Origin of the sequence: Exiguobacterium sp. s34 (assembly GCF_018617435.1) — a bacterium.
GTDB lineage: Bacteria > Bacillota > Bacilli > Exiguobacteriales > Exiguobacteriaceae > Exiguobacterium > Exiguobacterium aestuarii.
Genome location: NZ_JACSKE010000004.1, coordinates 286,662 through 330,213 on the forward strand (window position 1 = coordinate 286,662; position 43,552 = coordinate 330,213).

At 48.8% G+C, this 43,552-nt stretch carries 47 protein-coding genes, 10 tRNA genes and 1 pseudogene (1 of these 58 running past the window's edge); 46 read left to right on the plus strand and 12 right to left on the minus strand.

Features of this window, described 5'->3' with window-relative positions:
• Positions 1 to 656, plus strand: the 3' end of a protein-coding gene (gene argS, locus KNO87_RS10855; RefSeq protein ID WP_214796122.1) for an arginine--tRNA ligase. It extends 1,027 nt beyond the left edge of the window; the window shows 656 of its 1,683 coding nt (coding positions 1,028-1,683); its start codon lies off the left edge, out of view; its stop codon occupies positions 654 to 656.
• Between the two features lie 53 nt (positions 657 to 709).
• On the opposite strand, the gene KNO87_RS10860 is transcribed toward argS, so the two are convergent.
• Positions 710 to 1,288 carry a metallophosphoesterase family protein gene (locus KNO87_RS10860; RefSeq protein WP_214796124.1) on the minus strand — a complete coding sequence of 193 codons (579 nt, stop codon included), beginning with the start codon at positions 1,286 to 1,288 and terminating at the stop codon, positions 710 to 712.
• The gene (locus KNO87_RS10865; protein ID WP_214790379.1) at positions 1,285 to 1,776 is read right to left on the minus strand and encodes a YajQ family cyclic di-GMP-binding protein; all 492 of its coding nucleotides are present in this window, start codon (positions 1,774 to 1,776) and stop codon (positions 1,285 to 1,287) included. Before KNO87_RS10865 ends, KNO87_RS10860 begins: the two co-directional genes overlap by 4 nt.
• Positions 1,777 to 1,844: 68 nt before the next feature.
• On the opposite strand from KNO87_RS10865, the gene pulA reads away from it, so the two are divergent.
• A complete protein-coding gene (gene pulA, locus KNO87_RS10870) occupies positions 1,845 to 3,842 on the plus strand; it encodes a type I pullulanase (protein WP_214796126.1) in 1,998 nt (665 codons plus the stop codon).
• A 16-nt stretch (positions 3,843 to 3,858) separates the two neighbouring features.
• On the opposite strand, the gene KNO87_RS10875 is transcribed toward pulA, so the two are convergent.
• Positions 3,859 to 4,023, minus strand: a complete 165-nt coding sequence (locus tag KNO87_RS10875) for a YycC family protein (RefSeq protein ID WP_214796128.1) — start codon at positions 4,021 to 4,023, stop codon at positions 3,859 to 3,861.
• A gap of 130 nt (positions 4,024 to 4,153) precedes the next feature.
• Here KNO87_RS10875 and KNO87_RS10880 point away from each other — a divergent pair, with 130 nt between their 5' ends.
• From KNO87_RS10880 to KNO87_RS10890, 3 genes are all read left to right on the plus strand, one after another.
• A complete protein-coding gene (locus KNO87_RS10880) occupies positions 4,154 to 4,954 on the plus strand; it encodes a hypothetical protein (protein WP_214790383.1) in 801 nt (266 codons plus the stop codon).
• A gap of 91 nt (positions 4,955 to 5,045) precedes the next feature.
• Positions 5,046 to 7,169 (plus strand): MMPL family transporter, encoded by a 2,124-nt coding sequence (locus tag KNO87_RS10885; RefSeq protein ID WP_214796130.1) that lies wholly within the window; start codon positions 5,046 to 5,048, stop codon positions 7,167 to 7,169.
• Positions 7,170 to 7,417: 248 nt separating this feature from the next.
• Positions 7,418 to 8,050, plus strand: coding sequence for a YitT family protein (locus tag KNO87_RS10890; protein WP_214790386.1), 633 nt, complete (start codon positions 7,418 to 7,420; stop codon positions 8,048 to 8,050).
• Between the two features lie 11 nt (positions 8,051 to 8,061).
• Here the strand turns inward: KNO87_RS10890 and KNO87_RS10895 are convergent, their stop codons facing one another.
• Positions 8,062 to 8,418 (minus strand): hypothetical protein, encoded by a 357-nt coding sequence (locus KNO87_RS10895; protein WP_214796132.1) that lies wholly within the window; start codon positions 8,416 to 8,418, stop codon positions 8,062 to 8,064.
• 245 nt (positions 8,419 to 8,663) lie between these two features.
• Between KNO87_RS10895 and tnpB the strand changes: the two are divergent.
• From tnpB to KNO87_RS10910, 3 genes and pseudogenes are all read left to right on the plus strand, one after another.
• Positions 8,664 to 9,836: pseudogene (tnpB, locus tag KNO87_RS10900) on the plus strand (IS200/IS605 family element RNA-guided endonuclease TnpB).
• A gap of 185 nt (positions 9,837 to 10,021) precedes the next feature.
• Positions 10,022 to 10,207 (plus strand): hypothetical protein, encoded by a 186-nt coding sequence (locus KNO87_RS10905; protein WP_214790390.1) that lies wholly within the window; start codon positions 10,022 to 10,024, stop codon positions 10,205 to 10,207.
• 109 nt (positions 10,208 to 10,316) lie between these two features.
• Positions 10,317 to 11,039 carry a YwiC-like family protein gene (locus KNO87_RS10910; RefSeq protein WP_214796134.1) on the plus strand — a complete coding sequence of 241 codons (723 nt, stop codon included), beginning with the start codon at positions 10,317 to 10,319 and terminating at the stop codon, positions 11,037 to 11,039.
• Here the strand turns inward: KNO87_RS10910 and KNO87_RS10915 are convergent.
• The 3 genes from KNO87_RS10915 to KNO87_RS10925 all read right to left on the minus strand — a co-directional run bounded on the left by KNO87_RS10915 (position 11,036) and on the right by KNO87_RS10925 (position 12,839).
• Entirely contained in the window at positions 11,036 to 11,983 is a 948-nt protein-coding gene (locus KNO87_RS10915; protein ID WP_214796136.1) for a DUF4003 family protein, read from the minus strand. The two genes, KNO87_RS10910 and KNO87_RS10915, sit on opposite strands and share 4 nt — an antisense overlap.
• Before the next feature lie 90 nt (positions 11,984 to 12,073).
• Positions 12,074 to 12,505 carry a type III secretion system chaperone family protein gene (locus tag KNO87_RS10920; protein WP_015880528.1) on the minus strand — a complete coding sequence of 144 codons (432 nt, stop codon included), beginning with the start codon at positions 12,503 to 12,505 and terminating at the stop codon, positions 12,074 to 12,076.
• 67 nt (positions 12,506 to 12,572) lie between these two features.
• Positions 12,573 to 12,839, minus strand: a complete 267-nt coding sequence (locus tag KNO87_RS10925) for a metal-sensitive transcriptional regulator (RefSeq protein WP_015880529.1) — start codon at positions 12,837 to 12,839, stop codon at positions 12,573 to 12,575.
• A 298-nt stretch (positions 12,840 to 13,137) separates the two neighbouring features.
• Here KNO87_RS10925 and KNO87_RS10930 point away from each other — a divergent pair, with 298 nt between their 5' ends.
• The 6 genes from KNO87_RS10930 (at position 13,138) to KNO87_RS10955 (ending at position 18,599) form a co-directional block, all read left to right on the plus strand.
• Positions 13,138 to 13,446: a rhodanese-like domain-containing protein gene (locus KNO87_RS10930; protein WP_251126176.1), complete on the plus strand. Its 309-nt coding sequence runs from the start codon at positions 13,138 to 13,140 to the stop codon at positions 13,444 to 13,446.
• Positions 13,443 to 15,908, plus strand: coding sequence for a CoA-disulfide reductase (locus KNO87_RS10935; protein WP_214796138.1), 2,466 nt, complete (start codon positions 13,443 to 13,445; stop codon positions 15,906 to 15,908). The genes KNO87_RS10930 and KNO87_RS10935 overlap by 4 nt, the downstream gene beginning before the upstream one ends.
• Before the next feature lie 202 nt (positions 15,909 to 16,110).
• Positions 16,111 to 17,556, plus strand: coding sequence for an alanine/glycine:cation symporter family protein (locus tag KNO87_RS10940; RefSeq protein WP_214796140.1), 1,446 nt, complete (start codon positions 16,111 to 16,113; stop codon positions 17,554 to 17,556).
• 85 nt (positions 17,557 to 17,641) lie between these two features.
• Positions 17,642 to 18,097 carry a hypothetical protein gene (locus KNO87_RS10945; protein ID WP_214790401.1) on the plus strand — a complete coding sequence of 152 codons (456 nt, stop codon included), beginning with the start codon at positions 17,642 to 17,644 and terminating at the stop codon, positions 18,095 to 18,097.
• A gap of 51 nt (positions 18,098 to 18,148) precedes the next feature.
• The gene (locus KNO87_RS10950) at positions 18,149 to 18,319 is read left to right on the plus strand and encodes a hypothetical protein (protein ID WP_214796142.1); all 171 of its coding nucleotides are present in this window, start codon (positions 18,149 to 18,151) and stop codon (positions 18,317 to 18,319) included.
• Entirely contained in the window at positions 18,288 to 18,599 is a 312-nt protein-coding gene (locus KNO87_RS10955; protein ID WP_214796144.1) for a hypothetical protein, read from the plus strand. Before KNO87_RS10950 ends, KNO87_RS10955 begins: the two co-directional genes overlap by 32 nt.
• 39 nt (positions 18,600 to 18,638) lie before the next feature.
• Here KNO87_RS10955 and KNO87_RS10960 read toward each other — a convergent pair whose 3' ends face one another.
• Complete coding sequence (locus KNO87_RS10960) at positions 18,639 to 19,643, minus strand: metal ABC transporter solute-binding protein, Zn/Mn family (RefSeq protein WP_214796152.1); 1,005 nt, start codon at positions 19,641 to 19,643, stop codon at positions 18,639 to 18,641.
• A gap of 173 nt (positions 19,644 to 19,816) precedes the next feature.
• Here KNO87_RS10960 and KNO87_RS10965 point away from each other — a divergent pair, with 173 nt between their 5' ends.
• The 3 genes from KNO87_RS10965 (at position 19,817) to KNO87_RS10975 (ending at position 21,902) form a co-directional block, all read left to right on the plus strand.
• Entirely contained in the window at positions 19,817 to 20,752 is a 936-nt protein-coding gene (locus KNO87_RS10965; RefSeq protein ID WP_214796154.1) for an alpha/beta hydrolase, read from the plus strand.
• A gap of 63 nt (positions 20,753 to 20,815) precedes the next feature.
• Positions 20,816 to 21,415: a histidine phosphatase family protein gene (locus KNO87_RS10970; protein ID WP_214790409.1), complete on the plus strand. Its 600-nt coding sequence runs from the start codon at positions 20,816 to 20,818 to the stop codon at positions 21,413 to 21,415.
• A 10-nt stretch (positions 21,416 to 21,425) separates the two neighbouring features.
• A complete protein-coding gene (locus KNO87_RS10975) occupies positions 21,426 to 21,902 on the plus strand; it encodes a DUF456 domain-containing protein (RefSeq protein ID WP_214790411.1) in 477 nt (158 codons plus the stop codon).
• A 75-nt stretch (positions 21,903 to 21,977) separates the two neighbouring features.
• Here KNO87_RS10975 and KNO87_RS10980 read toward each other — a convergent pair whose 3' ends face one another.
• Complete coding sequence (locus tag KNO87_RS10980; protein ID WP_214790413.1) at positions 21,978 to 22,451, minus strand: YwpF-like family protein; 474 nt, start codon at positions 22,449 to 22,451, stop codon at positions 21,978 to 21,980.
• A gap of 114 nt (positions 22,452 to 22,565) precedes the next feature.
• Between KNO87_RS10980 and KNO87_RS10985 the strand changes: the two genes are divergently transcribed.
• Positions 22,566 to 22,868 (plus strand): 7TM diverse intracellular signaling domain-containing protein, encoded by a 303-nt coding sequence (locus KNO87_RS10985; protein WP_031424443.1) that lies wholly within the window; start codon positions 22,566 to 22,568, stop codon positions 22,866 to 22,868.
• 36 nt (positions 22,869 to 22,904) lie between these two features.
• Here the strand turns inward: KNO87_RS10985 and KNO87_RS10990 are convergent, their stop codons facing one another.
• Both KNO87_RS10990 and KNO87_RS10995 read right to left on the minus strand, forming a co-directional pair.
• Positions 22,905 to 24,350, minus strand: a complete 1,446-nt coding sequence (locus KNO87_RS10990; protein WP_214796156.1) for a nicotinate phosphoribosyltransferase — start codon at positions 24,348 to 24,350, stop codon at positions 22,905 to 22,907.
• Positions 24,351 to 24,372: 22 nt separating this feature from the next.
• On the minus strand, positions 24,373 to 24,906 hold the full coding sequence (locus KNO87_RS10995) for a cysteine hydrolase family protein (RefSeq protein ID WP_214796158.1): 534 nt from the start codon (positions 24,904 to 24,906) through the stop codon (positions 24,373 to 24,375).
• A gap of 140 nt (positions 24,907 to 25,046) precedes the next feature.
• Here KNO87_RS10995 and KNO87_RS11000 point away from each other — a divergent pair, with 140 nt between their 5' ends.
• The 10 genes from KNO87_RS11000 (at position 25,047) to argF (ending at position 35,426) form a co-directional block, all read left to right on the plus strand.
• Positions 25,047 to 25,322 carry a 4a-hydroxytetrahydrobiopterin dehydratase gene (locus tag KNO87_RS11000; RefSeq protein WP_015880543.1) on the plus strand — a complete coding sequence of 92 codons (276 nt, stop codon included), beginning with the start codon at positions 25,047 to 25,049 and terminating at the stop codon, positions 25,320 to 25,322.
• Positions 25,315 to 25,797 carry a type III secretion system chaperone gene (locus KNO87_RS11005; RefSeq protein WP_251126177.1) on the plus strand — a complete coding sequence of 161 codons (483 nt, stop codon included), beginning with the start codon at positions 25,315 to 25,317 and terminating at the stop codon, positions 25,795 to 25,797. The genes KNO87_RS11000 and KNO87_RS11005 overlap by 8 nt, the downstream gene beginning before the upstream one ends.
• Positions 25,798 to 25,830: 33 nt before the next feature.
• Positions 25,831 to 26,148 carry a hypothetical protein gene (locus KNO87_RS11010; RefSeq protein WP_214790419.1) on the plus strand — a complete coding sequence of 106 codons (318 nt, stop codon included), beginning with the start codon at positions 25,831 to 25,833 and terminating at the stop codon, positions 26,146 to 26,148.
• Between the two features lie 160 nt (positions 26,149 to 26,308).
• On the plus strand, positions 26,309 to 27,334 hold the full coding sequence (gene argC, locus KNO87_RS11015) for an N-acetyl-gamma-glutamyl-phosphate reductase (protein WP_214796160.1): 1,026 nt from the start codon (positions 26,309 to 26,311) through the stop codon (positions 27,332 to 27,334).
• A gap of 11 nt (positions 27,335 to 27,345) precedes the next feature.
• Positions 27,346 to 28,563, plus strand: coding sequence for a bifunctional glutamate N-acetyltransferase/amino-acid acetyltransferase ArgJ (gene argJ, locus KNO87_RS11020; RefSeq protein ID WP_214814653.1), 1,218 nt, complete (start codon positions 27,346 to 27,348; stop codon positions 28,561 to 28,563).
• A complete protein-coding gene (gene argB, locus KNO87_RS11025; RefSeq protein ID WP_214796164.1) occupies positions 28,560 to 29,339 on the plus strand; it encodes an acetylglutamate kinase in 780 nt (259 codons plus the stop codon). The genes argJ and argB overlap by 4 nt, the downstream gene beginning before the upstream one ends.
• Positions 29,299 to 30,444, plus strand: a complete 1,146-nt coding sequence (locus tag KNO87_RS11030; protein WP_214796166.1) for an acetylornithine transaminase — start codon at positions 29,299 to 29,301, stop codon at positions 30,442 to 30,444. The genes argB and KNO87_RS11030 overlap by 41 nt, the downstream gene beginning before the upstream one ends.
• A complete protein-coding gene (locus tag KNO87_RS11035; RefSeq protein WP_214796168.1) occupies positions 30,441 to 31,490 on the plus strand; it encodes a carbamoyl phosphate synthase small subunit in 1,050 nt (349 codons plus the stop codon). The genes KNO87_RS11030 and KNO87_RS11035 overlap by 4 nt, the downstream gene beginning before the upstream one ends.
• Positions 31,483 to 34,503 (plus strand): carbamoyl-phosphate synthase (glutamine-hydrolyzing) large subunit, encoded by a 3,021-nt coding sequence (gene carB, locus KNO87_RS11040; RefSeq protein ID WP_214796170.1) that lies wholly within the window; start codon positions 31,483 to 31,485, stop codon positions 34,501 to 34,503. The genes KNO87_RS11035 and carB overlap by 8 nt, the downstream gene beginning before the upstream one ends.
• Positions 34,500 to 35,426 (plus strand): ornithine carbamoyltransferase, encoded by a 927-nt coding sequence (argF, locus tag KNO87_RS11045; protein WP_214796171.1) that lies wholly within the window; start codon positions 34,500 to 34,502, stop codon positions 35,424 to 35,426. The genes carB and argF overlap by 4 nt, the downstream gene beginning before the upstream one ends.
• Positions 35,427 to 35,461: 35 nt before the next feature.
• On the opposite strand, the gene KNO87_RS11050 is transcribed toward argF, so the two are convergent.
• On the minus strand, positions 35,462 to 36,187 hold the full coding sequence (locus KNO87_RS11050; RefSeq protein ID WP_214790441.1) for a rhomboid family intramembrane serine protease: 726 nt from the start codon (positions 36,185 to 36,187) through the stop codon (positions 35,462 to 35,464).
• A 63-nt stretch (positions 36,188 to 36,250) separates the two neighbouring features.
• Between KNO87_RS11050 and acpS the strand changes: the two genes are divergently transcribed.
• From acpS to KNO87_RS11140, 18 genes are all read left to right on the plus strand, one after another.
• On the plus strand, positions 36,251 to 36,634 hold the full coding sequence (acpS, locus tag KNO87_RS11055) for a holo-ACP synthase (protein ID WP_214790443.1): 384 nt from the start codon (positions 36,251 to 36,253) through the stop codon (positions 36,632 to 36,634).
• Entirely contained in the window at positions 36,606 to 37,682 is a 1,077-nt protein-coding gene (gene alr, locus KNO87_RS11060; protein ID WP_214796173.1) for an alanine racemase, read from the plus strand. Before acpS ends, alr begins: the two co-directional genes overlap by 29 nt.
• A gap of 129 nt (positions 37,683 to 37,811) precedes the next feature.
• Positions 37,812 to 38,090 (plus strand): hypothetical protein, encoded by a 279-nt coding sequence (locus tag KNO87_RS11065; RefSeq protein WP_026824473.1) that lies wholly within the window; start codon positions 37,812 to 37,814, stop codon positions 38,088 to 38,090.
• Positions 38,091 to 38,095: 5 nt separating this feature from the next.
• The gene (locus tag KNO87_RS11070) at positions 38,096 to 38,446 is read left to right on the plus strand and encodes a type II toxin-antitoxin system PemK/MazF family toxin (RefSeq protein ID WP_026824472.1); all 351 of its coding nucleotides are present in this window, start codon (positions 38,096 to 38,098) and stop codon (positions 38,444 to 38,446) included.
• 142 nt (positions 38,447 to 38,588) lie between these two features.
• A complete protein-coding gene (locus tag KNO87_RS11075) occupies positions 38,589 to 38,915 on the plus strand; it encodes an STAS domain-containing protein (RefSeq protein ID WP_214696023.1) in 327 nt (108 codons plus the stop codon).
• The gene (gene rsbW, locus KNO87_RS11080) at positions 38,912 to 39,391 is read left to right on the plus strand and encodes an anti-sigma B factor RsbW (RefSeq protein ID WP_015880559.1); all 480 of its coding nucleotides are present in this window, start codon (positions 38,912 to 38,914) and stop codon (positions 39,389 to 39,391) included. The genes KNO87_RS11075 and rsbW overlap by 4 nt, the downstream gene beginning before the upstream one ends.
• Complete coding sequence (gene sigB, locus KNO87_RS11085; RefSeq protein WP_015880560.1) at positions 39,357 to 40,157, plus strand: RNA polymerase sigma factor SigB; 801 nt, start codon at positions 39,357 to 39,359, stop codon at positions 40,155 to 40,157. Before rsbW ends, sigB begins: the two co-directional genes overlap by 35 nt.
• A 69-nt stretch (positions 40,158 to 40,226) precedes the next feature.
• Positions 40,227 to 42,353: a Tex family protein gene (locus tag KNO87_RS11090; RefSeq protein ID WP_214796175.1), complete on the plus strand. Its 2,127-nt coding sequence runs from the start codon at positions 40,227 to 40,229 to the stop codon at positions 42,351 to 42,353.
• A gap of 207 nt (positions 42,354 to 42,560) precedes the next feature.
• Positions 42,561 to 42,635: transfer RNA gene (locus KNO87_RS11095), tRNA-Asn, on the plus strand.
• A 9-nt stretch (positions 42,636 to 42,644) separates the two neighbouring features.
• A tRNA-Ser gene (locus KNO87_RS11100) sits at positions 42,645 to 42,736 on the plus strand.
• Positions 42,737 to 42,765: 29 nt separating this feature from the next.
• Positions 42,766 to 42,840 (plus strand) — tRNA-Glu (locus tag KNO87_RS11105).
• Between the two features lie 5 nt (positions 42,841 to 42,845).
• A tRNA-Val gene (locus tag KNO87_RS11110) sits at positions 42,846 to 42,921 on the plus strand.
• A 21-nt stretch (positions 42,922 to 42,942) separates the two neighbouring features.
• Positions 42,943 to 43,018 (plus strand) — tRNA-Asp (locus KNO87_RS11115).
• A 7-nt stretch (positions 43,019 to 43,025) separates the two neighbouring features.
• A tRNA-Gln gene (locus KNO87_RS11120) sits at positions 43,026 to 43,097 on the plus strand.
• A gap of 9 nt (positions 43,098 to 43,106) precedes the next feature.
• A tRNA-Lys gene (locus KNO87_RS11125) sits at positions 43,107 to 43,182 on the plus strand.
• A gap of 17 nt (positions 43,183 to 43,199) precedes the next feature.
• A tRNA-Leu gene (locus KNO87_RS11130) sits at positions 43,200 to 43,287 on the plus strand.
• Positions 43,288 to 43,290: 3 nt separating this feature from the next.
• Positions 43,291 to 43,367: transfer RNA gene (locus tag KNO87_RS11135), tRNA-Arg, on the plus strand.
• Positions 43,368 to 43,378: 11 nt separating this feature from the next.
• Positions 43,379 to 43,455, plus strand: a tRNA-Ile gene (locus tag KNO87_RS11140).
• The last annotated feature ends 97 nt before the right edge of the window (positions 43,456 to 43,552 follow it).

Consider the following 43,552-nt stretch of genomic DNA (forward strand, 5'->3'; position numbering starts at 1 on the left):
CGGTTCTTCGTAAGCTCGGCTACGACTTCGTCGATGGCATGCATCACGTACCGTTCGGCTTGATCTTGCAAGAAGGGAAGAAGATGTCGACACGTAAGGGGCGCATCGTTCTTCTTGAAGAAGTGTTGAAAGAAGCCATCGAAAAAGCACAAGCGAACATCGAACAGAAGAACCCAGACCTTGCGAACGCACAAGACGTTGCCCGTATGGTCGGTGTCGGAGCGGTCGTCTTCCACGACTTGAAGAATGAACGGATCAACAACATCGAATTCGATCTCGACAGCATGCTCAAGTTCGAAGGAGAGACAGGACCTTACGTTCAATATACGAATGCCCGTGCGAACTCACTCCTTCGCAAAGGAAACTATGACGGCTCACCGTTCACTGGTGCAGATGATGATTACTCATGGGGTGTCGTCACGATGCTCAACGCGTTCCCACACGTCATCACACGTGCGCATGAACGCCGCGAACCATCAATCATCAGCCGTTACGTACTTGATCTCGCACAAGCGTTCAACAAGTATTACGGTCACGTCCGCGTCTTAGAAGAAGATGCCGGCAAACAATCGCGTCTCGCGCTCGTGAAGGCAGTGACGCTCGTATTGACGGAAGGACTCCGTTTACTCGGTGTCGAAGCTCCGGAAGAAATGTAAGTTATAAGACAGACGAAAGGACCTCAAAAATCATTGAGGTCCTTTTCCTATGCTTACACTTTCATCCGCGTCACCGTTCGGGCTTCCGTATCATAGAGACACCATTCCCTGTCGAAGATGACGGCTCCGACATTGATGACATATCGCTTTTTCTTCAAATGGAATGGGGTCCCGATTTCCCAGGGCAGGGATCTCCCTTTCCGGTAAATCCCGGGGATATGACTATGTCCGATGAAGACGAGTGGATACTTTCCTTTCTCGACAATCGGTTCCCAGTCCTCGTTCCATTTGACTTGATGCCCGTGTAAAAAGCGCGCCTCACCAAGGGTCGTCTGTTCTGGCAACAAGGAAATCCGTGTTTTCACAGGGTGGTCGATGACGAGCACCTCGTCGATGCGCTCTTCCTGATTACCTCGTAGACTCGGGAATGTCAGCAGTGCTTCGTAGTTTGGATCATACGTCATGACCTCTTCCACATGATGAAAGCGCTCGTGGCGTCGCTTTTTGCCGATGTGGCATTCGTATAGGTCGCCGAGACAGAGAATATGTTCGGTTTCCCGCCGGGCGTCATCGAGAACCGCCTTTAAATCATCAAACGAACCGTGTGGGTCACTGATGATGGCGAGTTTCATCGGAAGTTCGTGAATTGGGCGTCGACGGACAATTCGAGATCACGTACAAGTTGCATGACGGCTTGAAGATCGTCACGCGATTTACCCGTGACACGGATTTGATCGTCTTGAATTTGCGATTTGACTTTAAGTTTTGATTCTTTGATGGCGTTGTTGATTTTTTTCGCGTCATCTTTGTCGATCCCGCTCTTCAATTTCACGCGTTGACGAACCGTGCCACCGAGAGCACCCTCTACTTTTTGATAATCGAGGTTTTTGGTCGGAACACCGCGTTTAATCAACTTCGTGATTAAGACATCTTTTAATTGCTCAAGTTTATAGTCATCATCCGAGATGAGGACGAGGTCGCCATTGTCGAGCGACATCTCACTTTTTGATCCTTTAAAGTCGTAGCGGTTTAAAATTTCCTTCTCCGCGATTTGAATCGCGTTCTTCACTTCTTCAAGATTCATTTCCGACACGATATCGAAAGAATTGTCTTTTGCCATGTTTCATCCATCCTTTGTGTGGTTTTGTTATAATGATAGCAGATTTGAAGCAGTGAAGGAGTGAAGAGATGGAACGTACAATGGATCAACATACACATGCAGACTTAGATCACGTTGCCTATCACGGGAAAGACCTTGGGGTGACGTTCAAAGGGGAACAGATTCGACTACGTGTCTGGTCTCCGGTAGCGGAACAAATGTCGGTCAAGTTATATCGCACAGCCCGTGCACGTAAGTTTGAACGACTCGAGCTCGAACCGGCTGAGAAGGGGACTTGGGTCATTGAACTCGACCGCGCCCTGTTCGAAGGTCAATTTTATGTATTTGAAGCAATGATTGATGGGAAGAAAGTGGAATCACTCGACCCTTATGCAAAAGTCGTCGGAGTGAACGGGAAACGTGGGTGCCTGCTTGCCCCAGCATCCTTGAACCCGGACCATTGGATCAAAGAACGTCCGCTATTCAATTCTTCACAAGAGGCGGTCATTTATGAGGCGCACGTCCGTGATTTGACGAGTCATCCAGAAAGTGGCGCCACGCATCGTGGGAAGTTCTTAGGCATGACCGAGACGGGGACGACGACAACGAGCGGATACCCGACTGGACTTGACTACATCACCTCGCTCGGTATCACGCATCTTCAGTTGATGCCATTCTTTGACTATGGATCGGTGAATGAATCACGCGAGAGCGAAGATAACTATAACTGGGGATATGACCCGGTACATTATTTTGCGGTCGAGGGATCGTACGCCTCGTCAGCAGATGATCCGGCGACACGCATCATCGAATTGAAAGCGATGATTCAAGCCCTCCACGATCGAGGCATCCGTGTCATCATGGACGTCGTCTTTAACCATACGCACGATGCGTTGACGACACCGCTCGGTCAATTCGTCCCTGACTACTATTATCGACTAAATGAGGACGGGACACTCGCGGACGGTTCGGCCTGTGGGAACGACACGGCATCTGAGCGTGCGATGATGCGTAAGCTCATGGTCGAATGTGTCACGTATTGGGCGAAAGAATTCATGATCGATGGGTTCCGTTTCGACTTGATGGGATTACACGATGTGAAGACGATGAATCAAATTCGGAAGGCGCTTGATCGCGTCGACCCATCCATCCTTGTCATCGGAGAAGGTTGGGATTTGGACACGCCACTCCCTGTCCGTAAAAAAGCGAATCAACACAACGCCCATAAAATGCCACGAATCGCGCAATTCAATGACGGGATTCGAGACGGCGTCCGTGGAGACGTGTTCGTCGAGGACTTGCCAGGTTGGGTGAGTGGGAATACAGACATGACGGCTGACGTGAAACGTGGGATTGCTGGCGGAATCACGAGCCAAAGTTTTGCTGATGAACCGAATCAGGTCGTCAACTACGTTGAATGTCATGATAACTTGACGCTTTGGGACAAGTTGTCCGTGACGAATCCAGAAGATGATGAGACGACACGTCGTCGCCGTCATCGTTTGGCGACGTCCATCGTACTCCTGGGGCAAGGGATTCCGTTCCTTCATAGTGGACAAGAGTTTTTCCGCACAAAAGATGGGGACGAGAATAGCTTTAACTCAGGTGAGGTCGTCAACCGTGTCGACTGGACACGAGCTGAACAAGAAGCGCCAAGTGTGGAATATGTGAAAGGTCTGTTGCGTCTGCGGAAGCAGTATCCGCTCTTCCGACTCGAGAACACGGAACAGATTCGGAAACATTTGCGTTTCTTCGACGAAGAAGAAGGTGTGATTGCATTCGAGTTGAGCCGTCACGTCGAAGGGTATGTCGAACGACATGTCGTGTACCATAACGCGCTAGAGGAAGCGGTCGAGGTCAAACTTCCGTCTGGTAAGTTTGAAGTGAACGTGGAAGACCATACGGTCAATTTGACGGCGCCGCGTCAAATCGAAGACCGTCATATGATGGTCGCGCCACTGTCGACACTCGTGGTGACGGAACGTCGTCCGGACTACAGCAAATACGCTGTTGCCGGTGGTGCCGCACTCGCCGTGCTCGGTGGTCTCTGGTATGTGTCGAAGAAACGGAAGCGTAAAGAGCAGTAACCAAAAAGGAGGCGGGTTAATCCGTCTCCTTTGGTGTGTCTTCCTCTGATTTCGATGCTTCGAGTTGCATCATTTTTTGGACAAGAATGTGTTTCGGCATATGCATCAACTCTTCGAGCGGAACGTTTAACTTTTTCGCAAGCTCGACGGCTGTCTCTGGTGATAACTGTAATGGGCGCATGGGTAGACTCCTTTCTAAATCATTCATCTATACCGACAGTATACAGGAAAATCGAAAATGTGTTGAACGAACACATTCAAAATCGAATTTCGTTTCGGTCGTTGCTAAGCTGAAAATAGGAAGTGATCAAATGTACAAACAAACAGCAGACTTTCAATTTCATCAAACGATCGAATGGCTAGAACGTGTCGGTGAAGGTTGGATGTTGTACTTGGCGCAAACCGGATTTTTGTTCTTTGACGAGTCGTCCCAAATTCGCTGGGAAATTGACTGGGCTTGGACACCGTGCGCCCTATATGTGGAACCGAATGCCACGCGTGCCGTGGCATGGTTCCGAGAAAAAGGACTTTACGGAGTGATTGATTTACAAAAAGGACAGATGGAGACGCATGCGATTCCACAACGTTTTAATGGTGACTGGTTTAGTAATTTGCACTATTGGCAAGGAGATGACATCTTCTTATATTCAGCCGAATCGGATGTCGTGGCGTTGAATCTCCATGATCATACGTTTCGATATAGTCGTTATGAAGAAGTCCCGGTTTTTGGGGACATCATCGAGCTGGCGTATCAGGGGACGTATGATTTTGAACGATTCACACCTGACACATGTGTGACGGTATATGATGAAAACACGCATCACTTTTTAGTCGAAAATGTGAAAACGAATGAAAATTGGCGTATCCCATATCAAGGAGACCGCGAAACGGTCATTCTCGATCAAGTCGGGGAAACAACGGCGATCACCTCGACTGAATCATTCCAATTGTTTCATCGAGAGCAAGAACTGTTTTGTTCATCGGTGTGCGCGGACAACCAATTACTGAAGGTCATGCTGTTAGATGACCGAGGGGATCGACTCGTCGTCTTATCCGCACCACCGCGATTTTGTCATAGTTGGCTGCAAGTTTTTGAACGACAAGAATCCTGAACCAGAAACAGGTTCAGGAATTTTTTGTGAAGTGATGATGAATGGAGAAAGAAACGGGAAGTAGATGGTTAGACAGGGAGGAGTGACGAGGATGGAATGGTTAGGTAGGCAGTTGGTTCGCTTTCGATATGTAGTACTACTCGTTTGGACGATTTTACTCGCGGGATCGGTCTATTTTGGGCTTCAGCTCCCGGGTGAGTTGAGAGGAAACGGCTTCGCCATTCAAGACGGACGGTTTCAACAAGTAGAAGATACGTTGAATGAACGGTTTGATCGTGCTGGCGCCTCGATGATCGTACTATTCGAAGGCGGAGATTTGGATACGGTCATGGACGAACAGCAAGAACAATTGGAGACGATTCGGTCGGTTGATGGCGTGATTACTCCATCCGAGAATCCAGATGCCCGTTCAGGAGACGTCGCCTATTTCGTGCTTGAGTTTGAAGACTATGAAGCGGCCGAATCTTCGATTGCTGCGGTCCGTGATGCGCTTATCACAGACACGGATACAGAAGTGCGCTTGACTGGGGAACCGGTATTTGCGGACGACCTGAATGAGGCATCGAAAAATGACTTGATTCGGGCGGAGTTGATTGGGATTCCAGTCGCACTGGTCGTATTATTACTCGTTTTCGGAACGCCGCTCGCGGCACTCATGCCGTTGCTCGTCGGACTGATCACGTTCATCGTAGCGGCGGGGTCTCTATTCTTTTTTGCGCAAAACATGGAATTATCCATATTCGTCTTGAACGCCGTGGCGATGATTGCCATTGCGCTCGGGATTGATTTCTCATTGCTACTCGTCAACCGCTATCGTGAAGAGTTGACGCGAGGACAATCGAGAGAAGAGGCGATCGTTCGAACTGTTGCAACGGCCGGACGTTCGATTCTCTTTTCAGGACTATGTGTATTCGTCGGATTGGCCGGTCTACTCTTTATCCAGGTCGATGTGTTCCAGGCGGTCGCACTCGGTGCGCTTATTGCCGTCGCAGGGGCGGTTTTGTCGGCACTGACCCTCCTGCCGTCATCTCTATACTTAGTTGGGGATGCATTGAATAAAGGACGAATCATCAAGTCTGATGAGACAAAATCAGAAAGACGTTGGCAAAAACTCGCGCGTTTCGTGATGAGACGTCCTGTGACGATGACGCTCATTGCGTTATTGTTACTTCTGCCAAGTCTCTGGTTCGTTCGCGACTTGGAGTTAAATATTCCAGATGCCGACGCGCTCCCGACTTCCTATGAATCACGGGCGGCACTTGAACGCTTTGACGAAGTGTTTGGAGAAAATTCAACCGATGCCGTCATTCTGTTTGAAGCGAATGATCTGACGGATCCGATGATCTTAGAAGAACTGACAATGCTCACGGACGACTTGAACGAAGTGGACATTGTCGATAACGTCTCAACCTTTTTGACGACGTCCGGTTTGACACCGGAAGCTTTCACACAGCTCGTCGAGGCGGCACCAGAACAACTCGCTCCGCTTGAACGACTTGTGACCCTTGACGGGAACACAGATTTGGCGCTCGTCAATGTGAGCTTCGATGTACCGCCGAGTGACAAGGAAGCGCAAGCGTTCGTACGTGATTGGCGAGACCAAGGATTTGAGGTCGGTGGACCTGCTGCCTTTAACGAAGAAATTTATGATGAAATTTATGACAGCATTCCATATGCGGTGATTACGGTCATTTTGGCCACATTCTTCATCCTCATGTGGGCGTTCCGCTCCATCTTGATTCCGATTAAAGCCATTCTCATGAACGTGCTCGGCCTCGGAGCGACGTTCGGCTTACTCGTCATCATCTTCGAATCCGGTTATGTATATGACGCGGAAACAATCAGTATATTGACACCGGTCTTTATCTTCTCGCTCGTCTTCGGATTGTCGATGGACTATGAGGTATTCCTCGTTTCACGAATCGAGGAATATTACCGCGAGACAGGTGACAACGACTATGCGACAGAGATGGGACTAGCCAAAACGAGTAAAATCATCACCTCGGCCGCAATCATTATGATTGTCGTGACGGGTGCGTTCGCCTTCACAGGTGTCAGCCCGATCAAACAGCTCGGTGTCGGGATTGCCCTCGCGATTTTCATCGATGCGACGATTATCCGGATCTTGCTCGTTCCGTCACTCATGAAGCTGTTCGGGGATTGGAACTGGTGGTGGTTCGGCAAAAAGAATTTACCGAAACGTAACATGCACTAAAGGTAAAATTCATGAACTGAATCAAAATGTGTGGTAAACTACGTACAAGATTACGCGCAATTTGAGAAAGGAAGGTCTTTATGGATACCGAGAGGACGTGGCCTCTGTTCCAACTTCCGGACTTCTAGCGTTGAATGATCACCATGACGTGTATCAATCAACAAACGGAAGATCGGAGATGGAACAGATGGAACCGCAGCTACGACTGAGGATCCTCCTCTCCGTCAAGAACGGGGAGGACAATCGGAATGAAACGAGTTGCTACCATAGTGCTCGGAACGCTGATCATGGCGTTCGGTTATTATTATTTGAATGAACAGTTTGGTTTGGCGGAAGGTGGATTCGTCGGGTTATCGCTACTCGGTCGCTATTTATTTGATATCGACCCGGCGATCTCGATGATCGTGCTCGACATCCCATTTTTTATCATCGCATTGTGGTGGAAAGGATGGCGTTTTGTCGGACAAGCAGTATTAGCCGCTTCGTCCCTTTCGCTCAGTTATGCGATGTGGGACCGTCTCGATTTGCTCACATTTGAGATTCAAGTATGGCCAGCGACGTTATTCGCTGCCATCGCGAGTGGGATTGTGACCGGGTATGGTCTCGGTCTCGTCTTGAAGTCAGGCGGAGCGACCGGAGGCGACGATTTATTCGCTCTCGGATTGTCGAAGTGGACAGGTGTGTCGGTCGGTACGATTTTAATTATTTTTGATGTGATCGTCCTTGGGATTTCACTCATTTATTTACCATTATCGAACGCGTTGTATACGCTGATCGCGGTATCAATCGCCGGACGAGTCGTCACTAAGATGCTCGTCGTCGACGAACCGAAAGCGACACCTGTCGTACCAAATTGGACACCAAAAAACGATCTCGCGTGAGGTCGTTTTTTTTAGTTCATCGAAGCGGCGACGTCAAACAAGTCCTGCATCGAGAGTTCATGTCCTTTGTAGTCGATTGCATATTCAACACCATCTCGTTGCCAGCTGAGAATGGTGAGTGCCTCGATTTGATTAAAATATACAGGAGAATCTTGAATGGTTTGAGAGTATGTTTCCCACTGTTCTGTATGGTGCCATCCGAGCTCCGTAGTTGCCCATATGGTCATAGATTCCTCTTCGTTTTCATAGACGAGTTCGACTTTCCCTAGGCTGACAAGATGTGCGTATTCAGTCTCTGCAACAAAAGGAAGGTGTGTGGGGCCGTGAACCTCGAATGGAACGAACGCTGTCGTTGCTGGAATTGGCAAAGGAATTTCGCTTCGGCCGATGAAAAACAGAACGAAACTCATACCGAGGATACACTTGAAGATAAACCGACTTTTTCGATTTTTTGGTAGGAAAGACATGATCAAATCTCACCTCACTGAACAATTTATCAAAATTAGGCGAGAATACTCCCGCTTCTAAACGTTAAGGACAGGGCTTACGTGAAAGTGGGAGATGAATCGCCAGCCTGTCTTTCGGGTATGATTCCATCAAGGAGGTGAACCTCATGGTGAAGCATAAGGGTTACAAGTTTCGGATCTATCCGACGAAGGAACAGGAAATTCTGATCGCCAAGACGATCGGCTGTTCCCGGTTCGTGTTCAACCACTTCCTGGCGAAATGGGATGAAAGCTACAGACTGACAGGGAAAGGATTGTCCTAGGGTTCTTGTTCGAAAGAAATCCCTCTCTTGAAACAAGAGTTCGAGTGGCTGAAGGAGGTCGATAGCACGTCTGTCCAAGCGAGCGTCAGACACCTGGCCGATGCGTTTGACCGTTTCTTCAAGAAGCAGAACGAGCGACCTCGTTTCAAGTCGAAACGACACCCCCTCCAATCCTACAAGACGAACATCCAAGGCAAGTCCCAGCTCCCCGAGGTCTCGATCGTCGGGAACAAGCTCAAACTCCCCAAGCTGAAATGGGTCCGGTTCGCCAACTCGAGACACGTCGAGGGCCGCATCCTGAGCGCCACGATCCGACGCACGGCTTCGGGCAAATATTTCGTGTCCCTTCTCGTAGAGCGGGAGATCGGTGAACTGCCGAAGAGCGGTTCATCGGTCGGCGTCGACGTCGGACTGAAGAATTTTGCCACCCTCTCGGACGGCACGGTGTACCAAAACGACCGTTATTTCCGTACGCTCGAGAAGAAGCTGGCCCGCGAACAACGCAAGTTGTCCCGTCGTCAGCGCATCGCCCTGAACAAGAAGGTGAGACTCTCCGAGGCGAAGAACTACCAGAAGCAGAAGCGGAAAGTCGCCCGCATCCACGAGAAGATCGCCAACAGACGCACCGACTTCCTGCACAAGGTGTCGACCGAGATCGTCAAAAACCACGACGTCATCGGCATCGAGACCCTGCAGGTGAAGGACATGCAGCAGAACCGCAAGTTGAGCAAGTCGATCTCCGAAGTGAGCTGGTCGGAGTTCCATCGCATGCTCAAGTATAAGGCCGGTTGGTACGGGAAGACCGTCGTGAAGGTCGGGAAGACCTTCGCCTCAAGCCAACTGTGTTCGGGTTGCGGCCATCGACACACAGACGTGAAGCATCTCGCATTGCGTGAATGGACATGCCCGAGTTGCGGGGTCCACCACGACCGTGATGTGAACGCAGGAATGAACCTCAGACAAGAAGCCGAGCGCATGTTGGCTTCTCCAACCGTCGGGACGACGGGGCTAGCCTGATCAGGTTTCTCTCGTTGGAGAGGATAACTCAGGAATCCTCCACCTCTAAGCGAAACGTAGGTGGAGGTAGTTCAAACACTTTCATTTAGTATAGATGAGATATTTGGTTAAAACATACAATAAATAACTTTTCATTTGCTGAAGGTGGTATCATGAAGGATGACTAGAAATGAGAGGTGCATCTTATGAAGAATCGAAAGATCGTAAATTTTAGTATCCTCGTGTTGCTCATGGCAGTGATGGTAATCAATAATCTCGAAGGAATGCACACGTTCAAGACAGTAGTGAACAGTCTGGCGATTTTGACGTTGTCTGTTATCGGTATTGTATACGCGATACAATACACGCAAAACAAAAAGAGAGTCATGTGAGGAGATAGGTGGCTGAGGCTACCTATTTTTCTTTTTCGTTATTTGTGCTAAACCTCACAGCGCATGCTATCACCATCCATTACACTAGTGGATGAAGGAGTGATGGGTGATGAAATGGATGATTCCAACACAACATGGGGCATGGTCGATGCTCATTTTGCCGTTCGTTCTTGGAGGAACGGTCGGAGGATGGACGTGGACACATGTGCCTTTTGCCATCGCATGGCTATTTGTTTATATGGGGACGTTCTTCTTGTTCCAATACATCAAACAACGTAAGAAATCGCGTGAGCTATTACGCACAGTGGTGATTTATTTGATGATTGCGATCTTAGCCATCATCCCAGTCTTATGGGTACAATGGCATCTCATCGGGTTCGCGTTCGCGATGATTCCATTCGGTCTCGTGAACGCCTGTTTTGCCAACATCAAAGATGAGCGGAACGTGTGGAACGATGTGAGTGCCGTCACGTCATTCTGTATCGGAGGAATGGCGAGTTATTACCACGGGGCACACATCTTTGATGAAACGATTATATGGGTATTCGTTTTGCCATATCTTTATTTCCTCGGAAGCATCTTTTTCGTCAAGACGATGATTCGGGAAAAGAAGAGCATCGTGTATCGGAACCTTTCGTGGGGATATCATATGTTACTAATCAGCGTATTCATTGTACTCGGATATCCCCTTCTCGCATTGGCTTATGCACCGAGCCTGATACGCGCTGTTTGGTTTTATGGTAAAAAGATCCCGATCATGAAGATTGGGATCTTGGAAATCGCGAACTCTGTATTTGTACTGACATGTCTTACAACATATCTTCTGATTTAGTTCGTAGACGACGAGGTACTGGCGATAACGGCGGCAGTTGTAGCGGCAGTCATTGCTTGTTGCATCGCCAGCAAATGGGCAAACGTCCCGTGCAACAATAAGTCATTCGCCTCTCCAGTGATGTGATCGGCAGCTACGAGTTGAAGCGCGACAAGTACGCTATGAGTATTAAACCAGCGTTGTTTCTCTTTTTCGGCATTCACAATTTCTTGAATGGCATGTATGACATCCGCATTCGGTTCTGCGACAATGCTCAGCAAGGCGAGCGCAGGCAAGTGTTCACGACGAATGGATATTTGTATTTCATCTAAATGTGATTTCCAAGCGAGTAGTCGGGACACCGCTTCTTCTGCGGAAGAGTCGCTGAACGTCAGAAGATGTGAGACGAGCTGTAGTTCGTTTGACTTCGGTAGTCGGTCTTTCAATAACGTATAATGCTGCTCGATACGCTCGTTCAAATCGATGACATCATCAAACGCTTGAACGAGAACGAGCGACGATAACAAGTCCTCCTCGCTCGTCAACCAGGGATGATGTTGTTTGAACGTTTGATATAAATCAGTCGCCTCATCGAGTCGGCGCTCAGGATCCTCTACATTAATCAGTTGATTTGCTAAAAAGGGCCGCAACGAACTGAAACGGAAGTGTTTGCGGTCGAGTAACGTATCGAGACGGAGCGCCTCGTCGATGGCAGTTCCGATGTCCTCATACTTGGCATCAAGAAACGAGAGCCAGACGAGGTTTTGACTGCCTCGAAACTTTGAGAACATCTTCGTTTTTTGTTTCAATGTATCGCGTGCGTTTGAAAAGCGAGATGCCTCGAACGGGGTGTCGTGAATCGCATAATGAATGGCCATCAAACGTCGGAAGTCATCTGTCAGTTCCCATTTCGTCGCCTCTTTAATGGCGTCTAACGCCTCTACATATCGATCATAACGTGTCATATCGAATCGCCTCCTTGGTCAACCATACGAGCTACAATAAGAAGATGTTTCAAAAAAAGCCGCCCGGAACAATTTCCGGACGGCTTTTGATTATTGTACTTGTGTGTAGAGCTTTTGCATGTACTCGTTCACTTCGTCGGCCGCTTGGAACATCATGAATGAATGTTGCAAGATGATCTCTGGCGAGAAACCGAGGTCTAGGTCGAGTGTAGATGCGAGTGTGACATCACGATCGCTGTCGAGTACGCAACGGAAGTATTTGAACTCCTGGTTGAACTCGTTCAAGGCATTTAGAATCGGTAAGTCTTCTACATAGTCTGGGACGTGCGTTACGGTCGCAGCATACAACTCAGCGTCTGTCGTCTTTTTGTTAAAAGCGATAATCATAACGGGCTGAGCCCCGGATTTTGTTGTTTCACGCGTCAAAAACGTGACGTGCGTTTCAGTGTCGCTCTCTTTGAACGTCATGTTGCGTTCAGCGGCGAGCGCTCTAAATGATTCTACTTTTTCTTCGAAGTTCACAAGGAAATCCCCCTTAGTAAGTCGTTACTCTAACTTTCCCCCATTTGGACGGGGAAAGCAAGGGGAACTAGCGTTTCATCAACATTTTAATGGCTTCTTCGACCGTTTCGGACGTATCTTCGCCATCTGCTTGCGCTGTGATGATGCATTGCTCTAAGTTCTTGGCCACGATAATCGTCGAGGCGCGGTCGAGTGCAGAACGTGCGGCACTTAATTGCGTCACCACATCACGACACTCCTTGCCTTCTTCCATCATGCGGATGATGGCGCGAATTTGTCCTTCCACTCGTTTCATGCGATTCAATACTTTCGCATCGTATACATACGGTTCCATATCATTCACCTCTATAGGAAAAATTGTTCAGTTACCCAACTATTTCTTGTGTAGGCTCATCTTAATACATGGGGGAGTATGTGTCGAGCATCAACTACTTTATAAAGGCGGGATGAAATACTTTATAAAGGCGGGATGAAAAATTCTACATTTCGTCAAACTTATTTCTTGCATTTGAATACCTAAGGGGGTATATTAATGACGTGGAAGCTAAATGTTCAATAAATCACAAACTTTATTGAGCGCCAGCTACCAAGCCGAATGGTATAGATTGAATCGAAAATAGAGAGGTAGATTAATGATGAAAGCATCTGCTTTAAAACGTCAAATGGACTTTGAAGTGCCTGTAAACATTGTCGACGTTCGTGAACGCGACGAGTTTCAAGAAGCGCATATCGAAGGTGCTAAAAACTATCCATTATCAGAAATGACAGAGTGGATCGATACACTCGATCCTGCTGAAGAATATGTCGTTCTTTGCCGCTCGGGTGCACGCAGCACGCAAGCAACTTGGCAAATGGAGGCAAAAGGCTATAAAGTGGTCAATATAGAAGATGGCTTGATGAGTTGGCCAGGAGAAGTCGTCAGAGGAGGAAATGGACAATGAGTAAAAAAATCGTAATCGTCGGTGGGGTAGCAGGTGGTGCATCTGCAGCTGCACGACTCCGTCGTTTGAATGAAGAAAATCAAATCGTCATGTTCGACCGTGGGGAATATATTTCATTCGCAAACTGTGGTCTTCCATACTACATCGGGGACGTCATCCAAGACCGTCAAAAATTGCTCGTCCAAACGGTCGAAGGAATGAACAAACGTTTCCAACTCGATATCCGTAATTTGACGGAAGTCGTTAATATTAACCGTGATGAGAAAACGGTAACGGTTAAGCACGTCCAAACAGGTGAGACGTACGATGAGTCGTATGATGTCCTCATCCTTTCACCGGGAGCGAAACCGATTCGTCCAAACATCCCTGGAATCGACGAAGCAGAAGACATCTTCACACTTCGCAATATTCCAGATACAGATAAAATCCGTGGCTATGTCGATGACAAAGCACCAAAACACGCGACTGTAATCGGTGGGGGCTTCATCGGGATTGAGATGGCAGAAAACCTACGTGAGCGTGGCGTTGACGTCACCCTCGTCGAGATGGCAGACCAAGTCATGACACCGCTCGACCGTGAGATGGTCGCACCGATCCATGAACATTTACGTCTTCATGGTGTTGAGCTTCAATTGTCTGATGGTGTTTCTTCATTCTCTGAAAAAGGGAAGAAAGTTCATTTGACGAGCGGTCGTGTCATCGATACAGATATGGTCATCATGTCGATCGGGGTTACGCCGGAGTCAACGATTGCCCGTGAAGCAGGCCTTGAAACAGGTACGCGCGGTGCGATTCGTGTAAATGAAAAAATGATGACATCTGACCCGTCGATTTACGCGATTGGAGATGCGGTCGAAGTGCTCGATTACGTCTTCCAAGAACCAACCGTCGTCCCACTCGCATGGCCGGCGAACCGTCAAGGTCGTCTCGTTGCCGATATCATTAACGGCCGTGACGTGAAATATAACGGAACGATGGGAACAGGAATCGCGAAAGTGTTTGATATGACGGTCGCATCGACTGGTTGGAACGAGAAACGCTTAAAAGCAGCCGGTAAGACGTATGAAGCCGTTCACGTGCATCCAGGTTCGCACGCCGGATACTATCCAGGATCGACGCCAGTATCGCTCAAACTCTTATTCCACCCGACAACTGGTGAGATTTACGGTGCACAAGGTGTCGGTATCAACGGTGTCGACAAGCGAATCGACGTCATTGCGACAGCGATGAAAGGCGGTTTGACGGTCCTTGATCTTCCTGACCTCGAACTCAGTTACGCACCACCGTTCAGCTCGGCGAAAGATCCGGTCAACATGATTGGATACGTCGCCTCTAACGTCGTACTCGGTGATAATGAAGTCGTGCATTGGGATGAAATCGATGAGCTTGTGAAAAATGGGGCGACGCTACTTGACGTCCGTGACGAATCAGAACATGAACTTGGGAAGATTCCAGGATCCATCAATGTCCCACTTAACTCATTACGTGAAAACTTAGACAACTATGACCGAAGCGAAACGATTTATGTGACGTGCCAAGTCGGTCTTCGTGGATATCTCGCATCACGCATCTTGCGTCAAAACGGCTTCAAGGTGAAAAACTTGAGCGGTGGCTACAAAACATGGTCACAAATCAATCGTGATTTCGAGGCGCTTGAAGAAGCGAACACATCAAATGAAACAGCGGCTACCGTTGTAGAGGAGGAGCCAACACAAATGACGAACGCACCAATCGGTGAAGCGGTCGTGTTAGACACATGTGGTCTACAATGCCCGGGACCTATTTTAGAAGTGAATAAAAAAGTCGCAGAACTCGGAGAAGGCGAAACACTTCGTGTACTCGCAAGTGACCCAGGGTTCTTTGCCGATATCGAAGCATGGGCGAAGAAGACAGGTAACAAACTTGTCTCGAAACAATTCGTCAATGGACGAGTCGAAGCCATCCTTCAAAAAGGACAAGGACCAGCTGCACCACAAGCAGGCGCTCCAGCAGGAGACGGCGCGTCAATGGTCGTCTTCAGTGGTGATCTCGACCGTGCGCTCGCATCTCTCATCATTGCGCAAGGCGCTGCAGCGATGGGGAAAGAAGTAACGATGTTCTTCACATTCTGGGGACTCAATGTCATCCGCAAGCCGGACGCACCTGAAGTGAAGAAACAAGGTCTTGAGAAAATGTTTGGCATGATGATGCCAGGGCATGCTGGCGAACTTCCACTCTCGAACATGAACTTCGGTGGTGTCGGCCAGAAAATGATGAAGAAAGTCATGAGTGACAAGAACGTTCCTTCTGTTGAAGAAATGATCAAGTCAGCTCAAGAGGCAGGCGTGAAGATGGTAGCCTGCACGATGTCGATGGATGTCATGGGTATCAAAGAAGAAGAGTTGATTGAAGGTGTCGACCTTGGTGGTGTTGCGGCGTATCTCGGCGCAGCAGAGGGCGGTAACTTAAACCTCTTTATCTAAATAGACTAGGCGATGGATCGGGTTGCGCTGAGCAATTCCGATCCATTTTTTGTTTGTAAGGTTGAATCGAATGAATGCCCCGCCTATTCAAAAAAACGAATTAATATTGCAATTTTCGTATAATTTACCTATAATTCTAGTCATGTTAAAAAAGTTGACATGACTTTTTCTGTTGAGATTTTTAGAGTGATGGAGGATTAGTATGGAGAAATTTGTAGAGAACCTTGTTTCGCAGGCGAACGACTTGTTATGGTCGCAAGTGCTCATCGTTGTTCTTGTCGCATTAGGTATTTATTTCACAGTCCGCATGGGCTTTGTTCAGTTCCGCATGATTCCTGAAATGTTCCGCCTTTTATTTAAAGAAGGCGCAGCGCGTGAAAAAGGCCAAGTGTCTTCGTTCCAAGCGTTCGCAATCGGAACGGCGGCACGTGTCGGAACAGGAAACATTGCCGGTGTGGCGACAGCGATTGCGCTAGGTGGCCCAGGGGCAGTCTTTTGGATGTGGCTCATCGCCTTGATCGGAGCGGCGTCTGCATTTGTCGAGAGTACATTGGCACAAGTGTATAAAATCCGTGACGGACGCACATGGCGCGGAGGTCCGGCTTACTATATGGAGCGTGCGCTCGGTCAACGTTGGCTCGGTGTCTTGTTCGCGATTTTAATCACGTTCTCATTCGGATTCGCGTTCAACTCTGTTCAGTCGAACACGATTTCACTTTCTGTGAGTAACCAGTTCGGCATCAGCACGACAGTCGTGGGGATTGTCCTCGCAATCATTACGGCAGTTGTCGTATTCGGTGGTATTCAATCCATCGCGCTCTTGTCGAGTATTATCGTTCCAGTCATGGCGGGTGGCTACATTTTACTCGCGATTTGGATTATGGTGACAAACGTATCCCTCTTACCAGACGTCTTCAGCCTCATCTTCTCAGAAGGAGTTCTTGGAATTGAGCAACTCTTCGGCGGTGCGATTGGTGCGATGGTGCTCCAAGGGATCCGTCGCGGTCTCTTCTCGAACGAAGCAGGGATGGGTTCTGCGCCGAACGCCGCTGCGACAGCGGAAGTGTCACACCCTGTCAAACAAGGGTTGATCCAATCGTTCAGTGTATTTGTCGATACATTACTCGTTTGTACGTCGACAGCGATGATCATCTTGATCTCAGGTGTAGCGGGTTCAGAATCGTTCGCTGGTGTCGAATTGACACAAGCTGCGTTGACAGCGGAAGTCGGTTCAGTAGCAACATCGTTCTTGACGATTGCGATCTTCTTGTTCGCTTTCAGTTCGATTCTTGGAAACTACTACTACGGCGAGACGAACATTCAGTTCATCTCGGATAAAAAAATCTACGTTACACTCTATCGCATCGGTGTCGTCGGGATGGTCTTGTTTGGAGCGGTCCGCTCTGCAGGCCTCGTCTGGTCGATTGCTGACGTGTTCATGGGGCTCATGGCGCTCGTCAACTTGTATGCAATCTTCCGTTTGGCGAAAGTGGCTCGAGCCGTCCTTGATGACTACTTGGCACAGCGCCGCGAAGGAGAAGACCCAGTATTCTATGTCGATTCGGTCGAAAATCTTCCTGGCCGTGAATATATCGAGGCTTGGGAGAGCGAAACAGAAGAACAGCAAACAGGAACAGGTCGTTCTTAATGAATCGAACCGTCTACGAATTTTCGTAGGCGGTTTTTTAATGTTTATAAGACGGGTAATGTCATAAAAAAGGGGGCGTTCATGTATGGAGACGACGCACTATGTACGTGTTTCCCCAGAAGTATGGGTATCGTTCGAACAAGATCCGGAGATGATTTTAGACTGGTTGATTCATATGCATGAGCAATACCGTGACCGGGACGACACGTTAACGCTCCCGAATGTCGAATCGTTTCAACGCGTACTCAGTCAAATCGAAGTGTATATCGATGGGGCTGATACGTACAATATGGAAATGGCACTCGTCGGCGAGGAGTTGATCGTGAATGAAGCGCAGGCGGTCGTGGTCGGGATTTTGACCCCGCAGTTGCTTCATATCGTCAAAGACACACTACACGCGTTCGGACGGGACGATGTGAAAGATATGGCGCTCGTACCGAGAGATGAGTTCGAGACGATTTGGGAAGACTGGACAAGATTGCAACAGTTTTGTGAGACGGCCGCGTCTCAAGAAGAGCTTGTCTTAATTTATTATGAATAAGTTGAATCCATATGATATACTGTAAAAAAATGGTATAAAGGGGATTCATTCATGGACGTGCTCGGCACACTCATCTGGATCGGCATTCTGATTAATCCGTTTCTTGCGTATCAAACGAAGAATGTATCACTCTATCGCATCACGCTCATCTCATTCACCGTATTCTTGGCGACATGGATGGGGATACGGGGTGACGGGAGGTGCGGTCGTACCCTTCTTTGAGACAGCGTGGAATGTCCTGTTAATTACTTACGTTGGGCTTTTATTATTGAATAGTTACTTCGTCGGCAAACGGCTCGTTCCGCAGATGACATGGTTTCGTTTTGGTCTATTCGGACTGACTGGAGTCGGTTTCAGTCAAGTGTGGTTCGGACTGAGCGCGGGCAAGTGGGGATGGTCATCCTTCATGAATGGAGATGTATGGATGATGGGTGTGATCGTATCACTACTGCTCCTTCTTATCGTGACGATGAAGACGCTGGACCGTCGGCTTGAGGTATAAAAAAATCCCGAAACGAATTAGTTCGTTTCGGGATTTTAATTATTTCAAAGCTGTCTCGAGTGCCTTGACATTTTCGCGCATCAAGTCGAAATAGCTCTTGTCCATCTGTTCTTTTGTGACAGATTCTAAGTTGTAGATTGTCACGCTTTCTGCGCCGATTTCTTGTTTCACGACCTCGGCCACTTTCGGTGTGACTGTATCTTCAAAAGCGATATAGTTCAAGTCGTGGAGACGAGCCTCTTCAATGATTCGTTTCAGGGCTTGTTGTGACGGCTCTTCAGAAGGTGTGAGTCCGGCAATCGGCAATTGCTCGAAACCATATCGTTCAGCCAAATAGCCATATGCTGCGTGTGTGACGAGCAACTCTGACTTCGAACCATTCTCAACTGCTGATTTTAATTCCGCGTCGAGGGCGTTCGCCTCATCTTTAAATGCACTCAACCGCTCAGCGAACTCGTCTTTATAGTCCGGTGCTTCTTCACTGAAAGCTGCTTCTACCGCTTCTGCCATCGATACAGCATTCATCGGGTCGAGCCAGACGTGTGGATCGTATTGTCCGTGGTCATGACCATCTTCTTCATGAGCTTGCTCGTCTTCAGAATGTCCTTCTTCTTCGTGAGCATGTTCATCCTCGGAATGACCATCCTCTTCATGGACATGGACCGTATCAGCGGCATCGAGTAACGTCACGTCCTCAGCTGTTTTGACGAAAGCGACGTTCTGTCCTTCTAAGCTCTTCTCCATCGATTCCACGTAAGGTTCGAGGTCATGACCGATTGTCAAAAAGAGATCTGCTTCTGCAATTTGAGTCATTTGCTTCGAAGTGGGCTCGTATGTGTGCGGGTCTGCTCCTGGTGGAATGACCATTTCCACGTTGACACGGTCACCACCGATTTCCTCCGCCATTGACTTCAAGGCAAAAGTTGAAGCGTAGACGGTCAGTTGATCATCTGTCGATTCTGTTGCGTTATCTCCCTCGGTGTTGCCGCAAGCCCCAAGTAAAAGCGTGCCGGCCGCGACAGCACCTAGCCAAGTCTTCTTCATCTTCCATCGTCCACCTTCCAAGTTATCTGAATATTAAATCGTAACTGTTACGTTTTGTGACTGCGAGTAATATTATAGTGTGACCTTCGGAGCACGTCAAGTCCGACTTCTGATGGATAGATTTTTGAAAAAAGCGGGAATATGATTAAAAAAAGGAACGAGGAGTGGATTGTATGAGAAGGGAGACTGCCTGGTTTGTCGGGGGTGCGGCGTTAGCCGCGGCAACGGCAGCCGGGGCTAGCGTGTGGAATCAGTACGGGTCACTTGTCAGATGGCAAGAGCCTGAATTGCCGATTCGACCGACAACACGCCGGCGCCACACGTACACGTATAAGATTGTCAATGATCGTCCGCTCCAATTTGATTTATATCTCCCACCAGGAGAGGGGCCGTTCCCAGTCGCGGTCTATGCACATGGGGGAGCATTTGTCAGAGGGAGCCGCGGTATGGTCACACTGTTCCATCCGTTACTCGATCACTTTTTGGGGAAAGGGATCGCCGTTGTCAGTATCGATTATCGCTTGTTTGAGGACGGGGTATATTTCCCTGATAATATTATCGATGTCTCGGATGCACTTAGCTATTTAAAGCAGCATGAATCATTGCTGACGCTTGATACAAGTCAGTTACTCGTATGGGGCGATTCTGCTGGAGCGGCTTTGATGCTCGCGACTGCGCTCGATCGCCATAAACAATTTGTGGGCGAACTCGGGGATGACCTTCCAATCATCAAAGGGGTCATCGCCCTGTATCCACCGACGAACTTTTTACTGTTCAAATTTATTCAAACATGGCTGGCTCATCTGAAATTTTATGAAGGAAGCCGTGAGGAGTGGCGTGAACTGATGGTGAAATGCTCACCAGTCTCCCATCTATATGCCGATGCCCCTCCGATTCTATTGTTACATGGAAAGAAAGACCCGATTGTGCCGTTCGGCCAAGCGCTTCACTTCGTTGAACATGCGAGTGATGTCGGCGCGAACGTTCAGCTCATCTCATTTCCGAATGGGACACATTCGCTTGCGAGTTTCCTTCAATCAGACAACCCGATCAAAGAAGAGCAACTGATGGCGCGCATCAACCGTTTTATTGACGAATGCTTTGTCTGAAGTTGCGATTTTTAGGGAAGATGGTACGATGGGGGATGATTGAAAGAGTAAGGAGTGGAAGTAGTGACAGAGTTATGTTTAGTCAGACACGGTCAAACCGATTGGAATCGTTTAGAAATTATTCAAGGGCGTGAAGACAATCCGTTGAATGCACTCGGACGTCAACAGGCGGAAGAGAGTGCAGCTTTTTTGGGTCAAGAACAGTGGGATCTCATCATCTCTAGTCCATTAACGCGTGCGGTCCATACAGCACAGGCAATTGCGACAGCGTGTGGAATCGAGCATGATGCGATTCAATTGGACGAGCGATTTATTGAACGCGAGTTTGGAGCAGCGTCCGGACAACCTGTGAAAGGTATTTATGAGGCGGTGCAGGCAGATGACGAGCATCGCGTGCCCGGTCTTGAGTCAGAAGATGAGATGCGCGCTCGTGTTTTAGAAGGAATGGAACATTTAGTCACTATGCATCCAGGAAAGCGCATCATTGTCGTTTGTCATTCACATGCGATTAAAGCGGCGCTCTCGGCGATTGATGATACGTATACGTTCCGTCATGCGATGCGAAACGCCTGTTCGAACTATATTATCCATCAACATGGCCGTTTTGAGGTGAAGGCGATTAATGTTGCTGACCATATCACCGATCCGGCCATCATGAAATGAGGAGAATGTCATGACGACCTTGCTATGGGTATTCATCATTGCATCATTTGTAGTCGCTTTTGCCGGACTGATTTATCCGGTGATCCCAAGCGTCCTGTTCTTGTTCATCGGGTACATGATTTACGGATTCGGTTTTTCATTTGAGCCGTTGACGTGGACGTTCTGGGTATGGCAATCGGTCTTCCTTATCTTCTTGTTTGTGGTGGACTATGTTGTCACCAGAGCCACAGTGGATAAACGAGGTGGTTCAGAACGGGCGAAATGGGGTGCGACGATTGGTTTGATTGCCGGGCCATTTATCTTCCCGCTCGTCGGTGTCCTCATTTTCCCATTCGTCTTCGCATTTCTAGCGGAGTTGACACTCGGAAAGTCAACGCGTGAAGCGTGGAGCATCGGTGTCGGAACAGTCCTCGCCTTTCTCGGAAGCACGCTGTTGAAAGTAATCGGGATGACGATGATGGTCATCTTGTTCTTGATCTATGTGTGAGGCGGAGTACCTTTCTCCGTCTTTTTTGTTTGAAAGGGGAATGGTTTTGGGGAAAGAAAAAACAAGGTCATTCGATTACTCGAATGACCCGGTTTTGACTAATTGATTGAAGGCGGAGCGGCTGAACGATTGCTGGATCTCCACTTTCTTCTCGAAGAAGGCTGGCTTCAAATTCGACGTGGCGACTCCTTCTTGAATAAGCGAGTCGAGCACTTGTTTTGTCGCATCTTGTTTTGGATTCAACATGAGTCCTTCGGCGACGAACGTATGGTGATCGCTCAAGGCTCGTTCACTCGTGAACGTCAAGGCGAGTGCGGCAGGCGCGTTCGTCGGGGACGTGATGACAGCTTCAGCGAGAATGAGGATTCGTTTGTTTAAGTAATGGTGAAGCGTGACGGCCGATTCGGTCGGGACGAGCATCTCGAGCAACCATTCTGAATCGTGCTCTTTCGAAATGATCAACCCATCGAGTAAATCGATTGGTAAGTTCAGTTCATTGCCGTACTCGTCTTGAACGAGACGGACTTGGACGAGGCGAAACGTTTTCATAGGATCGTTCCTTTCCGCGTTTTCTTTAGACCATCTTAACATAGTCTGACGAATAGAATGTGTTAAGATAACGGGGAAGAAATAGAAAAAATAGAGAGTGAGGGAGGCATCAAGATGAGTTGGGTTGTTGGCGTAATCGGGTATGTGACGATTCTCGCGATTGTCTACTATGGTGTCCTTTTCTTCAAAGTGAAACGGGAGCGGAGTCGGGCCGGCTATCGAATCTTTCTTTTGCTTGCCGGACTATTTTTAGTCAGTGGGAGCGATTATATCATTGCACTGTTCCAAGGGGACACCGAAGCGACGTTTTGGCAACGAACCGTCTATTTTGTCTTGATATTGCTCTCTTTGTCGATGGCGCTTTACTTTCGGAGAAAAGAAGATCAAAGCCAAGCAGGCGAGATGACGATGGTATAAGCAAACGGTTGTGGGAAATACACCCACAACCGTTTTTTATTTTGGTACTCGCGTTTTGCGAATCATATCGAGTTTTAAATCCCAGAGCGGTTTACTGAATGTCACGGAGTACACTTCCGGTAAGCGAAGGCGTTTATACTCTTCCCAGAGTCCGTTCATCTGTTCGTGATGGTATGCTCGGATCTCGGTCGTGCTTGGAAGGTCGTAAACCCGTTTTCCGTCAAGGAAAATCGGTTGTAACAAGCGTTTGACGTTGAAGTTGCGCGTCTTGATTTTGAAGGCGGGATCGCGAACGTCGATCAAGTCGATTTCGGTATACGATTCGACCGGTTCGTCGGCAAGGGCGATATAGTCGCCTTTGAACTTTTTCGTCTCCTTGTCGATGATGCGGTACAACTCTTTTTTATGAGGAGTTGTCGTTTTCACTTTAGAAGAAGACACTTTGATGACCGGTTTTAATTCCCCAGATTCATCCTCACGAGCGACGAGTTTATACACCATTCCGAGTGCTGGTTGCTCGTAAGCCGTGATTCCACGTGTCCCGACGAGGAACGTATCGGCTTCTGCCCCTTGCATGCGTAAGTCTTGAATGACGTACTCGTCCAAATCACCAGAGACGACGATTTTGACGTAGTCAAGACCTGCCTCATTCAACGCTTTGCGAGCGCGTTTTGACAGATAGGCGAGGTCACCAGAGTCGAGTCGGACAGACTTGAGGCGGTGTCCTTTTGCTTCGAGCTCTTTCGCAACCGTAATCGCGTTTGGAAGACCGGATTTCAGTGTGTCGTACGTATCGATTAGAAGACTCGTGTTATCTGGGTACATCTCGGCGAACGAACGGAATGCGCTCAATTCATCATCATGGAACTGAATGTCCGCATGTTCCATCGTTCCTCCTGTCGGTACGTCGAAATCGCGTCCTGCAGAAACGAGGCTCGTCACATCGAAACCAGCGATATAAGCAGCGCGTGTCCCGTAATAGGCAGCATCGACACCTTGTGCGCGACGAGCTCCCCCTTCAAGGAGTGTCTCGTTTGGAGCAGCCTGACGAATGCGGGCATACTTCGTGGCGATGAGTGATTCGTGGTTCGCGATGTTGAGTAGCGCTGTCTGGAACAGTTTTGCTTCAAAGATGGTCGATTCAATCCGGACGACTTGTTCGTGCGGGAAGATGACTTCTCCTTCACGGACACTATATAGTGAACCAGTGAACTTAAAGTTTCGTAACACATCTTCAAATTCATCTTCGAAACCGAGTTGCGCTTTTAAATACGTGATGTCTTCTTCTGTGAACGAAACGTTCTCCAGATAGTGGACGATGTTTTCAAGTCCGGCGAAGACGACATAGCCACCGCTGAAGGGATTCGAACGGTAGTAAAGGTCAAAGACGACCTTTTCATTATGACGACCTTGTTTCCAGTAGATATACATCCAACGTGGGAGGTAAAGGTCTGTGTGAAGTGCTAAATTGCGATGTAACATATGTTTTCCTTTCTGTTTTACGTCACTTTCCGACGACGGTCGCACCGAGAGTCGTGACGAAATGTTCGAGCGCCCATTCGTGACCGACCGGATTGAAGCTTTGGACGGCATCGGCGTGGACGACGATTTGATAACCGAGGTTGTAGGCATCTACGGCTGTATGGAGCACACAAATGTCCGTACAGACACCGACGAGATGAACTTCTGTAATTCCACGTTCCCGAAGACGAAGGTCAAGGTCAGTCCCGGCAAACGCACTATATCGTGTTTTGTCGATCCAATGGTCCGCCGTTTTAGATGCTTCTTTCACGGTGCCATACAATTCACGACCTTCCGTCCCACGAATGTTGTGAGGCGGGAATAATGTCGTCTCAGGATGGAACGTGTCTCCTGCATCATGGACATCGTTCGCGATGACGACATAATCCTCAGTCGAAAACGTTTCGATCAATTCGACAATCCGCTCTTCAATCTCTTGCCCAGGTTTCCCACAAGTCAAACGACCGGTGTCTGCGATAAAATCAAATGTATAATCAATAACAATCAATGCGCGCATAGGAGATGCTCCTCTCTCGTAATCAAAATGATGGCTATCCACCTCATTCTAAATCATTATACATCATGCGCGGAAGATTATTTTTCTGCGGTTTGGGTAGATTAAGACAGTAGACTGTATAGGGAAAGGGGATTGTGACGATGGTTTTATCACAAAGTGAATTGACAGATGAACTATCACGGTTAAACGGTTGGGAAGAAGTGAACGGGGAAATTCAAAAGACGTATCGGCTCGAGACGTTCCCTGAAGCCATCCAGTTCGTCCATCTGGTGGCAGATTTGGCTGAATCGCTTGATCATCACCCGAACATCTTGATTGAATATCGAAATGTGACATTGACCGTATCGACCCATGATGAAGGGGGCATTACGGAGAAAGACATCACACTTGCGAAAGGGTGTGAGGAACTTGTCTAAACTATATATGACGTTTGCGTCAGGTAGTGTGGCGGAGCGCCTCCGGAAAGAGCCGGGTGTGATCGCTGCGAATGGTCACGAAACGATTCTACTCGCAGAAGGAGAAAAATCTCCGTTTAAAAGTGGCAAGGTGTTTGAAATCGAAGAGGCATCCGGTGAATTCGTAAAAAAAGGAAACGTCTTATATGCGAACGTGCCGACGGATGAAAATGCCCGTTCCCTTCTGTTTCACCAGTTGTTGACGGAAAAGGCGCCGCTTGGTGTCGGGCATGATGGATTTTCGGCTTACCGACTAGGTGTCGACCCAGACGACAATCATGCGGTCTTGTTTATTCAATTCACGTCTGGTGGGAAACACTTCCGAGACACAGCGGACTATGCGGTACTTGAAGACCGCCTGAAACGGGCAGTCGAACAACGAGGTGCAGGTCCTGTCATAAAACACTATGTCGTCACTGAGTCAGATAATCTATAATAAAAGATAACGTCATGTTAGGGGAGGATTTTTATGAACAAGAATTATTTCTGGTTGGGGATGGCTGCGGGTGCAGTAATCGGCGCAGCGGCATCACTTCTCCATAGCGAAACACGCGATCAACAAGTGAGACAACTGAAAGGCATGAAGTCGAAGTTGAAGTCATCGAACGCATCGACAGAAGCACACGCGGTTGGTCTTCAAGCGTCATCGAAAGGGAACTTGAAAGACCGTGTCATGGAATGGAAGTCGCTTTACGAAGAAAACCAAGATACGATTCAAAACCTCGTCGAAGACGTGAAAGACTTAGTCGACGCGCTTCAAGAGGCTCGTCATAAAAATCAAATCTAATCACACGCCTGATGCTTACGCATCGGGCTTTTTTTATGCGCATCAAACCCTTGAAACAAAAGCGATGGTGAAGATAATCTGCCTCCTATGAATAAAAATACAATTGACAGAATAAATATACATATGGTTCAATCATTTTATTCTTTAGAGGAGGTAGGAGATGATTACGTGTGGCATCGTCGGCGTAACAGGTTATGCCGGGTTGGAGTTGTTGAAGCTGATCGAACAACATCCGACTATCCATTTAGAAAAAGCAATCAGCGATTCGCGCGCCGGAATGACCTTATCGGAACTGTATCCGTGGTTGCAGACAGGTGCACAACAACTTGAGCCGTTTCAAGCGGATGCCCTGGCTGGAATCGATGTATTGTTTCTTGCGACACCGAGCGGCGTGTCCGCTGATTATATACGACAGTTGGAATGTTTTGACGGGGTGGTCATCGATTTGAGTGGGGACTTGCGATTACCATCCAACTTATACGAAACGTGGTACGGGAAACCGCCTGTAGCGGCCTTCATTCAAACAGAGGCCGTCTACGGCTTGACCGAGTGGAATCGGGACAAGCTCTTGACCGCGAAATGGATTTCAAATCCCGGTTGTTACGCGACAGCCGTCTCGCTCGCCTTAGTACCGTTCGTTCAACATGACTGGATCGACCCGACGAATATCATCGTCTCTGCCTGTTCAGGAATTACGGGTGCCGGAAAGGGATTGAGTGAGAAGACGCATCACGCTAAATCGAATGAGAACGTGCAACTCTATAAAATTCATACGCATCAACACATCCCAGAAATCGAGCAAACGTTGAACACATGGAGTGGAACGAAAGCAACCGTCTCGATGTCGACACACTTACTCCCCATCAACCGAGGAATCATGGCGACGATCACGGTTCAACCGAACGATGACGTTTCAGAAGATGAGTGGGTACATCGTCTTCAGAACGTATATGGAGACGAACCATTCATCCGCGTGCAGCAAGGTGAACCTGAGATCAAGTCAGTTGTCGGTTCGAATTACTGCAATCTCTGGGTGTACAAAGAAGAACGGACGAATCGCCTGACCATCGTCTCGGTCATCGACAATATGCAAAAAGGAGCAGCCGGACAAGCGTTACAAAATGCGAACGTTCGATTCGGGTTAGAAGAAACACTCGGACTGTTGAGTCAACCACAATACATTTAGGAGGATGAAGCATGATCGACATCATGGCGACCCAAAAGCCGGGCATCGTATCACCGAAAGGATTTCAAGCGTGTGGGATCCATGCGGGATTAAAACGAAAACGTAAAGATTTGGCGTTACTCGTCTGTGAACGACCGGCGAGTACGGCAGCGGTCTATACGACCAACCACTTTCAAGCGGCACCGATTCAAGTGACAAAAGCATCTCTGACCGAATCAGATGGCTACCTTCGGGCCGTATTGATCAATAGTGGTAACGCGAACGCGTGTACAGGCGAACAAGGATTGAAGGATGCCTATACGATGCGCGACGTGACAGCGACACAGTTAGGTGTGAAGCCGGAGGAGGTGGCAATCGCCTCAACAGGCGTCATCGGTCAACCGCTCCCGATGATCCCGCTCATAAACGGAATCGGTCATCTGCAACCGACAACCGCATGGGAAGATGGGCAATCATTCGCTGAAGCGATTTTGACGACGGATACCGGAACGAAACAGACGGTCGTCCAGTACGGCGAAGGAGAAACGACCGTGACCATCGCGGGAGTCGCCAAAGGGTCGGGGATGATTCATCCGAATATGGCAACGATGCTCGGATTCGTCACGACGGATGCCGTCATCGCACCAGAGCTTTTGCAACAGACGCTAAAGCAAAGCGTCGACGCCTCATTTAACAACATCACGGTGGACGGAGACAGCTCGACGAACGATATGGTGCTCGTCATGGCGAGTGGGGCACTAGAAATGGAAGAAATCAAAGAGGGGACTTCAGCACATGATGCGTTCCAACAGGCATTGACAGAGGTTTGTTTAGAGCTTGCCAAAGCAATTGCGAAGGATGGAGAAGGGGCGACGAAGCTGATTGAAGTTCATGTCAATGGAGCAACATCCGACCAAGAGGCTAGAACGATTGCCAAACAAATCGTCGGATCTTCCCTCGTGAAGACGGCGGTGTACGGCCAAGATGCCAACTGGGGAAGAATCATTGCCGCAATCGGTGCCGTTCCGTTCCCGGTGAATGTAGCGGCGATCGATATTCAGATCGGTAGTCAGCTCGTCCTCCAAAACAGTACCCCCGTCTGGTTTGATGAGACGTATGCGACAGAAGAAATGAGTCGGGACGTCGTCACGATCACGGTCGACTTACATGACGGGGAAGGGGCAGGTCAGGCATACGGATGTGACTTGACGTATGACTACGTCAAAATCAATGCGAGTTACCGGACATGAAGAAGCGAAAAATCATCAAACTTGGAGGTAGCGTCTGGGATTCGATGGCGCCCGAGTATTTTGAGGAGTGGCGTAACTGGATGGAAGCCGGTCATGAACTGCTCATCGTTCACGGAGGGGGACCAAAACTATCGGCGTACTGCACGTCTCAACACATCGAGCCGACCTTTCAAGACGGTCGTCGCGTGACGACGGACGAGGTGTTGATTGGGGCTTGGCGAGTGTTGGCCGGGGAAATGCAGACGGATGTCGTGTCGACGCTGACACAACATGACATCGATGCGTTTGGCTTATCAGGTGTCGACGGAAATGCGATTTGGGGTCATCCGATCACCGGACTTGGGAAAGTCGGCGAGGTGACAGCGATTCGGAATGACGTATTCGAACGATTGATGGATTCCGGTCATGTACCGGTCGTGACGTCTGTGATTGCGAGCGCGAACGGACCGCTGAACTGTAACGGTGATGATTGTGCGGTGGCACTTGCCGTTTCGTTACAAGCGGATGAATTTGAACTGCTGACAGATGTGAACGGGATTCGCATTCATGGCGAATTCCAAACGACGTTAAACGAACGAGATGTTCATGAGGCGATTGCGAACGGAGAAATCTATGGCGGGATGGTGCCGAAAGTAGGGGCGTTATTAGCAGCGGTGGCAGGTGGTGTCAAACAAGCCCGTATCCGGGATGGTCGTGACGCAACACTGGCAGGGACAAGATTATGGGAGGGGAACTATGAATTCGCTTTTACCGACATACGGATCACGAACGATTGAGATTGCGCAAGCGAGCGGGTCGTACGTGACGGACGTGTCTGGAAACACATACTTAGACTTTGTGATGGGGATTGCTGTGTGTGGGACGGGACATCGCCATCCATACGTGCAACAAAAGATTGAAGAACAACTAAATCGAGTGTGGCATACATCAAACTTATATATGATATCCGGTCAACAGCGTGTAGCTGAGAAACTGACAAAAGGAACACATCTCACACATGCCTTCTTTTGTAACAGTGGTACGGAAGCGAATGAGGCGGCCTTCAAGTTGGTGCGCAAGTGGACGAAGAAGACGAAAATCGTCACATTCACCCAATCGTTCCATGGTCGTACGTTCGCGATGCTCGGGGCGACCGGCCAGGATAAAGTGAAGCAAGGATTCGGTCCGATGGTGAATGATTTCATACACGCACCATTCAACGACATGGAGGCGCTGAACTTAATCGATGAAGAAACTTCCGCTGTATGGCTAGAGATCGTGCAAGGTGAAGGGGGTGTCGTCGTCGCGAATCAGTCGTGGTTACAGGCGCTGCAAGAAAAGGTAGACGAGTATGATGTGAAAATCGTCGTCGACGAAGTGCAGACCGGCATCGCCCGTACTGGCACACGTTTTGCATTCGAGCAAACACCACTTCAACCACACATTGTCACGTTAGCGAAAGGACTGGGGAGCGGCATCCCGGTTGGTGCGATGTTGACGACGACGGAAGCGACGGAAATCTTTGGACCCGGGAGTCACGGATCGACGTTCGGTGGAAACCCGCTAGCGATGGCGGCGGCGGAAGCGACGCTCGATATTCTCTTCACACCAACGTCCCTTCAACATGTCAAAGACATGGGAGAATACTTGAAGAAAGGACTCACCCAATTCGTGGACGGGGAACGTTTCATAGAAGTGAGAGGGCTCGGACTGATGGTTGGACTTGTTTCATCAGAACCGGTAGCCGAATGGGTCACACAATTGGCAGAGACGGGGTTACTAGTCGTGATGGCGGGTGCCCGTGTCATTCGCTTCCTGCCCTCATTACGAGTCACGAAATCTGAAATCGACGAAGCATTGATGAAACTTGAACAAATCTTACAGAAGGAGGGCGTCGTATGAACGGAAACATCAGCTTATTGAACGGAATGCAGTTAACAGGAACTTGGGAGACGAGTGCACGACATGCGAGTGGCGAGGTCGTGTTCTTCACCGGGATGACAGGCTATCAAGAAGTGTTGACCGACCCGTCATACGCAGGACAAATCATCGCTTTCACCTATCCGCTGATCGGACAATATGGACTGGAATCAGACGGGAACGAAAGTGCGCACATTCAAGTGGCCGGCGTCCTCGTTCAAACATTGGCGGATCATGGAGGGCGTCCCGAATTGAAGGATTGGTTAGAAAAGGAAGGGATCCCGGTACTATCACAAGTCGATGTGCGTGCCCTCGTCCACGTGTTGCGTGAAGAAGGAGATCAATTTGGGGTGATGTCTCATGAAATGGAATCCAACAATCCGCAACCACTCCATCAGCTGACAGAGCGTGTCACGACGACGTCGATCGTTCATGAAGGAAACGGGGAGAAAGGACATGTTGTCTGTTTAGATTTTGGGGTGAAGGCGTCGATGGTCAGGGAAATCGTGAAACGTGGATATCGCGTGACGAGTGTCCCATATGATTCTCCCAAAGATGTCGTGGATGCGTTGCGACCGGATGCGATCTTAGTATCGAACGGGCCAGGGGACCCGCGAGATCATCTCGGACGAATTGAGGTCATTCGGGAATTAGCGCTATCTCATCCGACGCTCGGAATTTGCATGGGGCATCAACTGCTCGCGCTCGCATTCGGGTGCAACATTGAAAAGCAAACATATGGACACCGGGGTTCGAATCACCCGGTTCGAAACGTCAAGACAAACGAAGTGTGGATGACGTCACAAAACCACGGATATGTTGTCGAACGGACGAGTATCGAACAAAGCCCGCTTGAGTTGCTCTATGAGAATGTGAATGACCACTCGGTCGAAGGACTTGTGCATCCGAATGGAACGATCTTCACGACACAGTTTCATCCTGAAGCGAGTCCAGGACCAACTGACGCACAATCTGTCTTCGACCGCTTTGACGAAATGATTCAGCAGGGAGTGAACGTGTATGCATAAAAAAGTACTCGTCATTGGTTCAGGACCGATCGTGGTCGGGCAGGCCGCAGAGTTTGATTATTCCGGAACACAAGCGTGCCAAGCGCTACGAGAAGCCGGATGTGAAGTTGTCTTATTGAACTCCAATCCTGCCACGATTATGACAGACCCAGGGATGGCGGATGCGACGTATATCGAAGCGATGACCGTACAAAAAGCGACCGCCATCATCGAAAAAGAACGTCCGACTCACTTACTCGCGACGGTCGGGGGACAGACGGCGTTGAATTTGGCACTCGATCTCGAGGAAGCTGGAGTATTGACGACATATGGAGTCGAACTACTCGGGACATCACTTGAAACGATTCGAGACGGAGAAGACCGTGAACGATTCAAACAAAAGATGGAACTGCTACATGAACCCATTCCGACGTCAACAACGATTGAATCGATAGAAGAATTGACGACTTTCATCGAGTCGACGGGTGTTCCGCTCATCGTTCGACCAGCCTTTACGCTCGGCGGAACAGGTGGTGGCATCGCGACGACAGAAGAAGAAGCCTACAAGATGGCACGTCGAGGTCTTGAAGCGAGTCCGATCTCGCAATGTTTAGTCGAAAAGAGCATCGCCGGCTATAAAGAGTTTGAATATGAGGTGATGCGTGATGCGTTCGGAACGTGCATCATCGTCTGCAACATGGAAAACATTGACCCGGTCGGTGTGCATACGGGGGACTCCGTCGTATTCGCACCAGCACAAACGTTATCGGATCACATGCATCAAACGTTACGGAGTGCTTCGTTTCGGATCGTATCCGAGCTAGGTGTGATTGGTGGGTGTAACATTCAGTTCGCTGTTCATCCGACGAAATCAGAGTACTATGTGATTGAAGTGAATCCTCGCGTCTCGCGCAGCTCAGCGCTTGCGTCAAAAGCGACCGGTTATCCGATTGCGAAAATCGCGACACGTCTCGCCTTAGGGGAACCGTTAGACCGTTGTATCAATCCGGTCACAACAAACACGATGGCAAGTTTTGAACCGGCACTCGATTATATTACGGCGAAAGTGCCATGCTTCCCGTTCGACCTGTTCGCCGAGACAGACCGTACGCTCGGTCCACAAATGAAAGCGACCGGCGAGAGTATGGCGATGGGGAAAACATTAGAAGAGGCATTGCAGAAGGCATGGCGTGGAGCCGGGATTGAACAGGCGCCACTCTATCCAAAGTGGATGCAAGAAGCCACCGTCGATGTGTTAATGAAAGAAATCGAGGCACCGACGGACCGTCGTCTTCATGCTTGTCTCGCTTTGCTCGATCGTGAATTATTGTCTGACGATTCGTTGCAGCAAATCACGGGAATCACGCCACACTTCATTCAGATGTTGAAACGTCTCCTCCAAATGACAAAGCAAGATTTGACGGAACCGAGCGGACTATTACAGGCGAAGCGCCTCGGATTCACAGACGCACAGATTGCCGAGATCATGCACGTACAAGTCGCGGACGTCAAGACGCTCCGGGAATCGGCTTCGATTCAGCCGGTATATCAGATGATTGACACATGCGCCGCTGAATTTGAAAGTCAGACCCCATATTTTTATGGCTCCTGGCACGGGACATCTGAAGTAGAGCCGAGTGGCAAACGGAAAGTTGCCATCATCGGGGCAGGGCCGATTCGAATCGGACAAGGCATTGAGTTCGACTACAGTTCAGTCCACGCGGTATGGGCGCTTCAAAAACTTGGTGTCGAAACGATTATGATCAACAATAACCCGGAGACCGTATCGACCGACTTCTCGATCGCGGACAAACTGTACGTGGAACCACTGACAAGCGAGGATGTCATGCACGTGTTAGAGGCGGAAGGTTGTCACGATATCTTGATTCAGTTCGGTGGCCAGACAGGGATTGCGCTCGCCCATGATTTAGAGGCGGCTGGATATCATTTGCTCGGTGCCTCCGCGCCGACCATCGACCAAATGGAAGACCGGGATCGTTTCTATCAGTTCCTTGATTCGATTGAGGTCGAACATATTCCGGGAGAGGAAGTGTCTTCCCAACAAGAATTGAATGAAGCGGTACAACAGCTAGGTTATCCATGCATCCTTCGCCCGTCATATGTGATTGGTGGGAAGGGGATGCTGCTCATTCATACGGAGGAACAGTTGGCAGATGCGTTACCGAATCTTGCCTATCCCATCCTTGTCGATCAATACGTTCCAGGACGTGAGCTCGAAGTGGATTGTGTGACAGACGGGGAAACGGTGTATGTGCCAGTCATCCTCGAACAAATTGAAGCGGCAGGTGTTCACTCGGGAGATTCGACGATGGTCTTACCGCCAGTCGAGACGAGTAAGTCGATTCAAGAGAAAGTCGAATCGATTGCAAAACGAATCGGGCAGGCACTCGATTATAAGGGGGCCTTGAACATTCAGTTTGTGTTAAACGAAGAAACGATCTATGTCCTCGAAATCAATCCGCGTGCATCTCGGACCGTTCCGATTGTCAGTAAAGTGACGGGCGAACCGTTAATCGAATGGGCGACCTATGCAGCGTATGGTCTGTCGTTAGCTGATTACGTTCCGACAAGCGTTCGCCCATTGACGAACTATGCGGTGAAGACGCCAATCTTCTCGAACGTCAAGTTGCCCGGCGTCGACCCGATGACAGGCCCGGTCATGCGTTCGACAGGCGAGACGCTCCAGTTCAGCTCACATCCATATGTGCCGGAGCGGTTCACCTATGATGCGCTGACGACGCGGGTGATGACACGTTCGCAGATTGCTTTTGGGGAAGGGTTTGAGCACTTCGGGGATACACCGCTCGCAGACGTCACTGACTTCCAAGATGTCGCCGTGTTATTCTCGGATGCGACCGATGAGCGGGAATCACGTGAAGCCGCCGTCCGCAACGGCGTTCATATTATCTCGTCGCGACAGTTGGCTCAGTATTATCAAATGAGTCAGTCACTGGCCGACAATCAAGTTCAATCGTTACAATCCATTCAAATGAAAGAGGGCGTAGCTAAATGACAGTGAAGACGATGCAACATTTTTTGACGATGGAAGAATTGACACCGGACACGCTCGATGCGTTGCTTCAGTTGGCACATGACGTCAAACAGTCGCCTCAATCTTTTGCGACAGCGCTGACAGGTAAGAAAGTCGCCTTGTTGTTTGAAAAGGCATCGACTCGTACGCGCATGTCATTTGAGGTGGGTGTCGTCGAACTAGGCGGGTACCCGCTCTTCCTCAGCGGTCAAGATTTGCAAATCGGGCGCGGGGAACCATTGACGGACACGATTCAAGTGATGAGTCGGTATGTGGATGCGCTCATGATTCGGACGTATGCGCATGAAACGGTGGAGACGTTGGCGCAACATGGAACGATTCCGATTATGAACGGACTGACGGATCTGCATCATCCGTGCCAAGTGCTCGCGGATTTGTTGACGATTGAAGAACAGTTCGGAAGTCGTTCAGGGAAAGTGTTGACGTATATCGGAGACGGGAACAATATGGCGCACTCGCTCATGATTGGCGGTGCGCTGAGTGGGATGCATATTCGAATCGCGTCGCCGAACGGATACACCGTCGATCAAGCGATTTATGAGAATGCACAAAAGTTGGCGCAGACGACTGGAGGTAGCATCAAGTTGTTTGATGATCCGGCGCTTGCTGCAAATGAAGCAGATATTGTCTATACGGACGTCTTTGCGAGTATGGGGCAGGAAGAGGAAGCCGATGAACGATTGATGAAATTTGCAGGGTTCCAAGTGAACGGTAACCTAATGGCTCTTGCGAAAACCGATGCAATCTTCCTTCACTGTTTACCGGCGCATCGCGGGGAAGAAGTGACGGCTGATGTGATCGATGGACCACAGTCATGGGTGTTCGATCAAGCCGAGAACCGTCTGCATGCACAAAAAGCATTGATGCTGACATTAGTGACGTAACAACAAAGGGTGACACGCCATGTGTCACCCTTTCGTTATAGGAACTGTGCCAATAAACCGAAGATAGCCAGTCCGATGATGATGTAGAAGAACCATTTTCCGTCTCCGGAATGAACAATCGGGGGTGCATACGAACGTTGCTTATACTTTCCATAGCGCATCGGGCGCGTATACGGAACTGTGAATCGCGAGAGTGGAATGGCAAGTAAAAATCCTGCCAAAAAGCCATAAACATGTCCCCAAAGCGAAACATTCGAACCAATCAATGTGAAGGCGGCACTGATGGCGACGAAAATGTAAACCAAGCGGGCATCTTGGCTAAGCATTAACGTGCGACGGAAACGACCGATGAACACGTAGAATCCGAGAATGGCCAAGATGGCTCCTGACGCACCGGCTTGTAAATAAAACAAGTTGCTGACGGTGAAATAGGTGAACAAGTTGGCAAGTGCTCCGGCGAAAACATAAAACAGGGCAAATTTCACATGCCCGACCATACGTTCCATCGCAGGTCCGAAGATGATCAGTGCAAACGAGTTAAACAATAGATGACCAAGACTCAAATGAATAAAGTTGGCCGTCACCAAGCGATACCATTGTCCATCGGCGAGTGCCAAATGGAATGACCCGCCTGTCGCCACGATTCGTAAGCCAGGAGCGAAAGAATCGATGACAAACACAAGGAGTTGGATTACAATGAACAGCGTTACGAGTGGATATGCCCGTACAAACGTTTGTACATTTTCCGTACGACTAAACATAACATCACCTCTTTCCTCAATTGTATAGGGAAACGATGGAAAAAGGAAAGGAGCGAGTGTCCTGTGATTGTAGGAATTGGAGTCGATATTGTCGAGCTTGATCGGATGGCTCGCTCGATGAAACAACCACGGTTTTTAATGCGTCTGCTCACCGATGCTGAATATGAGATGGTTCAAAAATACCCACTTCCGCGTCAAATCGAGTTTGTTTCGGGACGTTTCGCCGCAAAAGAGGCTTACGCCAAGGCGATTGGGACTGGAATCGCACACGGTTTATCATGGCGTCACATTGAAATTTTACCGGATGAGACGGGACGTCCTGTCATGACCGCGCCTTTTTCGGGTCGGATTCATGTCAGCATTAGTCATAGCAGTGCATACGCCGTCGCACAAGTCATCTTAGAAGAGGAGGGGCAACATGTTTCGTCCAAGTCGAATCGAGATTGATCGGGCGGCCATCGCCCATAACATAAAAGAATTAACCAAACGAATCCCACAAGACATCATGGCGGTCGTCAAAGCGAACGCCTACGGTCATGGGGCGGTTGAAGTAGCGAAGATTGCACTCCAGAACGGGGCGACGATGCTTGGGGTCGCTTTGTTAGAAGAAGCAATCGAACTTCGGGATGCAGGGATTAAGGCACCGATTTTAGTCATGGAGGCGCAATTTCCCCAATATGCGGGAATTGCAGCGGAACGAGACATCACGTTGTCCGTCTTTTCTGCCGAATGGGTAAAAGAAGCTGCTGCTTATATAGAAGAAAAGCCGTTGACGGTCCATATTAAAGTCGACACAGGCATGGGGCGTCTCGGTCTTCGTACGCGCGAACAGCTTGATGCGCTACTCGAGGAAACGACCGACTCATTTGTTATAGAGGGGATTTACACCCATTTTGCGACAGCCGATGAGCTCAATAGCGACTTGTATTACACGCAACAAGAACGATTCGAACGTTTGATGGAAGGGCTACACGAGCGGTTCCGCTATATTCACACGTCCAATTCAGCGGGAGCCATCCGGATGGCGGGACAGGACGTTCCTTATAATCTGGTCCGTGTTGGTATCGCAATTTACGGGTTATACCCATCACACGAGATGGAGACGTTCTACTCGTTTCTTCGCCCCGCCTTTACCTTGAAAAGCCAACTCATGCAGGTGAAGCGACTTGAGGCAGGTCAAACGATTAGTTACGGAGCGACCTATACGACGTCAGCCAATGAATGGATTGGGACCGTCCCAGTCGGATATGCGGACGGATGGTTACGGAAGGCGAGCGGATTTGAAGTTGAGGTAAATGGTGTCCGTTGCCCGATTGTGGGACGCGTCTGCATGGACCGCTTCATGATCCGTCTCCCAGAAGAGTTTCCAGTAGGTACGGATGTGACGCTTGTCGGTGGAAACGTCGCCATTGATGAACTCGCCTCATATCTTGGGACGATCAACTATGAGATCGTCTGCCAGTTTACGAGTCGATTACCGCGTCACTATGTGTGAATCACAAATCGTGTGAAATTATCTGAATTCTTTCTCGATTTCTCTATATTTTCCCATTCCCGCGTGTTATATTGATAAAGAACGCGGGAGATTTTCCGCCAGTCCATGAAACGATTCTGGAGGTGTAAGATGTTGAAGCAGCGAACTGCGGGTGCGCTAGCGTCCGTCCCAGATCGGTTCTCGCAACAAGGGGGTCCGATTTCGATGAAAGACCGTGAAACACTGTCCTTGAACGATGTAGTGACATACTTGTCTAAAGAAATTGCTGATCGACAACAAACACTGCGTGAAGAATTGGCGAAAGGCTATCAAGAGATGGCCGCGTTTAACTTGAATATGGCAGAAGAGATGCTAACGATTGAAGCCGAAGCCGAACACGCTCTCTTACGTCAAGTAAGTGGGGTGTGAGCAGAGTGATCGTAAAGCGTGGTGACGTATTTTATGCGAATCTGTCGCCCGTAGTCGGCTCAGAGCAAGGTGGCGTTCGACCCGTTCTTATCGTGCAGAACGACATCGGCAATCGCTTTAGCCCGACCGTCATTGTCGCTGCGATTACAGCTCAGATTCAAAAAGCAAAACTGCCGACTCATGTGGAAGTATATCAAGAAAAGCATGGACTCGAGAGAGACTCTGTGATTTTACTTGAACAGATTCGAACGATTGACAAGCGTCGTCTGACGGATAAAGTCACTCATCTCGATGATGAGACGATGCATAAAGTTGACCGAGCGCTAGAGATTAGTATGGGATTGATTCCTCTCTAGCCTTACATAGATCAAGACTGGTACATAGGTATCGGTCTTTTTTTAAACATTTTCTTAAAATGTGGTTTAAGATTTTGATAGTGGGGAATTAAAGTAAATCGTACTCAATTTATCTGTACGGACATTTAGGAGGGAATAGACGATGGATTTATCGATTCGTGAGCAAGTCATTGGAGAACAATTACACCTTTACGTATCCGGAGAAGTGGATACATATACTGCACCAAAATTGAAAGAAGTATTGCATCCGGCCATCAGTGAACAAGACGTGGTCGTTCATTTAGACGAAGTGGAGTATATGGATTCGACAGGTCTCGGTGTGTTCGTCGGTGCATTAAAAATTGCCACGCGCAACGAAAAAGAGTTGTCACTTGTCGGAGTCACGGAGCGAGTCAATCGTCTATTCGAATTGACGGGTCTCCACAAACTTCTTTCTATTAATTCGAACGTAAGAGGTGGCACGCAATGAACAATGTTGAACAGACGGTCATGACGTTCCCGGCCAAACCCGAATATGTCGGTGTGGTTCGCTTAGTCGTTTCAGGAATCGCTAACCGTATGGGATATACGTACGACGAGATCGAGGATATTAAAATCGCGGTCTCGGAAGCATGTGGTAACGCCGTCCAACATGCATATGATGATCATCAAGATGGAGAGGTCAAACTCGCTTGTGGCGTATACGCAGATCGTCTTGAGATCACGATTGAAGATTCAGGCAAGACGTTCGCAGATGATGTGAAGCGTCAGGCGGCTCCGGTCGAAGAGACGACAGAAATTGAATCGCTCCACGAAGGAGGACTTGGTCTCTTCCTTATCGAAGCGTTAATGGACGATGTCTCGATCAATAAAGACAATGGTGTCAAAGTGACGATGACAAAACTCCTCAACAGGGACGAGGTGGATCAGAGTGCCAGCAAAATCTCAACAACGCCATCACAGTGATGACGAGGTACTAGAGTGGATTGAACGCTACCAACAAGACGATCAAAACGAAGAAGTGCAAATGCTACTCATCAATCGCTATTCGGACCTCGTTGAAGCACTCGCCCGTAAGTTCTCGCGAGGGCGAGCGATTCACGACGATCTCGTGCAAGTTGGGATGATTGGGTTATTGGCGGCGCTTCGTCGATTTGACCCAGAATTCGGTCGTAGCTTCGAATCGTTTGCCGTCCCGACCATCATCGGTGAAATTAAACGATTCATCCGCGATAAAACATGGAGTGTCCATGTTCCACGTCGAATCAAAGAGCTCGGACCGAAAATTAAGAAGACGGTCGAAGAATTGACGACTGAATTGCAACGCTCACCACGGATTGATGAGATTGCCGATCACCTCGGCGTATCAGATGAAGAAATTCTCGAAACGCTCGAGATGGGTAAAAGTTATCAAGCATTGTCGGTCGATAGTTCGATCGAAGCGGATAATGAGGGTAGCACAGTCACGTTACTCGACTTGGTCGGTAGCCAAGAACGTGGGTATGAATCGGTTGACCAACGCCTCATTCTAGAGAAAGCGTTCAACGTCTTAAATGAACGGGAACGAGCCATCTTAGAATGTGCCTACTATAAGAACATGAGTCAAAAAGAGACTGGGGAACTTCTCGGTATCTCGCAGATGCACGTCTCCCGTTTGCAGCGGCGAGCACTCGAAAAGCTGCGTGAAGCCATCAAAGTCCCACTCAATGAAGTATTCTCAAGCGATGACTAATCGAGTCATCGCTTTTTTGTTTGAATGTTTGCTACACTTTGAAAGAGATCATAAAAGGAAGTGATTCAAGTGATTACGAAAGTGGCTAAAGCGTTAAACTTGAAAGTGAACCAAGTGGAGACGGTTCAACAGCTCGCATCTGAAGGGGCGACGATTCCGTTCATGGCCCGTTATCGAAAAGAGATGACGGGAAATCTAGACGAAGTTGAAATTAAAGCAATCTTGGACGCCCTTCAATATGAAGAAAGTCTACAAAAACGAAAAATGGATGTTCTTGCTAAGTTAGAAGAGTTAGAAAAGAACACACCGGAACTTGCGAAAGCGTTGGAAGCAGCGACAACCCTTCAACAAGTTGAAGACATCTACTTACCATATCGCCCGAAACGACGCACGAAAGCAGAACAAGGACGGGAGAAAGGGTTGCAACCACTTGCGGACTGGTTCCGTGACAAGTCACCTTACTCGGCAGATGTGATCAAGAAACTCTTGAAGGATGTCACGTTAGAAGAAGCGCTTCCGCTCGTTCATGCTATCATCGGGGAAGAATGGGGCGAGGAAGCGAAACTACGCCAGATGCTTCGCGACCGCGTACGCAAAGAAGGACTTTTGCGCTCGAAGAAGAAAAAACAAGCGGAAGACGAAAAAGAGATTTTTGCGCAGTACTATGAATATGAAGAAAAAATTGCTGGGATTGTCCCACACCGTGTACTCGCCTTGAACCGTGGGGAGCGTACCGATGTCCTTCAAGTGAAAGTCATTTTTGACGAGACACGCTTCATGGATCAAGCCCTTCGTACATATGAACGACTTCCGAAAGAAAAGCGTGAAGTTGTCGAAGCGGCTGTGACAGAAGCTTATAAAAAATCAGTCTTCCCAGCAATTGAACGAGAGATTCGTGGTGAGTTGACAGAAAAGGCAGAAGAACAAGCAATCGATGTCTTCTCAAAAAACTTAAAACAACTCTACATGCAACCGCCTCTTCGTGAGGTAGTCGTCTTAGGGATTGACCCGGCTTATCGGACAGGATGTAAATGGGCGGTGGTGAACGAAATCGGGAAAGTCGAAGAGGTCGGTGTCTTTTATCCGACAGCACCAAAGCACGATATCGCCGGCGCTGAAAAAGTATTGACGAGGCTTGCGAAAAAATATCCAATCTCCGTCATTGTAGTCGGAAACGGAACTGCATCACGGGAGACCGAACAATTCGTTGCGGATTGGTTGAAGAAAGCGGAACGTGAAATTGCCTACGCAATTGTGAACGAAGCGGGAGCGAGTGTCTATTCTGCATCGGAAGTCGCACGAAGTGAATTTCCGGATTTAAAAGTCGAGGAACGGTCAGCGGTCTCGATTGCACGTCGAATCCAAGATGCAATGGCGGAACTCGTCAAAGTCGATCCACAATCCGTCGGTGTCGGGCAGTATCAGCATGACGTGAGCCAGAATAAACTGAAGGCATCTTTAGAATTCGTCGTCGAGAGTGTCGTCAACATGGTCGGAATCGACGTGAACCGTGCCTCGGAGTCTTTATTGACTTACGTGTCGGGACTCAATAAAACGACCGCAAAAAATATTGTGGTATATCGAGAAGCGAATGGACGCTTTGAAACAAGGAAGGAAATTAAGAAAGTTCCACGTCTTGGAGCGAAGGCGTTCGAACAAGCGGCAGGGTTCTTGCGAATCATGAATGGGAAGGATGTTCTCGACCAGACAGAGATTCACCCAGAAAGTTACCCGCTTGCATTATCGATTTTGAAAGAGATTGGGTCTTCGAAAGCGGAAGTTGGGACGGCTGCATTACGTGAACGACTACAACAAGTTGATGCACATACATTGAGTGAGCGATTAGAGGCAGGACTACCGACGGTTGAGGATATCTTAAAATCGTTAGCGAAGCCGGGTCGAGATCCACGAGAAGACATTCAAAAGCCAATACTGCGTAGGGATGTCATGAGTCTTGAAGACCTTCAAGTCGGAATGGAATTCCAAGGCACCGTTCGAAACGTCATTGATTTTGGTGCGTTCGTGGATATTGGTGTGAAACAGGACGGACTTGTTCACATTTCCAAATTATCAAATCGTTATGTGAAGCACCCGCTAGATGTCGTGGCGGTCGGTGATATCGTTACGGTGTGGATCGAACAGGTGGATGTGAACCGGGGACGAATTAGTTTAACGATGCTTGAACCGAACAGTTAATAAGAAGAAACTCGAATCAGGTAAAATGTTTTTCATTTTACCTGATTTTTTTTAGAAAAAGTGTTGACGGTCTTTTTGTACCGTGATATCTTATAGAAGTCGCCGAGAGACGGCATGCGAATTGAAAGTTTTTCTAAGAAAGTGATTGACAGGTTTCTGGTTTGCGGTTACAATATAAATCGTTACTTCGATAATTTCAAGCAACGTTCCGCAATAGCTCAGTGGTAGAGCAACCGGCTGTTAACCGGTAGGTCGTAGGTTCAAATCCTACTTGCGGAGCCATTTTATTTTGGAGACGTACCCAAGAGGCTATAAGGGGCTCCCCTGCTAAGGGAGTAGGCTGGGAAACCGGTGCGAGGGTTCGAATCCCTCCGTCTCCGCCACTTAAAATTACTTAGAAGACACATACACTGGCCCGTTGGTCAAGCGGTTAAGACACCGCCCTTTCACGGCGGTAACACGGGTTCGAATCCCGTACGGGTCACCATATATGGAGGATTAGCTCAGCTGGGAGAGCACCTGCCTTACAAGCAGGGGGTCGGCGGTTCGATCCCGTCATCCTCCACCATTTCAAATAAAAACGTAATCTGGTCTTGTGGTGTAGGGGTTAACATGCCTGCCTGTCACGCAGGAGATCGCGGGTTCGAATCCCGTCAAGACCGCCATTTACGTTGGGCTGTAGCCAAGTGGTAAGGCATCGGATTTTGATTCCGACATGCGAAGGTTCGATCCCTTCCAGCCCAGCTTTTATTTGAGTCATTAGCTCAGTTGGTAGAGCATCTGACTTTTAATCAGAGGGTCGCAGGTTCGAGCCCTGCATGACTCACCATTTTAATTTTATACGCTGCGGTCGTGGCGGAATCGGTAGACGCGCTAGGTTGAGGGCCTAGTGGTGGTTAACACCGTGGAGGTTCAAGTCCTCTCGACCGCACCATATGCACCCTTAGCTCAGCTGGATAGAGCGTTAGACTACGAATCTAAAGGCCGGGAGTTCGAATCTCTCAGGGTGCACCATTCTTTTTTATGGGCCTATAGCTCAGCCGGTTAGAGCGCACGCCTGATAAGCGTGAGGTCGGTGGTTCGAGTCCACTTAGGCCCACCATTTAAACTGACGAACTTTGAAAACTGAACGATGAGGCAAAAATAAGTTTTACAATTTTTGAATGAAGCGCAAGCTTCGTCAATTTAAGAGCTATATC

Excerpts from the sequence above, each read along its gene's own strand:
- KNO87_RS10935 (WP_214796138.1), top strand. The coding sequence starts at position 13,443 with ATGAGTAAAAAAATCGTAATCGTCGGTGGGGTAGCAGGTGGTGCATCT.
- KNO87_RS10950 (WP_214796142.1), top strand. The coding sequence starts at position 18,149 with ATGGACGTGCTCGGCACACTCATCTGGATCGGCATTCTGATTAATCCG.
- alr (WP_214796173.1), top strand. The coding sequence starts at position 36,606 with ATGTTTCGTCCAAGTCGAATCGAGATTGATCGGGCGGCCATCGCCCAT.
- pulA (WP_214796126.1), top strand. The coding sequence starts at position 1,845 with ATGGAACGTACAATGGATCAACATACACATGCAGACTTAGATCACGTT.
- KNO87_RS10905 (WP_214790390.1), top strand. The coding sequence starts at position 10,022 with ATGAAGAATCGAAAGATCGTAAATTTTAGTATCCTCGTGTTGCTCATG.
- KNO87_RS11010 (WP_214790419.1), top strand. The coding sequence starts at position 25,831 with ATGAACAAGAATTATTTCTGGTTGGGGATGGCTGCGGGTGCAGTAATC.
- KNO87_RS10960 (WP_214796152.1), bottom strand. The coding sequence starts at position 19,643 with ATGAAGAAGACTTGGCTAGGTGCTGTCGCGGCCGGCACGCTTTTACTT.
- KNO87_RS10965 (WP_214796154.1), top strand. The coding sequence starts at position 19,817 with ATGAGAAGGGAGACTGCCTGGTTTGTCGGGGGTGCGGCGTTAGCCGCG.
- KNO87_RS10885 (WP_214796130.1), top strand. The coding sequence starts at position 5,046 with ATGGAATGGTTAGGTAGGCAGTTGGTTCGCTTTCGATATGTAGTACTA.
- KNO87_RS10990 (WP_214796156.1), bottom strand. The coding sequence starts at position 24,350 with ATGTTACATCGCAATTTAGCACTTCACACAGACCTTTACCTCCCACGT.
- KNO87_RS11035 (WP_214796168.1), top strand. The coding sequence starts at position 30,441 with ATGAACGGAAACATCAGCTTATTGAACGGAATGCAGTTAACAGGAACT.
- KNO87_RS10880 (WP_214790383.1), top strand. The coding sequence starts at position 4,154 with ATGTACAAACAAACAGCAGACTTTCAATTTCATCAAACGATCGAATGG.
- argF (WP_214796171.1), top strand. The coding sequence starts at position 34,500 with ATGACAGTGAAGACGATGCAACATTTTTTGACGATGGAAGAATTGACA.
- KNO87_RS10860 (WP_214796124.1), bottom strand. The coding sequence starts at position 1,288 with ATGAAACTCGCCATCATCAGTGACCCACACGGTTCGTTTGATGATTTA.
- KNO87_RS10995 (WP_214796158.1), bottom strand. The coding sequence starts at position 24,906 with ATGCGCGCATTGATTGTTATTGATTATACATTTGATTTTATCGCAGAC.
- KNO87_RS11050 (WP_214790441.1), bottom strand. The coding sequence starts at position 36,187 with ATGTTTAGTCGTACGGAAAATGTACAAACGTTTGTACGGGCATATCCA.
- KNO87_RS11000 (WP_015880543.1), top strand. The coding sequence starts at position 25,047 with ATGGTTTTATCACAAAGTGAATTGACAGATGAACTATCACGGTTAAAC.
- KNO87_RS10945 (WP_214790401.1), top strand. The coding sequence starts at position 17,642 with ATGGAGACGACGCACTATGTACGTGTTTCCCCAGAAGTATGGGTATCG.
- KNO87_RS11075 (WP_214696023.1), top strand. The coding sequence starts at position 38,589 with ATGGATTTATCGATTCGTGAGCAAGTCATTGGAGAACAATTACACCTT.
- KNO87_RS10915 (WP_214796136.1), bottom strand. The coding sequence starts at position 11,983 with ATGACACGTTATGATCGATATGTAGAGGCGTTAGACGCCATTAAAGAG.
- argJ (WP_214814653.1), top strand. The coding sequence starts at position 27,346 with ATGATCGACATCATGGCGACCCAAAAGCCGGGCATCGTATCACCGAAA.
- argB (WP_214796164.1), top strand. The coding sequence starts at position 28,560 with ATGAAGAAGCGAAAAATCATCAAACTTGGAGGTAGCGTCTGGGATTCG.
- KNO87_RS10930 (WP_251126176.1), top strand. The coding sequence starts at position 13,138 with ATGATGAAAGCATCTGCTTTAAAACGTCAAATGGACTTTGAAGTGCCT.
- KNO87_RS10975 (WP_214790411.1), top strand. The coding sequence starts at position 21,426 with ATGACGACCTTGCTATGGGTATTCATCATTGCATCATTTGTAGTCGCT.
- KNO87_RS10890 (WP_214790386.1), top strand. The coding sequence starts at position 7,418 with ATGAAACGAGTTGCTACCATAGTGCTCGGAACGCTGATCATGGCGTTC.
- argC (WP_214796160.1), top strand. The coding sequence starts at position 26,309 with ATGATTACGTGTGGCATCGTCGGCGTAACAGGTTATGCCGGGTTGGAG.
- KNO87_RS10940 (WP_214796140.1), top strand. The coding sequence starts at position 16,111 with ATGGAGAAATTTGTAGAGAACCTTGTTTCGCAGGCGAACGACTTGTTA.
- KNO87_RS11065 (WP_026824473.1), top strand. The coding sequence starts at position 37,812 with ATGTTGAAGCAGCGAACTGCGGGTGCGCTAGCGTCCGTCCCAGATCGG.
- KNO87_RS10925 (WP_015880529.1), bottom strand. The coding sequence starts at position 12,839 with ATGGAACCGTATGTATACGATGCGAAAGTATTGAATCGCATGAAACGA.
- KNO87_RS10865 (WP_214790379.1), bottom strand. The coding sequence starts at position 1,776 with ATGGCAAAAGACAATTCTTTCGATATCGTGTCGGAAATGAATCTTGAA.
- KNO87_RS10980 (WP_214790413.1), bottom strand. The coding sequence starts at position 22,451 with ATGAAAACGTTTCGCCTCGTCCAAGTCCGTCTCGTTCAAGACGAGTAC.
- KNO87_RS10910 (WP_214796134.1), top strand. The coding sequence starts at position 10,317 with ATGAAATGGATGATTCCAACACAACATGGGGCATGGTCGATGCTCATT.
- KNO87_RS10875 (WP_214796128.1), bottom strand. The coding sequence starts at position 4,023 with ATGCGCCCATTACAGTTATCACCAGAGACAGCCGTCGAGCTTGCGAAA.
- KNO87_RS10985 (WP_031424443.1), top strand. The coding sequence starts at position 22,566 with ATGAGTTGGGTTGTTGGCGTAATCGGGTATGTGACGATTCTCGCGATT.
- rsbW (WP_015880559.1), top strand. The coding sequence starts at position 38,912 with ATGAACAATGTTGAACAGACGGTCATGACGTTCCCGGCCAAACCCGAA.
- carB (WP_214796170.1), top strand. The coding sequence starts at position 31,483 with ATGCATAAAAAAGTACTCGTCATTGGTTCAGGACCGATCGTGGTCGGG.
- KNO87_RS11030 (WP_214796166.1), top strand. The coding sequence starts at position 29,299 with ATGAATTCGCTTTTACCGACATACGGATCACGAACGATTGAGATTGCG.